45 protein-coding genes, 2 tRNA genes, 2 pseudogenes and 1 riboswitch (1 of these 50 running past the window's edge) are annotated in these 57,671 nt (G+C 34.5%); of the genes and pseudogenes, 21 read left to right on the top strand and 28 right to left on the bottom strand.

Annotation, left to right across the window (positions count from 1 at the left end):
- A tRNA-Lys gene (locus tag JHK62_RS07360) sits at positions 1–36 on the top strand (it extends 37 nt beyond the left edge of the window).
- 178 nt (positions 37–214) lie between these two features.
- Here the strand turns inward: JHK62_RS07360 and JHK62_RS07925 are convergent.
- Positions 215–3,364: a hypothetical protein gene (locus tag JHK62_RS07925; protein WP_246447937.1), complete on the bottom strand. Its 3,150-nt coding sequence runs from the start codon at positions 3,362–3,364 to the stop codon at positions 215–217.
- Positions 3,365–3,762: 398 nt separating this feature from the next.
- On the opposite strand from JHK62_RS07925, the gene JHK62_RS07350 reads away from it, so the two are divergent.
- Together JHK62_RS07350 and JHK62_RS07345 are read left to right on the top strand one after the other, a co-directional pair.
- Positions 3,763–4,683: a hypothetical protein gene (locus JHK62_RS07350; RefSeq protein ID WP_199576124.1), complete on the top strand. Its 921-nt coding sequence runs from the start codon at positions 3,763–3,765 to the stop codon at positions 4,681–4,683.
- 70 nt (positions 4,684–4,753) lie between these two features.
- Positions 4,754–6,373, top strand: coding sequence for an AbiH family protein (locus JHK62_RS07345; protein ID WP_199576123.1), 1,620 nt, complete (start codon positions 4,754–4,756; stop codon positions 6,371–6,373).
- Between the two features lie 213 nt (positions 6,374–6,586).
- Here the strand turns inward: JHK62_RS07345 and JHK62_RS07340 are convergent, their stop codons facing one another.
- Both JHK62_RS07340 and JHK62_RS07335 read right to left on the bottom strand, forming a co-directional pair.
- The gene (locus JHK62_RS07340) at positions 6,587–7,057 is read right to left on the bottom strand and encodes a GNAT family N-acetyltransferase (RefSeq protein WP_199576122.1); all 471 of its coding nucleotides are present in this window, start codon (positions 7,055–7,057) and stop codon (positions 6,587–6,589) included.
- 139 nt (positions 7,058–7,196) lie between these two features.
- Positions 7,197–7,541, bottom strand: coding sequence for a nuclear transport factor 2 family protein (locus JHK62_RS07335; RefSeq protein ID WP_199576121.1), 345 nt, complete (start codon positions 7,539–7,541; stop codon positions 7,197–7,199).
- 477 nt (positions 7,542–8,018) lie between these two features.
- On the opposite strand from JHK62_RS07335, the gene JHK62_RS07330 reads away from it, so the two are divergent.
- Complete coding sequence (locus JHK62_RS07330; protein WP_199576120.1) at positions 8,019–9,839, top strand: glycerophosphodiester phosphodiesterase family protein; 1,821 nt, start codon at positions 8,019–8,021, stop codon at positions 9,837–9,839.
- Between the two features lie 156 nt (positions 9,840–9,995).
- On the opposite strand, the gene JHK62_RS07325 is transcribed toward JHK62_RS07330, so the two are convergent.
- From JHK62_RS07325 to JHK62_RS07270, 12 genes are all read right to left on the bottom strand, one after another.
- The gene (locus JHK62_RS07325) at positions 9,996–10,304 is read right to left on the bottom strand and encodes a cupin domain-containing protein (RefSeq protein ID WP_199576119.1); all 309 of its coding nucleotides are present in this window, start codon (positions 10,302–10,304) and stop codon (positions 9,996–9,998) included.
- Between the two features lies 1 nt (position 10,305).
- Positions 10,306–10,644 carry a cupin domain-containing protein gene (locus JHK62_RS07320; protein WP_199576118.1) on the bottom strand — a complete coding sequence of 113 codons (339 nt, stop codon included), beginning with the start codon at positions 10,642–10,644 and terminating at the stop codon, positions 10,306–10,308.
- A gap of 17 nt (positions 10,645–10,661) precedes the next feature.
- Positions 10,662–11,417: a class I SAM-dependent methyltransferase gene (locus tag JHK62_RS07315; RefSeq protein WP_199576117.1), complete on the bottom strand. Its 756-nt coding sequence runs from the start codon at positions 11,415–11,417 to the stop codon at positions 10,662–10,664.
- Between the two features lie 188 nt (positions 11,418–11,605).
- Positions 11,606–13,582, bottom strand: coding sequence for a heavy metal translocating P-type ATPase (locus JHK62_RS07310; RefSeq protein ID WP_246447935.1), 1,977 nt, complete (start codon positions 13,580–13,582; stop codon positions 11,606–11,608).
- Between the two features lie 102 nt (positions 13,583–13,684).
- The gene (locus tag JHK62_RS07305) at positions 13,685–13,993 is read right to left on the bottom strand and encodes a DUF6110 family protein (RefSeq protein ID WP_199576115.1); all 309 of its coding nucleotides are present in this window, start codon (positions 13,991–13,993) and stop codon (positions 13,685–13,687) included.
- Positions 13,994–14,213: 220 nt separating this feature from the next.
- A complete protein-coding gene (locus JHK62_RS07300; RefSeq protein ID WP_199576114.1) occupies positions 14,214–14,417 on the bottom strand; it encodes a helix-turn-helix domain-containing protein in 204 nt (67 codons plus the stop codon).
- 13 nt (positions 14,418–14,430) lie between these two features.
- Positions 14,431–14,907 carry a DUF2975 domain-containing protein gene (locus JHK62_RS07295; protein WP_199576113.1) on the bottom strand — a complete coding sequence of 159 codons (477 nt, stop codon included), beginning with the start codon at positions 14,905–14,907 and terminating at the stop codon, positions 14,431–14,433.
- 35 nt (positions 14,908–14,942) lie between these two features.
- Positions 14,943–15,422, bottom strand: a complete 480-nt coding sequence (locus tag JHK62_RS07290; protein WP_199576112.1) for a hypothetical protein — start codon at positions 15,420–15,422, stop codon at positions 14,943–14,945.
- Positions 15,423–15,822: 400 nt separating this feature from the next.
- On the bottom strand, positions 15,823–16,095 hold the full coding sequence (locus JHK62_RS07285) for a hypothetical protein (RefSeq protein WP_199576111.1): 273 nt from the start codon (positions 16,093–16,095) through the stop codon (positions 15,823–15,825).
- Positions 16,088–16,375 (bottom strand): DUF2089 family protein, encoded by a 288-nt coding sequence (locus JHK62_RS07280; RefSeq protein WP_199576110.1) that lies wholly within the window; start codon positions 16,373–16,375, stop codon positions 16,088–16,090. The genes JHK62_RS07285 and JHK62_RS07280 overlap by 8 nt, the downstream gene beginning before the upstream one ends.
- A 109-nt stretch (positions 16,376–16,484) precedes the next feature.
- Positions 16,485–16,937, bottom strand: coding sequence for an ASCH domain-containing protein (locus JHK62_RS07275; protein WP_199576109.1), 453 nt, complete (start codon positions 16,935–16,937; stop codon positions 16,485–16,487).
- Between the two features lie 96 nt (positions 16,938–17,033).
- The gene (locus tag JHK62_RS07270; RefSeq protein ID WP_199576108.1) at positions 17,034–18,068 is read right to left on the bottom strand and encodes a S66 family peptidase; all 1,035 of its coding nucleotides are present in this window, start codon (positions 18,066–18,068) and stop codon (positions 17,034–17,036) included.
- 286 nt (positions 18,069–18,354) lie between these two features.
- Positions 18,355–18,460, top strand: a riboswitch (glycine riboswitch).
- 146 nt (positions 18,461–18,606) lie between these two features.
- Here JHK62_RS07270 and JHK62_RS07265 point away from each other — a divergent pair.
- Positions 18,607–19,935, top strand: a complete 1,329-nt coding sequence (locus tag JHK62_RS07265) for an alanine/glycine:cation symporter family protein (RefSeq protein ID WP_199576107.1) — start codon at positions 18,607–18,609, stop codon at positions 19,933–19,935.
- A gap of 36 nt (positions 19,936–19,971) precedes the next feature.
- Here JHK62_RS07265 and JHK62_RS07260 read toward each other — a convergent pair whose 3' ends face one another.
- Positions 19,972–20,355 (bottom strand): hypothetical protein, encoded by a 384-nt coding sequence (locus JHK62_RS07260; protein WP_199576106.1) that lies wholly within the window; start codon positions 20,353–20,355, stop codon positions 19,972–19,974.
- Positions 20,356–20,558: 203 nt separating this feature from the next.
- Between JHK62_RS07260 and JHK62_RS07255 the strand changes: the two genes are divergently transcribed.
- The 6 genes from JHK62_RS07255 (at position 20,559) to JHK62_RS07230 (ending at position 25,803) form a co-directional block, all read left to right on the top strand.
- Positions 20,559–20,888 carry a LytTR family DNA-binding domain-containing protein gene (locus JHK62_RS07255; protein WP_199576105.1) on the top strand — a complete coding sequence of 110 codons (330 nt, stop codon included), beginning with the start codon at positions 20,559–20,561 and terminating at the stop codon, positions 20,886–20,888.
- A 24-nt stretch (positions 20,889–20,912) separates the two neighbouring features.
- Entirely contained in the window at positions 20,913–21,650 is a 738-nt protein-coding gene (locus JHK62_RS07250; protein WP_199576104.1) for a response regulator transcription factor, read from the top strand.
- On the top strand, positions 21,647–22,984 hold the full coding sequence (locus JHK62_RS07245) for a GHKL domain-containing protein (protein WP_199576103.1): 1,338 nt from the start codon (positions 21,647–21,649) through the stop codon (positions 22,982–22,984). Before JHK62_RS07250 ends, JHK62_RS07245 begins: the two co-directional genes overlap by 4 nt.
- 253 nt (positions 22,985–23,237) lie before the next feature.
- Entirely contained in the window at positions 23,238–23,978 is a 741-nt protein-coding gene (locus JHK62_RS07240; RefSeq protein ID WP_199576102.1) for an amino acid transporter, read from the top strand.
- A gap of 178 nt (positions 23,979–24,156) precedes the next feature.
- Positions 24,157–25,029, top strand: coding sequence for an ABC transporter ATP-binding protein (locus tag JHK62_RS07235; protein ID WP_199576101.1), 873 nt, complete (start codon positions 24,157–24,159; stop codon positions 25,027–25,029).
- A 3-nt stretch (positions 25,030–25,032) separates the two neighbouring features.
- Complete coding sequence (locus tag JHK62_RS07230; RefSeq protein WP_199576100.1) at positions 25,033–25,803, top strand: hypothetical protein; 771 nt, start codon at positions 25,033–25,035, stop codon at positions 25,801–25,803.
- Positions 25,804–25,878: 75 nt separating this feature from the next.
- Here JHK62_RS07230 and JHK62_RS07225 read toward each other — a convergent pair.
- Positions 25,879–28,001, bottom strand: a pseudogene (locus JHK62_RS07225) (heavy metal translocating P-type ATPase).
- A 261-nt stretch (positions 28,002–28,262) separates the two neighbouring features.
- Between JHK62_RS07225 and JHK62_RS07220 the strand changes: the two are divergent.
- Positions 28,263–28,490, top strand: coding sequence for a PF20097 family protein (locus tag JHK62_RS07220; protein ID WP_199576099.1), 228 nt, complete (start codon positions 28,263–28,265; stop codon positions 28,488–28,490).
- A gap of 134 nt (positions 28,491–28,624) precedes the next feature.
- Here JHK62_RS07220 and JHK62_RS07215 read toward each other — a convergent pair whose 3' ends face one another.
- The 3 genes from JHK62_RS07215 to JHK62_RS07205 all read right to left on the bottom strand — a co-directional run bounded on the left by JHK62_RS07215 (position 28,625) and on the right by JHK62_RS07205 (position 33,434).
- Entirely contained in the window at positions 28,625–29,224 is a 600-nt protein-coding gene (locus JHK62_RS07215; protein ID WP_199576098.1) for a hypothetical protein, read from the bottom strand.
- 272 nt (positions 29,225–29,496) lie between these two features.
- Positions 29,497–32,640 carry an LPXTG cell wall anchor domain-containing protein gene (locus tag JHK62_RS07210; protein ID WP_199576097.1) on the bottom strand — a complete coding sequence of 1,048 codons (3,144 nt, stop codon included), beginning with the start codon at positions 32,638–32,640 and terminating at the stop codon, positions 29,497–29,499.
- Between the two features lie 278 nt (positions 32,641–32,918).
- Positions 32,919–33,434 (bottom strand): class IV adenylate cyclase, encoded by a 516-nt coding sequence (locus tag JHK62_RS07205; protein ID WP_199576096.1) that lies wholly within the window; start codon positions 33,432–33,434, stop codon positions 32,919–32,921.
- 132 nt (positions 33,435–33,566) lie between these two features.
- On the opposite strand from JHK62_RS07205, the gene JHK62_RS07200 reads away from it, so the two are divergent.
- From JHK62_RS07200 to JHK62_RS07190, 3 genes are all read left to right on the top strand, one after another.
- Complete coding sequence (locus tag JHK62_RS07200; RefSeq protein ID WP_199576095.1) at positions 33,567–35,462, top strand: M13 family metallopeptidase; 1,896 nt, start codon at positions 33,567–33,569, stop codon at positions 35,460–35,462.
- Positions 35,463–35,475: 13 nt separating this feature from the next.
- On the top strand, positions 35,476–36,366 hold the full coding sequence (locus tag JHK62_RS07195; protein ID WP_199576094.1) for a diacylglycerol/lipid kinase family protein: 891 nt from the start codon (positions 35,476–35,478) through the stop codon (positions 36,364–36,366).
- Between the two features lie 225 nt (positions 36,367–36,591).
- On the top strand, positions 36,592–39,090 hold the full coding sequence (locus JHK62_RS07190; RefSeq protein WP_199576093.1) for a Spy0128 family protein: 2,499 nt from the start codon (positions 36,592–36,594) through the stop codon (positions 39,088–39,090).
- Positions 39,091–39,152: 62 nt separating this feature from the next.
- On the opposite strand, the pseudogene JHK62_RS07185 reads toward JHK62_RS07190, so the two are convergent.
- The 3 genes and pseudogenes from JHK62_RS07185 to JHK62_RS07175 all read right to left on the bottom strand — a co-directional run.
- Positions 39,153–39,359, bottom strand: a pseudogene (locus JHK62_RS07185) (transposase); the annotation flags it as partial.
- Between the two features lie 143 nt (positions 39,360–39,502).
- Positions 39,503–41,227, bottom strand: coding sequence for an Ig-like domain-containing protein (locus tag JHK62_RS07180; RefSeq protein ID WP_199576092.1), 1,725 nt, complete (start codon positions 41,225–41,227; stop codon positions 39,503–39,505).
- 475 nt (positions 41,228–41,702) lie between these two features.
- Positions 41,703–41,773, bottom strand: a tRNA-Cys gene (locus tag JHK62_RS07175).
- Positions 41,774–42,071: 298 nt separating this feature from the next.
- On the opposite strand from JHK62_RS07175, the gene rpsB reads away from it, so the two are divergent.
- The 4 genes from rpsB to JHK62_RS07155 all read left to right on the top strand — a co-directional run bounded on the left by rpsB (position 42,072) and on the right by JHK62_RS07155 (position 47,045).
- Entirely contained in the window at positions 42,072–42,866 is a 795-nt protein-coding gene (rpsB, locus tag JHK62_RS07170; RefSeq protein WP_199576091.1) for a 30S ribosomal protein S2, read from the top strand.
- 99 nt (positions 42,867–42,965) lie between these two features.
- Positions 42,966–44,003 carry a translation elongation factor Ts gene (tsf, locus tag JHK62_RS07165; protein ID WP_199576090.1) on the top strand — a complete coding sequence of 346 codons (1,038 nt, stop codon included), beginning with the start codon at positions 42,966–42,968 and terminating at the stop codon, positions 44,001–44,003.
- Positions 44,004–44,139: 136 nt separating this feature from the next.
- Complete coding sequence (locus JHK62_RS07160; RefSeq protein ID WP_199576089.1) at positions 44,140–44,604, top strand: CtsR family transcriptional regulator; 465 nt, start codon at positions 44,140–44,142, stop codon at positions 44,602–44,604.
- On the top strand, positions 44,601–47,045 hold the full coding sequence (locus tag JHK62_RS07155) for an ATP-dependent Clp protease ATP-binding subunit (RefSeq protein ID WP_199576088.1): 2,445 nt from the start codon (positions 44,601–44,603) through the stop codon (positions 47,043–47,045). Before JHK62_RS07160 ends, JHK62_RS07155 begins: the two co-directional genes overlap by 4 nt.
- Positions 47,046–47,096: 51 nt before the next feature.
- On the opposite strand, the gene JHK62_RS07150 is transcribed toward JHK62_RS07155, so the two are convergent.
- The 5 genes from JHK62_RS07150 to JHK62_RS07130 form a co-directional block, all read right to left on the bottom strand.
- Positions 47,097–47,741 carry a deoxynucleoside kinase gene (locus JHK62_RS07150; protein WP_199576087.1) on the bottom strand — a complete coding sequence of 215 codons (645 nt, stop codon included), beginning with the start codon at positions 47,739–47,741 and terminating at the stop codon, positions 47,097–47,099.
- A gap of 75 nt (positions 47,742–47,816) precedes the next feature.
- Positions 47,817–48,803, bottom strand: coding sequence for a tRNA dihydrouridine synthase DusB (gene dusB / locus JHK62_RS07145; protein WP_199576086.1), 987 nt, complete (start codon positions 48,801–48,803; stop codon positions 47,817–47,819).
- On the bottom strand, positions 48,790–49,662 hold the full coding sequence (hslO, locus tag JHK62_RS07140) for an Hsp33 family molecular chaperone HslO (RefSeq protein WP_199576085.1): 873 nt from the start codon (positions 49,660–49,662) through the stop codon (positions 48,790–48,792). Before hslO ends, dusB begins: the two co-directional genes overlap by 14 nt.
- A 122-nt stretch (positions 49,663–49,784) precedes the next feature.
- Positions 49,785–51,062 carry a toxic anion resistance protein gene (locus JHK62_RS07135; protein WP_199576084.1) on the bottom strand — a complete coding sequence of 426 codons (1,278 nt, stop codon included), beginning with the start codon at positions 51,060–51,062 and terminating at the stop codon, positions 49,785–49,787.
- Between the two features lie 11 nt (positions 51,063–51,073).
- Entirely contained in the window at positions 51,074–51,880 is an 807-nt protein-coding gene (locus JHK62_RS07130) for a hypothetical protein (protein ID WP_199576083.1), read from the bottom strand.
- A 261-nt stretch (positions 51,881–52,141) separates the two neighbouring features.
- Between JHK62_RS07130 and JHK62_RS07125 the strand changes: the two genes are divergently transcribed.
- Both JHK62_RS07125 and JHK62_RS07120 read left to right on the top strand, forming a co-directional pair.
- Complete coding sequence (locus JHK62_RS07125) at positions 52,142–53,434, top strand: adenylosuccinate synthase (protein WP_199576082.1); 1,293 nt, start codon at positions 52,142–52,144, stop codon at positions 53,432–53,434.
- Between the two features lie 444 nt (positions 53,435–53,878).
- The coding region (locus tag JHK62_RS07120; RefSeq protein WP_199576081.1) for a Cna B-type domain-containing protein at positions 53,879–57,671 on the top strand (3,793 nt) is incomplete at its 3' end.

Below are 57,671 nucleotides of genomic sequence, written 5' to 3'. Positions count from 1 at the left end.
ATCCGTGGGTCACAGGTTCGATCCCTGTAGGGGGCATCTACCACACAAGAAAAAGCCTTGATTTCAAGGCTTTTTTGCTTGGTTAAAAGAGATTTGTCCCATGAATAAATTTTTTGATATCTTTTGATGATTTTGTTCACTAAAATAAAAACGTGGCGTTAAGCGTGCTATTTTTACTTCATATCCTCCCCGTCTACAATAATTTCTTTTCAGTCTATTTGATAATACTCAACAAAATTTTCTTCTTTCTTTTAGAGTTTTGAAGTTTCTCAAAGATATTCTCATCTTGGGAAATTATTGTAAATAATTTGCTTAATTTTTCATAATTTATATTTTCTGCATTGTTCATAATTTCTATTGTAGAATCAAGGAGCTCTCTCAACAAAGTATAGTCAATTTTCGAGATAAAACTAAAAACTTTGTTATTATCAACTTTAGAAAAATCAAATGTCAGATTAATTAATAAAATCAAGTCAGATAGCATTTGGTTTTTTAATGATTCTGCCATGCTATTTTCAAATTCAACCTTAGCAACCAATCTATAGTTGGTCAATGAGTACTTAATTTCAGAAAAATATGGAAGTTTCAGATGCTTAGCTAACAAGGTTAGTAATTTATCTAGTACATGTAATCTAGCAATATGTTCTTTATCATGTCCTTTTTCTTTTCCACGTGGAGCCTCCGTATATTCAATTGATAGACAATTTTGAGAATAAACTATTTCAGATTTATGAATTGTCAAATCAAAAAAGATTTTTAAATAGTTTCTTGATAAATAACATTTAAAATTTCTAAAGAATCCTAGAATAGGAATTTGTTGATTAATTCTTTTTTCATTTATACTATTATCTATTTCATTAACAGCTTTTAATTGAATTTGATGAATGATATTATGAAGTTTATGTAAATTTGTTTGACTTTTATCTTCTTTTTTTATTTCGTTATACCACACGTTATCATATCCATAGCCAATTACCATACTAGTATTGCGTGTTGTCTTTAAATAAGTAAAGCTTTGTGAACAATAATTTAAATAATTTTTCCTATATTCTGTATCTATCAATTCTACAAAATATTGACTATAACGAAACCATTTTAATAATTCGGTTCTATATTTCTTATATTTTCCAATATCATCAACAAATTCTTTTGCGATTTGTTTTGCATATAGATCACACAATTCAATGTTTTTCTGATATTCTTCACTAAAAATTCTTAAATAAATATTATGATTCGTTTTTTTGACTTTTTCATATAGCGACATTAACTCTCGACAATTTTGGTAAACAAACTCTGGTGAGATACTCTGGCCAACAGCCTTCGCTTTTTCTATCATCTTATACACATCATTAAATGTGATTATTGAATCTATAAAATTTTTAAAATCCAAGATATCAGCAGGTACTTCCTTTAACATATCAGTATCTAATAAACCGTAGTTTTGTAACATAAGGAATATCTCAATATCTTTTTCATCGTATATAAAATAATTTTTCAGTAAATATGGAACTAACTTTTTATCATAAAAAAGACCACTTTCGATATTTACAACTAATTGTAAAAACTTATATTTTTTATTAGTCACTCTTTTTTTAAAAAAGTCAGTGTATTTAACTTTTTGAATCAGTTCAATATAGTTCAATCTATTATCAATATTGCCTAATCCATTGATATCTTCCTCATAAAATGATAGTACTTGCTTCAACTTTAAATTTTTGACTCGATTTTTATCTAAGTTAAAATAATAATAATCTCTAGCAATCATTTCTAAAATATCGTCTGATATCTTTTCTTGATAATAATAAAATGATTCATTTATCCTATGCTTCAGTAAGTATTGTTTATATTCAAAAAGAATACTTACACAATCATCTGCCAAAAGAAATTCATTTATAGTTTTATATAAATCTAAGCCATAGCTAGTATCTAAAGATACCAAGTTCTCTTTCCACCTCACTGAACTTGGGATATTCTCTAAAAAATTTTGTAATGCCCCACTATCATCGGGATTTAAATTAAGGAATTCTCTAAAAACTCTCTCTATTACTAAGAAATTTCTCTCATGAACCTTTTTTTCTAAGCTTGGTATAAATAATTTACCGTTTGCCTTATCATCTCCAGTAGTGTATTTGTATTGAGGAAGATATTCTGTCAGAATTAAATTTTTGAGAACATGATCACTGACATAGTGTTTCGCTTTACTATTTCGTTGTAAAAAAACGTATTTTTCGATTGATACTTTATAAACAGAAACTCCCGATTCTCTAAATCTTAAAATCTCATGTTCAAAGCCATTGCCTTCTAAAACTACAACAATTGGCTTATTATCAAGATTTTTTATATAGCAGTCCCATGCTGTAATGACGTCATAAGATAATAATAACTTACCCGAATACGTCTCACCATAATAACTTAGTAAATTAGATGATATAACTTGATCTGTTTTATTGGAAATAAGTGATTTATTTGAGATAGGAGAGGTATGTAATTTTCTAGCCTGTACTAAGAATAACCTAGACCCATTAACAACCCTCCTATCCTTACCTTTGACATCAAAAAAGGTTTCACTTTTTTCTCTATATCTATAATATGTCGTATATGCTGAGGTCTTTCCTACAATTTTACCGAGTCCAAAAGCGCAGCTAAACTCTGTTTTATTATTGGATTTAAATCCTACAATAGATATTTTTAGATTGTCTAATGTTTCTAATACCCACTCTGAATCAATTGAAATTTTAAATAAATCAGCTAATAAGTCTATTTGATCGAAAATTAAGTCTATAGTACCTAAGTCTAATTCTGGAAAAACTTGATCAGAAATATCTTCATTACTTTCTAGAAATTCCTGAAAAAAAACATCAATTGATTGTATATAATTTTCAAATGATATTGTTTTGTCAAGATTTAACTGATATATTGTTCTAAGGCTAAAAAATGATTCAATAAGTTCACAATATTTTGTTATTAAACTATCACACGAATTATTTTTAACAACTACAGAATTAAACAAACCTGCACTTGAAAAAGTTTCTTTATCCTCTAAGCTATCAGAGCGAATAATAATTGTTTTTCCTTCAAATTCTTTATATACTTCATAAAATAGGCTCTTTCTATCAATACACCATTGATAGAATTTATCAAATAAAAGATAATCTGACAACAATTCTAATTCTTCATAAGATCGTCGACTTGCAATTTTTACAACTTGAAAATAATACTCTTTTAACTCTTCTATAAACGGAGGATTTTCTAATAGAAACTGTTGAAATGTATTTATTAACAGTTTTTTTGCTCGAGGAATATTTATTTGTGGTAAATGAGTAGATACATGTTGTAAATTTTTAAATTTTCCAAATGTCATCATTTAATATTTCCTTTCTGGCATAAAAAATTAAATATTCCTTTTGAGAGCACCATATCTTCTATAATATTGCCATCATAATTTGTATTCCTACTTCTTATTATATCCCTTTTTTTAAAAAAAGAGATATAATATTATTTCATTTATTGCCTTTTATTATCATTATTTTCTAGCACTAAATTATTAAGAATTAGAAAAATAAAAAATCTTTAAATTTGGAGTTACTAATGATTTTATCCGCGACAATTAAATAAAAATGCCTTACAGGACATCTACCACACAAGAAAAAACCTTGATATCAAGGCTTTATTTGCTTGATTGAACGTAATATTCTATTAAAATTGAGATAGCATTAGATAAAAAGAATATTTTGTTATATAATGTTTAAAAGGAGATAAATAATGGTTAAATATACACTTGTTTTTTTACTTATAAACGTTATAATAGAAATGTTTTTAACAAAGGTATTTTATAAAATCAAGCTATCAATGTATCAGGGTTTTACAACTAGATTTTTTAGTCAGACTGAAGAAAAAATTAGTATTCATAGTATTATTTTTTTTATTTTTTTAACTCCTATATTAAACCTTTTAGGATATATATTTTCAGTTAGATTAAATTATATAATTGGACAAAATATTATTTTATACGATTTATTGTTTTTACAGACACCTTTATTTTGGTTAACTATTTTTGCTATAGTTATAATTTTTGAAAGAATAAAACTAGTCAATATTCCGTTTATTCTTGGCATATTATTATTGTCTTCAATAATAAATTGGTATATCTCTCAAATGTATTATACAGGATATATAAGCGCTTTATATCCTGATAAAAGTGATACTTTTTTTCAAATATATACAATGGTATTTCTTTTCATCGTTTCTTTCTTAAAATTATTATATGATAATGATAATTATGATGATAAACGCCAACATTATATTAAAGAAAAACTTATTGAGTTTGATAAAAAATTTTCTATTCTATCTAATTTAAATATTCTGAATTCAGGTGCTTTATATATAGTTTTAGCAATTTTAATAAAAGAGAATTTTGAACGCCCTCGATTGGTTAGAGTATATGAAAAATTAAAAAATACTAAAACACGAAATATTGCTCAGAATGATTCAAAAGATGATTATGATAGTGTCGATAAATTAATTTCATTTGTGGGAAAAAGAACAAATTTACAAAATAGTGATTTAGATTCAACAATAATTTATAAAATAGCGAGAGAATATAATGATTCTAATAGCTATGCTCAAGATATAATATTTTTATATCGAAAAGTTAAAGTGATATTAGAGAATGAAAATATTTAAAGAGTTTGTAAGTGATTTATTTCTTTGTCTCAAACTTTAATAACATTCCATATTTTTAAGGAGTATAAGAATGAAAGAAAAAAATATATTAATTATTGGTAATGGTTTCGATCTAGCATTGGGAAAACAGACTAGTTATGAAGATTTTATAAGATTTGCTAGTCAAATTGTGGGTTATAATCCTGATATTGACGATGGTGTTTCTTTTTCACAAATGTTTAATTTTCCAAGACCACCTGGAAAATTTTGGTTTAGATATGAAATGGTTAATAAAATTATTAAACAAATTAAAACCATCATGGTTAATAATAGCACTCTTGAATTTGATGATTTAAAATTTATGTCTAACTATAGTGAGATTTTTTTCCAAGATTTAATGTTTTTAGGAGAAGAAAAGACTTTAAAAAAACATGAAGCATATTTTAGTGCAATTAAAATGTTTTGTGAAAATAAAGATGATGTAGAAGTTTTAGTTAATTCAATTAAAAAAAAATATAATAATATTAGTAAAGAGTATGAAAAACATAAAATTGATGTTGAGTTATTGTTAAAAAATGTAGAATCAAACAAATATGTTAAAGATAAATTAACTCATTATGATGGTAAGGAATATATATATGATGAGTTTTTAAGACAATTTCTAAGAGATAAAATATTAAAATTTATTTTATCAAATAAAGAAAATATAAATAATTGGAATGATCTAGAAAATCAAATTTCTCAGTTGGTTAAAGCTTTATCTATTATAAAAAAAGAATTGAAAAATATAAATACTGATTTTATTTATTTTTCAGATGATAGTGCTACAAAATCCAATGAGTTAGCCAAAAATTATTTTTCAGACCTAAAAAATAGCAAGCATATTAATTTTATTATTGATGAACTGACAGAAAGAATTGAATTTGAGAAACAGGGTATAAAAAACAAATCTTTAATTTTTTTAATGGATGAGTTCAATCAAAAAATAATGACATCTCTTAATCAATTAACCTATCATTTAGAGTTTTATCTAGCTTATATAGATAAAAAAGAGAATTTAAATAAAATGATTCAACAAAATCGTATTAAAATTATTGACAAGTTTGATAAAATTGATAATATACTAAGTTTTAATTACACTACCACAGCTCAACTACAATATGGATTAGATGATAATCATATTCATTACGTCCATGGCAAACAGAATTTTAGTAATTCTTCAATTAATAACAATAATCTTGTTTTTGGTATAGAAGACAATGATAATTTTGTTAATGAGGACTTAATTAATTACCAAAAAACGTTTCAAAGAATAATCAAAAAAACAGGATTTAAGTACAAATCATTTATAGAAACAAAAGAATTGCAGAAACTTGATATTATAAATGTAATTATTTTTGGTCATTCATTAGATATATTAGATAAAGAAATATTTATTGATTTCTTTGAATTAACAAAACATAAAAAATTAAGAAACAAACTCCAATTTTTTATTTTCTATTTTGGTATAGATGATTTAAAAAACAAAGTTAAAAATTTATCAATGTTTTTAGGCAAAGAAACACTAATTAATTTAACTTCAGAAAATATTATTCACTTCATTGATACGAAGAATGAAAAAGCAGTTGAGGAGACTGAGAAGGAAATCAACCGAAAAAGAGAGGAAATCTCAAAATATAATTTTCAACAAAAACAAAAATTTAAATATTAAGTTTGTCCCATTTTGTCCCATATCATTTCTGAGTTAATAAAATTTTCTCTCTTTCGAAAATTTAAAGTCTTAAAAATCAACTAATTTAGTGGAAAATTTAATAGTATTTTGTTTGTTTTCAATTTAGGGGCATCTACCATACAAGAAAAAGCCTTGATGTCAAGGCTTTTTTGCTTTACTGTTTTTATCTTCGTCTTCATTTGGTTTATAAAACTAAAGTTGACATATCATAATGTAGTCTTCCTTATTGTCATGAATTATTTCAAAGCCTACTTTTTGATACATGTGTACGGGATAGTTTGCTTTTTGAACGGATAATGACACTTGCTTATACCCTTTTTCTTTCAAAGTCAAAAGAATTTGCTTCATCAGTTTTGTTCCAATCCCCAAATGTCTGTATTCCTTGAGAAGTGAGATGGCAAGGGAGGGGGTGTCATCATCAACATGGCTATAATCCTCTATCATTCGAGTCCAGACGGCACCGATGACCTTTCCCTCAACTTCTGCCACATAACAGAAATCACTTTTCTTGCCAAAATCTGAAATATATTTCTGCAAATCAGGATGGTTGATGACATCTTTAGGTGGTGCTTTTATGCCTTCAGGAACAAAAATAGCCTCATATAGAAAGGTATCCAGTAGTTTAATCTCGCATGGTTTTAATGCTCTAATTTTATAATTCATCTTAGCCTCCGATTTATGATTTTTCGCTTTTTTAAAAATCGGTAGTCATTCCACACATACCATACCTCCCTATTCAACTGTCAGATTGCATGTTTTTTGCAAGTCTATTGTCAAAATAGATAAAAATTAAAACAAGAAATTAGTCTTCGTCCACTAGGGTTCCTTGATGGAACAACAATTTCCAATCATCCTGATAAATAACCCAGATGGAGCTGCGATTGGTTTTTTGTCCAGTCAGGGTATCAATCAATTGGTAAGTAGCCAGGCATGACGTTTCAGACAAGGCTAAAACATCATAATTGATGACTTGATAATGACTTTCTGGCAGGTCAATTTTTTCAAAGTCTCTTTTATGAAAAATTCTGCCTGAGGCGCCGAATTCCTTATAATTGGGATGGAGACTGCTAAGATAAGTATTGTCTCTTCTATTGTCATTGGCTAGATGGTTCATTTCATAAGCCAACAATTCAGTTGCTTCAATCATATGTGTTCCCTTCACTACTGATTTTTAGTATAGATAACGTTACTTTCTAATCATTATAAAACCAATTTCAGTAACTTTTAATGTTGTTTCATTATATCATAAATGAAAGGAGTAAAGAATTAGTAATAGATATGATTTGCCATTATTAATCAGCTATACTATAATGTGTATAAAGAAGTCAATGTTTCGTTGAAAAATTAATCGTTGATTCATTGAGTATTATCATTTTTCATTTACAAGATGTGTGTCATTTAAGATTAAAGAGAAGTGAGAGTTTTTGGGCTCATAGTTTGAATGGCATTTGGTGTTTTATTTAAAGGATTAAATAGAAACAAAGGATGTCTTCAAAGGAGGCATCCTTTTCATTTTATCATCATAAAATGGTTCAGAAATTTTTCTCCCCAATTTTTGATGGGATCATGAGCGATAACTCAATTTTTGTAGTAAAAAGTCAAAACAAACTAGAAGGAATATTTTATGTTGAGAGTTATTAAAGAAAACCGTACCAATTTTTGGGTTTATCTCAAGTACCAGCTTGTCACAAAGCTTGTACTGTCTGCTATTATTCTCCCGATTTACTCTTTTATTTTAAACTTTCTCATTGCTTCTAGCGGTAGAGATAATCTCTCTAGTGGGGATTTTTTGAGTTTTGTCTTTAGTCCACAGGGTGTGGGAATGTTATTTCTTACTCTCTTTCTTTTTGTGGCTATTGTTGGCATTGATGTTAATTCCTTAATTGCACTCAGTGCGATACAAGGAAAAGACGGGCATTATGTTAAGAGCACGCAACTCCTAAAGATTGGACTACAGTCTGTCAAAACTCTTCTTAATCCCTCTGGGTTACTTGTTGCTTTTTATTTAACCATTTTAGTGCCGATTGCTAGTGTAGGTCTTGGGATTACTTCGATTGGGAATATTAAAATTCCAAATTTTATCACTTCGGTCATCTATAGCACGCCTCTTTATCTTGGCCTTTATCTAGTGGCCCTCAGTATTATTTTTTTATTGACTCTGTTTCACATTTTTACCTTTCATTATATTACCCTAACAGGGGATAATATTTTTGAGTCACTAAAAAAAGCCAGACACTTATTTTTAAAACATTGGAAAGCCACTCTAAAGGCAATGGCAAAATTTGTCGCTTTTCTATTTGTGCTCTCACTCTTGGCTGTTATAGTTGTTGGTGCTGGGATAGCTTTGCTTTCAGCGTTAGAAACAGTTAATACTGGTATTTATCGTTTCTTTAATTGGCTATTATTGTTGGTCACAACGGTTGTCGTCTCTATGGTGTCTTCTGTGACTTTGCCATTTTTTATCCATAGTTTAACCACCTTATTTTTTCAATTTAACAAGGAAGATGGTCAAACTGTTATATTAACGCCATTAATGGCTAAGTTGATAAAAAATTCAGAGGAGCCAGTGATGCTGGGCCGTTTTCAAAAGTATGCGTTTAAGGCATTTATGGGTGTAATGACCATACTTATCTTGTTAGTTTCACTTATGTTCACCTTATTTTTCAACGATATTTTTAGAATTAATCCTCATATTGACGTGATTGCTCATAGAGGTGGTGGCGATTTAGGGGTTGAAAATTCTATTGAAGGAATTGAAAGTGCAATTGCTGAAGGGGTGGAGTGGACTGAAATTGATGTCCAAAGAACCAAAGACGGTTACTATATCCTCAATCATGATAGTTCTTTTAATCGTATCGCTGGTGTTGATAAGGCACCGATGGAGCTGACGTTGCAAGAGATCAAGGCGTTAGATTTAATCAATGAATTTGAAGACGATGCGCCGACTGCCAAGGTACCAACTTTGGAAGAATTGATTGCCACTTCAAAAGATAATATTGGCTTGTTTATCGAGTTAAAGGGTGATAGTGCTGATTATCAGATGGTTGATGATGTGGTCAAACAAATCAAAGACAACCATCTTGGCGACAAGGCTGTTATCTTGTCACTTGATTATGATATCATCGAATATACCGAAAAAAACTATCCGGAAATTGAAACAGGCTATCTTTACTTCTTTAATATCGGAAATCTGAAAGATTTAAAGGGTGATTACCTCATTATGGAAGAAGGAGAAGCAACCGATGATAATGTTGCGACTATTAAAGAAACGGGTAAAAAAGTGATTGTTTGGACTGTGAATACGCCTGAGTCAATTGATGAATTTGTCACGTCAGATGTTGATGGCATTATCACCGATCATGTCAAACCCGTCAAAAAAGCGCTTGAGGATAGAAGTCAAAAAAGTGATGTGGAAATTATCCTTCACGAGCTGGGCTTGTTTTAACTCTGATTAATAGAGAAAAAATTATGAATTTTTCTTCTAATTTTTAACGATGAGTTAGTCAGTATTACTGATAGTTGTGTCTTTTTTGTCTTCATCCCTATAAAAATAGTCAAAAAAGGTCTCTATCTTTATGATAGAGGCTTTTTGATATCATTTTTAATCTGGTAATTCTAATTGTAATAATTTTGTATTGGTATCCGCTTTTAAGTGATGTCGTTGATTGGCTGGGATGGTTGTGAGACTGTTTGCCTCTAGTAACTGGCTATCCTCGTCTTTAGTCAACAACAGTCTTCCTTCAAGAACCATTAGTAACTTTGTGTTAGGGCTTGACTCATTGCTGATGGTTTCTCCTTTTGCCATGGCGTACAAAACAAGTGTTTCTTTGAGACCAAGCTTTTTACTAAGGTTGCGGCTCGCAATTTGTTGGTCGTGATAGGTGATGGCTGTTAATAAGTTTTCAAACATCTTAAACCTCCGGTTTCACAACCACAAGTAACATCTGAAAAGCTTCTTTAGCAAATAAACTATGGGGAATATCGGCAGGCATGATGATGGTTTCACCGGCAGATACAGTGTATTCCTTGTCTCCTATGGTAATAATGGCTTGTCCGCTTAGGATATTGACCATGGCATCCCCTGGAGAGGTGTGGCGACCAATTTCTTGTCCCTTGTCAAGAGAAAAAAGAGTCATTCCCAAGTCTTTTCGCTGTACGAGTGTTTTGCTGAGCATTTGATCTTCTTTAATAGGAACTTCCTTTTTTAAATCTAGTACTTTATTTGCTTCAATTTTTTCGATATATGCCATTTTTATCCTCCTTGTTATTATTTAATGCTGGCAAGAGCAATATAGCAGAGATTTTTTCCAGTTTTACTGAAAAATCGTCTCATATTGAGAAATTGTTCTCTGTTTTCTTTTTTTAATCCTCGAGCGACAATCTTAATACTATCAACTAGTCCTTCATCTTTAATCATTCCAAATGGGGACATGAGTGTCATTTTGCCGTGTGTATAGTCAGATTTTGAAAACCCAGCATCCAAAATGAGTCGTCGCCAATCGTCTAACTGTAGAGGCGTAACATGAACATTGATCGTTTGACTGAGTTGATTGATAACTGCTTGTGTTTTAGGATCTTCATAAGAAACATCATGAGTTAGTAGGACACCACCTGGCTTTAAGACACGGTGATATTCCTTAAGTGCCTTACTTTTTGCCTGATTGCCTAACATGGTTAGCATGGCTTCATTGATAATGATATCAAAGGTGTTATCTTCAAAGGGCAGTTTCATCGCATTGGCTTGCATAATGGTGATGTAATCTTGTAACTGCGCTTTTTCAATGTTGTCTTTTGCTACTTCTAACGCCTTTTTATCCATATCAACGCCAGTGACATGACAGTGAAACCGTTGCACCAAATCGATAGCTGTTGTTCCTTGGTTACAAGCGACTTCTAGCACCTTACTCTTGTGTGAGAAGTGACCTTGTTCAATCAACCAGTTGGTTGCGGTTATTCCTCCTGGACGTAGGCGTTTTTTCCCTAAACGTGCTAAAAATTGATGGCCAATTTCCTTACTTGCCAAAAGTCATTCCTCCTTTTTTATTTGAGGCTACTAATCGATCCATTGTTAGTAGTCTCTGTATCTTAATCTCCTTTACTATAACACTCTGATGAAAAATAAGCAATTTTATGCCAAAGTGGTTGCTTTTAAATAAGAAAAACCCTCTTTACAAATCTGTAAAGAGGGTTCCTCTATAGAATAATTGATCATTAGCCTTCGTTTTTAAAACCAGTCATACTTTTTAGGATAATGGTTGTAGTGGTTAAGTTGTGAAGGATAGATAATACGCTTGGTGAGATGACATTGAAGATGCCAAGGACAATCAAGCTACTATTGATACCAATGGTTTGTTTGACGTTTTTTGACACTCTTTTTTCTAAGGTCTTGGTGATTTTTTCAAGCATAAAAAGACTGTCTAGCTTATTGCTGGCAAGTACCAAATCACTGGTTTGCTTACTAATGTCAGCTGCATCATGCATCACGGCACCAATTGTTGCTAGAGAGATGGCAGCAGAGTCATTTAGCCCATCGCCAATCATCATCACTTTTTTCCCAAAAGCCATTTGATTTTTGATAAAATCGTACTTGTCTTCTGGAGTAACGTTGGTTTTGATGTATTGAAAAGCAATGTCACCAATCAGATTTTGAGTTCTTTCCAAGGTATCTCCTGTAAGGAGAGCGACTTCCTTGCCTTGTTCTTGCAAGTAAGAAATGACCTTTTTGGCTCCTTCTCTAAGTGGGGTATCAATTAAGAAAATCCCGATTAATTGGCCGTCATAACCAAGATAGAGGAGGTTATATTGTTTTTGATAGGAAGCAATAATCTCTTCTTGTTCTTTTGTGATGTCAATGCCTTGTTCACTCATCAACTGATAGCTCCCAATGGCCACTTTTTTGTCATCAATGGTTGATAAGATACCACGTGAGGCAATATGTTTTAATTGCCCGTGCATTTCTTCGTGGATAATCTCTTGTTCTTCAGCTTTTTGAACAACCGCTGTTGCTAGCGGATGGTGAATGTGCTCTTCTAAACACGCGCCAATTCTGATAACATTTTCGGTAGAATAATGATGGAAAGGAATGACTTTAAAGACCTTTGGATCAGAAACTGTTAGTGTTCCTGTTTTGTCGAAAACAAATAAGTCAATGTCATTGTAGTTTTCCACTACGTCCATGCTCTTAATGATAATATCATGATCGACAGCCTCTTTGATGGCTGATAGGTAAGAAACTGGAATTGAGAGCTTTAAGGCACAAGAGAAGTCAACTAATAGGAAAGACAAGGCTTTTTGGAAGGATTTTGTCAAGAAATAAGTGACAAAGACTCCTAAAAAGTTGTACTTGACCAGACGATCAGCCAACTTGATAAATTTTCGTTGTTCACTTCCTTTTTTAGCTTCTGATTGTCTCATAAGGCGCATCAGTTCATGAAGGCGATAGTTGAGCGTGGCGTTTGTAACCTTTACCTGAATCTCACCAGACTCCAATATGGTATTTGAAAAGACAGTATCCTCGATTGTTTTAAAAACGGGGAAAAACTCACCATTTAGAGAGCTTTCGTTGACCATTCCACTGCCTGATGTCACAACACCATCAAACAATAGCTCATTACCGGCAGAAATGATGACGATATCATTTTCTTTAATGAGATGACTAGGTCGTTCGACTTTTTGTTGGTTGTCATCTAGTACCCAGACGGATTGTTGGCGATTATTTAAACTATTTTCTAAGTCTTCAATTGATTTTTTGTTGGACCAATCGTTTAATTGATCCCCCAATCCCATGATAAACATGATTGAGCCAGCCGTTTTATATTGCCCCATGAGAATTGATGTTGAAATAGCAGCCCCGTCTAGGACTTCCATTGTCAATTCTTTTTGTGCTAGGGCTGCCAAGGCTTCTTTAATATAGCGCGTGGCTTGGTAAATCGTATAGCCATATTGTAGTGGTAGCGGTAAGAGTAGCCGTCTTGCTGCAAATTGCAAGACTTGTTTTGAGACGATATGATAAGGCGTCTCTTCTTTTTGATAGGGCTTTTTCAAGAGGTCTTTTAGTTGTTTTTTATCAATGGTTCTTAAAAAATCAAGAGCAGACGAAAGAACATAGCCATCATTTACTGTAATAGCTACCGTTCGTTCATCTTGATAAAAATGAATCATCTTGATGGCATCATTTTGACGTGCCAATTCTTTGAGATACTCTCTTACTGCGTAACTACAAAGAAAAGGGCATTTCACCCTTATTCGACTCTTATTTTGATGTAGTATTTGAAATGTCATAGGCTACTATCAGTTTTCTGTCTCGTCTTGCTGATCAAGTTCAATTTCTTCAGCACTCAACGCTAATTCTTTTTGTTTTTCAGCTTCGTAGATTTCTCTAGCATCAGCTAACACATCGTCTGTGTGTTGTTTGACAACTGAAAGACTTGAATCTAATTCGTCTTTGACCTGATAAGATTTAGCAATCACTTTAGCATATTTTGCTTTTGCGTTTTTACTAGACAATACTTTTAAGCCAACTGTTCCAAAAAGAACACCACCTAAAAATAAGCCAGAGCTTTTAGTGACTTGTGTGGCTTTTAATAGTTGTTTTAACATAAGGGCCCTCCACTTTCTTTAGTAAATCCATTATAACGTGAAAGAGCAGTTATTACAATTGATACGGTCTAGCTCAAAAGAAATGAGACAAAAATTGATTTTGCTAAAATGCTATTTTTAGCGTCATCTATTTAATTTTGCCAGTTTTGACCAGCTTATTCATAAGCAATTAAGAGGTTGGAAAATGCATCCAACCTCTTTAATTAATCATTTCTAATAGTTAGTCTGGCACGTATTCTAAAATGTCGCCAGGTTGACAGTCTAATTCTTTACAGATGGCTTCTAAGGTTGAAAAACGGATGGCTTTTGCTTTACCTGTTTTTAGAATCGAGAGATTGGCAGGAGTAATACCAATGCGTTCTGCCAAATCTCCTGAGCGCATTTTCTTTTTAGCGAGTTCAACATCTAGATTAACAACAATCATCGTTTACCCCTTTCTAAATGGTAAATTCATTTTCAGCTGCGATATCATTTGCTTTTTCTAACACTTTAGAGAGGGTCCAAACAACAAGAGCAGTGATAATATAAGTGGGATTGAAAAAGGAGTAATCTTGAAATTGGAAGATACCATTGCCAAAGAAGGATGCAATCACTAAAAGGAGTGCAACGCGTTTTGCCAAGAGAACATTATGAGCGACAAATATCTTATCAGCGAGAATATTTTTGAAAAATTGTCGAACACAATAAAGTACGAGGACAACAATATAGCCGTTTGCTAGATTTAAGATGTTGGCTAACGGACTAACTTCTTTTAAGGACATCGTAAAACTCATGTCTGTATTGTTAAAGAGCTTAAGATCTGTAATGCCAAGGGCAAAAAAGATGGTAGCAAAAACAAGTGAGATGGTTAGTATGACGAGTAAGACATTGATAAAACCAAGGATATATCTTAAGTAGGCGTTTTCTTTAGTCACTATAGTGTCCTCTTTTCTAGTGTTTAATGTGTTGATTAGGCTTGCTGTTTAGTGTGGTTTTTGATGGCAGTAATCACCTTGCTAGCTATCAATAACCAAGCAGCAATACCAAGATTGACGATGATGTGATTAGGATTAGCAGCAAATTCAGTAATACCTTGAATAAGGCCAACAACAGCCATCAAAAGAGCTCCTTTTTTCAAGAATAATGCTGTTTTATTTGAGATGAGTTCATTTGGATTGAAAGTAGTCGCAAATTGTTTGAGTTTGATTAGGCCATAGGTCATGAGTGTGTTTCCAGTCACAAGGGTAAGAACGTAGGCATTTGCACCGCCCCAAGCATTGTGGGCTGAAAAGGTTGTTTCAATGCCTGCTGGTAAAATGTTTGAGAGATCAATTTGACCAAACAATAGCACAAGTGATGCAATGCTTATAGTGCTGAGAACGATAATGGCAAAAGTAGCAGCTAATGTGATGAATCCTTTAACAAGGGCAGTGAATTGAGTTGTTTTCATTTTTTATTCCTCTATTTCAATAATTTTTTTAAATTAGACATAAGGTGAGCTCTTCTTATCTCTTGTCGAAATATATTTATTGTTTTTCGATAAATATAGTATGGCACAATTTTTTTGAATTGCAACACTTTTTTATCGTTTTTTGATAAAAAAATATTTTTTTTCGTTATTTTATCGAAATTAATGATCGAAAAATGATTGAAACCCTTTGTTTTGATAGTGTTTAGTAAGATTACTCCAAAACACAATTTTTTTGATAAAAAATGAAGATACTCTCTACTTTTTAGACAATAAAGACCCCCAACACATTATAGTTGAGGGTTGTCTGTTAGTCAACGTCTATTGAAATATCATTTTCTCAAAGATGGATCTTATTTAAAAGCCACTTTGATATCAACTACTACAGATTTCTTATTCTCATCTTGTCGTTGTTATTGTTTTTTCGCCCAGTAAGCCAGTCTTCAATGTAAAAGCCACCTAGCATGATTAATTGCATGAGTGATGAAAATGCACCGAAAGTGGCTGAAAATGGTATGGCGACAATAATAGAAACAATCCAGACGACGATAGGTAAAAACCATCTATTGATTTTTCTGTTTTTCACTAGATAAATTTCAACACCTGCTAACACTATTCCCAAAATAAAATAGATGATTAAAAAGTCTTTAGTCATTTGCATCCACCCTTTCTTTATACCTGTCAATTAATTTTTTTGTTGTGGCATAATCATATTTGTCCTGAAGTGCTAAGGATTTGATAAAGGTAATATAAGGATCTTCTTTTTTTTCTGTCAGTTTTACTTTTTCGATTAACTGATTAAGATGATTTCTAATCAAATGATAAGAGCTATCATAATGGTTTGCCATGCTTTTTAATGAACCCGATGATAATATAAACTGCTTGATAAAAGCAATGTCATCGTCATCTAAATGAAACAACCAATCATCACTCATAGGCTATCCTCCTTTGCAATTATATTATATCATATTTTAAATTTTGTTCAATAAAAAAGAGTTTTTTCAAATTTTATTTAAAATATAATGAAATTTATCATCGCTGTTGTCATTCTGACACTTTTTCAAAGACTTCACAGACCACTGGTGCTTGTTCATAAAATGTTTTCCCCAACTTTTGATATTCTTGTTCAAAAAAGCGGTCATGAACTTTTTTCCAGTAGTCATAGCTTCTGTCACCTTCTCCTTCATGCCAAGCATGTTCTGGAGAGACCAAATAATAAGGGACAATATAAACTAACTTTGTTTGTGTCACACAAACTGGCTCGTTTGAGCCATTTAAAATAATATTATATTCTCCAACTTGTGGTAGCGGATCCTCGTTTTCATAGAGTTCATAGGCAGAGGTTGTCGCTGTTTTAATTTGTTTATTGACTAAATCAGCCAATTCATCAGCCATTTCTTTCGAGTTACCAAAAGCCCATGCCTCATAGGCAGTGTCTTTGGGAATGTTTTTTTCTGTACAAAATTTTTCCCAGTAGTTCTTTATATTATCTGTCATTTTCTATTATCTCCGTTTGTTTGGTTTATTATCTCCAACAGTATACCTCTTTTTATTTAAAACAATATAAGATTTTTTAAAAAATAGGTTTAAGTATTAATGCTCGTTTTCAAACTGAATCACTTGCTTTTTAGCATCAATGTTTGCAACTACTCCAAAAGGAACAATGGCGCGTGGTGTGGCATGCCCCACATTAAGGTTATAAAGAATTGGCAGAGAAGGATTGTCCACCACATCAACCAAGATTTTTTTATACGCTTCATAGTAAGTCTCATCCATTGGTTTACCAACGAGAAGGCCGTTTATAACAGAAAAGACACCTGTTTCTTTGAGGGTTTCAAGCATTTTTTGATAGAGTTTTGGACTTGGCTTTTCTTCGCTGGTTTCAAGCAGGAGAAGTCGTCCTTGCCAGTCAGCAAGATCTGGGAAGAGCTGGTATTTTTTAGCCAAGATTGGCGAATCGTTGTGTCTTGTCCCATCAAATAAACCATAGAGAGATTCTAGGCAACCGCCAAGGATTTTCCCAGAAAAAACACTCTCGCCTTGTAGTAACTCCCAGCCCTGATTTGGATGACTTTGACGCTTGGTCCCCAAGGCCTTGGCACTAAAATCTGTGCGTTCTTCGTACCAAACGTCACTTGGTCTAATCTCAGAAATTGTCTTTGTTGCAAGCAATTCTTTCAAGTATTTTTGCGAATAGGGCAACATTTTCTTGTCTAGTTCAGCGATATCGGGTAGGAAAGCCTGACCATAAAAGGTTTTGATGCCAAGTTGATGCAGCATCAAGTGATTAATGGTGGTATCAGAAAAGCCAAGAAAAGGTTTTTGATTAACGACCTGTTTTAACTCATCCTTGTCAAAGAGATAAGGGAGCAACCGATAGGTATCATCACCACCAATGGCACACAAGATCATATCAATCGTTTCATTTTTAAAGGCAGCCAAAAGATCCTCTGCTCTTTTTTCAGGATGCTTGTCCAGAAAATCAATCCCTTTTAAAGCATGTTTGGAAAAGGTAACGGTAATGCCCAGTTGTTTCAACCGTTCTATGCCTAAATCAAGTTCATGCTTGATAAAAGCTTCCCCTAAAATGCCTCTAGATAGACTGACAATCTCAATGGTTTTAATCATAAAAGCCCTCCTTTCAGGTCATAGGCTTATTATAGTACAGTTTTTTTGGGAAGACAACCTGGGAAAGAGCTTGGTTCTTTAGTTATCTCATTTGTCTGATGGGTTTTAGTTAAAAGTGCAATTGTAAAAAACACAATTTCTAAAGCGTCTTGACATTTACAGTTTTTTTCGTTATGATGAAAAAACATTATATCCAATAGACGTTGTTCAGGAGAAGACAATCTCACACGATTGTCGCCGAAGGAGCTAAACTCTCAGGTGCTTGTTGCAAGCGGGACTGACTAACTGATGGACTTCTGGAGAGACTTGTTGAGATGATTTCATCTAAAAACAAGCGCCGAAGGGGCAAGGCTAACGCTCAATCTCTCAGGCAAAAGGACAGAACAAACATAAGTATAAACAAAAAAACATAAAAAAATGGTTTTTTCTGGTGTTTTTGTATTATCTTTTTGTTTAGTCACTTCAGAAAAAAAGGCATCTATTGGTTAGCTGCCTTTTTGTGTTGTTGTTTATTATTTTTCAGATAGAAGGAGAAGAGATGTTAACGTTTTTGAAAGAATTAGATAGTTTTGTGTGGGGAATCCCCCTTTTAGTCTTATTATTAGGTACGGGAGTTTACCTTAGTTATCGTTTGAAGTGGCTTCAATTGTTTCGTTTAAAAACTGCCTTTTCTTTGATTGCTAAACCTCAAGAAAGTGATGCTAGTGGTGATATCTCAAGCTTTGCTGCCCTAAGTACGGCTCTAGCAGCAACGGTTGGAACAGGTAATATTGTCGGTGTTGCGACAGCCATTAAAATGGGGGGCCCTGGTGCTTTATTTTGGATGTTGTTGGCTGGTTTTTTGGGAATGGCAACGAAATATGCTGAAGGTTTTCTTGCTATCAAATACCGTAAAAAAGAGGCTAATGGCGAGTTTTCTGGCGGGCCCATGTATTATATTGTTAAGGGGATTGGTCCTAAATGGAAACCTCTAGCACAATTCTTTGCTTTTAGTGGTATTTTGGCAGCCCTTTTCGGGCTGGGGAGTTTTACCCAAGTGAATGCCATCACAGAAGCTGTTCAAAACAATTTTGAATTAGCTCCTTATTGGACCTCTTCTCTTCTTGCGATTTTAACAGCTGTTATTATCTTTGGTGGGATCAAATCCATCTCTAACGTCTCTTCAAAGGTTGTGCCTTTAATGGCAGGTTTTTACATTATCACAACCATTATTATCATCGGTATGCATACTGATCGTATTTTACCAACTGTTCAGTTGATTTGGCAGTCTGCCTTTACAGGACATGCAGCAACGGGTGGTTTTTTGGGTGCTAGTATGGTGGTTGCCATGCAATCAGGAATTGCGCGAGGGATTTTTTCAAACGAGTCGGGATTAGGATCAGCGCCGATTGCAGCAGCAGCTGCTAAATCCAATCAACCGGTTGAACAGGGGCTTATTTCCATGACTGGTACTTTTATTGACACCTTGATTATTTGTCACTTGACAGGTTTTGCCATTTTGGTAACCAATTCTTGGCAGGGTGATTTAAATGGTGCCGTTTTAACACAGTCACTTTTTTCTGATAATTTTGGGCCTCTTGGTTCAACGATTTTAACTGTTAGTTTGATATTATTTGCCTTTACGACTATTCTTGGTTGGAGTTATTATGGTGAGCGCTGTATCAATTTCTTGTTTGGTGCTAAATTTATCAAACCTTACCGTCTTGTTTTTGTGGCAATGATTTTACTAGGTGGCTTTTTAGAGTTAGAATTAATCTGGATTATCGCAGATATCGCTAATGCCCTTATGGCAATGCCAAACTTGATTGCCATTTTATTACTCTCACCAATCATTATCTCAGATTACAAGGCTTATTTTAAAAAATAAAAAAAGCGGCTATCTTCTTAAATGAAAGATTGCCGCTTAAATGTTGGATTGATTAGTTAACCGTTTGATACTATCTTCGATATCATTTTGGATGTCCTTTTTGGAAATGTTTTTGAGATCAATAATCCCAAAAAAACCGATATGACTCCTAAAAATTTTGACATAATCAATTTCTGTTGAAGCAAGAATTAATAAGGCTTTTGGTTCATACAACCTTATCTTTTTAGAGATCTCAAGACCATCCCATGGTCTTAATTTTGAATCATTGATAACAATGAAGGTATTAATCTCATTTGGTGATTGATAAGTATACTTTCTTTTTATGATGAGTTTTTTATTGGGATGTTTTTCTTTTAGGTAATCTTGGATAATTGTTATTAACTGACTTCTATACCACGCAGGTTTAATGAGATAAATCATCGTTTTCCTTTCTGTCTTAGTTGGTGTTGCTTCATTTTATCATGTTTCTTTGTTAGTCTTGCTTTGATGTAGTGAATAGACGATTTTCTATAATGAATGGTGTCTGATTACCGTTCGTTATCACTTAATAACCATTTATGACATTCTAATGGGCTATCGTACTTTCCTTTGTTATGATTTAAAAAATCATAAGGGAGGACATGATGGACTATATTTTTGTTAAAAAAGATAAAATAAATGTTAAAATTAATATAACTGATATTTTATACATTGGGACGATAGAAAATCGTCCTAGGGTTTTAGAATTTGTCACCGATAAAGAGACTTATCAATCGTATGGGCAACTAAAAGCTATTGAAGCCATGACAGCTTTATCGCTTAAGCGTTGTCATAGAAAATATCTTGTCAATTTAAGACGGATAAAGGCGATCGATAGTCTCAATCGTCAAATAATATTTGATAATCCTTTCATTAGTCCGATAGACTGTTCAAGAAGAAACATGAAGGGTATTTTGAGAGAGTGGAAAAAGTGATAATAAATAAGAGGTGGTAGAATAATGCTAAATATTTTTGTTTTAGAAGATGATTTTTTTCAGCAAACACGTTTAGAAACAGCGATTAAAAGAAGTATGTCTGTTAATGGTTTGAAGTATAGGCACCTAGAAATATTTGGGAAACCGCAACAGCTTTTAGAAGCCATCACAGAAACAGGAAACCATCAATTTTTCTTTTTAGACATTGAGATTAAAGGAGAAGAGAAAAAAGGAATGGAGATTGCTAGAGAAATTAGAGCCAAAGACCCTAGTGCTTCGATTGTTTTTGTAACAACTCACTCAGAGTTTATGCCGGTTACTTATAAATACAGAGTGTCAGCCTTAGATTTTATTGATAAGGGCTTAAGTGATGATGATTTTCAAGAGGCGATATCCTCAGTATTATTGCATGCTGCAAAAAATGTCAATCAAACAGTTGCTGCAGACTCTTTTCGGTTTAAGTCAGCCCACTCTCAGATTCAAGTGCCTTTTTCAGATATTTTATATTTTGAGACATCCTCTACTATTCACAAAGTTGTTTTAACGACTAAAAAAGGACACATGGAGTTTTATGGTAAGGTCTCTGATATCGCTAAAGCTGATAAGCGACTCTATCAAAGTCATAGAGCCTATGTTGTCAATCCAGAAAATGTGGTGAAGATTGATCGCCAAAATCATCTGGTTTTTTTTGAAAATGATGACTCTTGTCTTGTATCGCGGTTAAAACTGAAAGGATTGATTGAAAGGGTTGAAAAGAGATGACGTTAGAATTTGAAGGTATATTTTTCATTAGTTGGATTTTTAGACTATTGATTTTATCCTATGTTACTAATCAAAGATTAAATCCTTATTTTTTATCACTCCCTTTTATTTTTTTGGGAATTTATGCTCTTAACTATGACCTTGTTTTTTGGGGAGAGATTCTTTTCTTACCGATCGCTCTCTTTTTTGTAAGACGAAAATATCATTGGAATTGGATTAAGTATCTTTTCTATAGTTTATTTCCCTATGTTTTTTTTGAAATATTTGGTAATTTTTCAAATCTCTACAATCGCTTTTTGTTTCAACTATCACCGGACCAATGGTATGATTTTTATTGGTCTGAGTGGATTGATAATATTTTAGCAGTAGCTCTCTGCTTTGGCTTTCTAAAGCTATTTAGAATTGATTTTAAGGAGATTAATGATCGCCTAGACTATCAAAAGGACTTGCAAAAACTCTTTAAGGTTTTTAATAGTTCTTTGATCGCATATGCCTTATCTACATATACAATCGCAAATTTAATTTTTTTGATGGAAGGTAATCAATTTTCCACCTCTATTGATTTGGTATACCTTAGAAGACATTTGTTAAATTTTTATTTTATTTTTATTATTGGAATTGTCTTTCAAATAAACTATCTTGCCAAGAAAAATAGAGAAAGAGAATTAGCTGAGAGAAAAGACAACCAGATAAAGGATTTAACGTCTTATAGTCAACATATTGAAGCCTTGTATAAGGAAATTAGAAGTTTTAGGCACGACTACACCAATATTTTAGTTAGCTTTAATGAAGCGATTAAAAGTAAGAATATAGAGTCAATAGAAATGATTTACAAATCAGTGTTAGCAGAATCAGATAAAAAGTTTAATCAAAGTAAGTATGATATTGCTCATCTTTCCAACTTAAATAACACTGCTATGAAGAGTTTGGTATCAGCAAAGTTGATTGAGGCACAAAGCCAAGAGATAAATATTTTTGTTGAGGTACCTGACCCGATCGATGTCCCTAAGATGGAATTAGTTGACTTTCTAACCATTCTTTCGATCTTTTTGGATAATGCCATTGAAGCAAGTCGGATGTCTGACAAAACAATGCTTCGTTTTGCTTATTTTGCAGCAGCCAATCAGAAGATTTTAGTGATTGAAAATAGCACATCTGAGGAAAAGGTAAACACTAAGGAAATTTTTCAGTATGGCATTTCCACCAAAGGTTCTGATAGGGGGATTGGATTGTCAAATGTTAAAAATATTTTGTCTAAATACCCAGATATTAGCTTAAATACCACGAGTTCAAACCATACCTTCACTCAAGAATTAATAATGAACCAAGATTAATGTTATCAGTGGTTTAACTAACCATAATTAATCGATAAAGAGGATCAAATTTGCTTTGGTCTTTTTTTGTATAGTTCGTTATTAGAAGGTCATAAGAAGCTGATAATCAACTGTTCATTACAAAAAACAGGCTATTCATTAGAATCAACCAGTTTCTTTTTTTGTTTGTTGTATACTTATTCTTGTAAAAGCGAGAAAGGAAAGGGATAAGTAACAATAACTATCTTAATGATAGCAATAGTAGAGGTGACATATGGACTTTTTTAAACCAGTTTTTAAATCAATCTTCAATCGAAGAGATGTGAAAATATTCTTAGCATTTATCTTTTTACCAATATTGGTTCCCATTATGGCAGAATTTATGGATGGGTTGAACCCAAAATTAACAAGTAATTTTTTAGCCTTTCTAGACTCAGCAGTGAGCACTCAGTTTCGCTTTGTCTTACCTGTCTTATTATTTTCGTTGGTCATATCATCCGTCTTTAGAGACGAGATTGATTCAGGAATAATGTTTTTATACAAAGATATTAACCGAACAAAAATTTTTAATGCCAAGTTTATCAGCCTAATCGCTATTTATGGTCTGTTTTTTATCGGCACCGTTTTAACAAGTCTAGTTGCCTACTATGGCCTTATGGCTCCTAAAGGAATGGTGGCCACTCATCTTATTTCAGAAAACTCGTCAGAAGTGGTATCAACGCTGTTTTCGTTGTTAACAACCTTGGGCTTAAATGTTATTACAATTGCTTTAGTTGTCATGGTTTCGATTTCTTCAAAGACCGTTCAATCAGTATTAACAGGTGTCTTCTTTTCACTAGCGTCATCAGTGGCACCCATGTTAATTGGGATTAGATATCTCTTTCCTAACGGTTATGTCAAACTTTTGGCAACGCATTTTTCTCTGGCAGTGATTTTATCTGTGATAATTTCTGTTAGCTACTTTATCTTTTTTTACATTAAAGGCAAAAATAAATTTAAAAAGATAGAATTTTAGAACTTTTCCTTAACTAGAGAATTGAATACTGTTCTTAGTTAAGTGACCCTTGAGTCATTGTTTTTAATCTCTATCTGTCAATCATTTAATAAGAAGAAATTAACATGAGCTTACTGTTAGTAGTTAAAACACTAGCTTATCCATTGCTCTCACAAAAATTCTAAGAAAGGCTGGCAACATGCTTAAAATCGAAAATCTTTCAAAAAAATTCGCTGGGAATGATTTTTATTCCCTCTCAGATGTTTCTCTTGAAATAGGAAAAGGAGAAATTGTTGGTCTAATTGGTAAAAATGGTGCAGGAAAGTCAACGTTGATGAAAATGATGGCTAAATCGCAAAAACCAACCTCAGGGACAATTACTTACAAGGGAATTGACATCAACAGTCAAGATAATGTTCTAGAGGATTTTGGGATTATGATTGATACTGTCTTTTATCCGGAAATGTCTGTCATTGATAATTTGAAATTTTACTTGAAATTACATGGAAAAAAAGACTTATATTCTAATATCGAAAAAACTTTAAAACTAGTTGAGCTTTGGGAAGCAAGAAATAGAAAGCCTAAAGGCTTCTCATTTGGTATGAAGCAACGAACAGCTTTAGCCATTGCCTTGGTTGCTGAGCCTGATTTTCTCATCTTAGACGAACCATTTGTCGGTCTAGATCCTATTGGTGTTCAAAAACTCATTGATATTTTAAAACAATGGTCTAGTGAACGTCAGATTTCGATGTTAATCTCTAGTCATCAATTGGGAGAATTAGAAGCTTTATGTAATCGATACGTTTATATAGAACGAGGGGAACTGGCTGAATCATTTGAAGGAAAAACACAACCAAGTGTGGTGGTTCACTTAGTGCCAAATAGTAACAAAGAGCTGTTGTTAAATTACTTAAGTGCTACCATTACATTAGAAAAAAATCAACTAGAGATTTCATCAGCTAATGATAGTGCCTCCCTCAACGCCATTTTTAGTGTTTTGGCAACTAATAATCTGATTGACTCTATTGAAGTGAAAGAAAATCACCTGAAAGAAGTATTTATGAAAGGATAGATTATGAAGCAAATTTTTTCAGCTGTATTTGAGTCAGTGTGGAAACGTAAGGAAACGAAACTATTTTTGGCCTTTAGCTTATATCCTCTGATTTATTTAGTTACCTCATTTTTTGGACAATCTAATTTCATGCAAATCGCGAATGCAGATGGTATAAAAGTTGGTTATCTTGATTTTGCGGACATGATGTTGAATTCGATGGATATGCTGATTTTACCGACATTAGCCCTATATTTCTTAACCATTTCAGTTTTTAGAAGAGAGACTGATGATCATACGATGTTTCTCTATAAGGATCTTAATCGCAAAATGATTTATATGGCCAAATATTTTAGTCTTATTATCATTTTAATCTTATATTTTGCCCTATTCTTTTTGACATCACTATTTGTACACTACACTCGAGTTGCTCATCTGGATTTTGGAACAGCTCGTTTCACGTCAGACACCTTGTACTATACCTTGTTTGCGCTACTTAGCATGTTTACAATCTTCTTAAAAGGAATCGTCTCTATTTCGATTGCCTCTCTAGTGTCTCTTCGTTTTGGAACGGGAGCTACTATGACAACAGCCATTGTTTTCACCTTGATAATGATGATTATGCCGATGGTTGGAGGCCCAATGGCGACTCTTTTTCCAAGCGGGTATAAGCAATTTATAGAAACGGTTCCTGATATGTGGATAGGAGTGGTGGGTCCTATAGTGATTACCTTGATTTATGCGGCCCTTTGTAATAGTTTAAGCCTAAAGAAATTTAAACAGTTAGAATTTTAATGATGAATAAAAAATGATGACAAAACTTATTTTAAAAAATAAAAAGCTGACGTTGATTAAAACGTCAGTCTTTTTTTAGTTTTCTTTGATTTTTAGCGTCATGGCATTGATAGCAACAATGACTGTTGAAAAAGACATTAAAATTGCTCCTACGGCAGGATTTAGCGTGAAGCCAAATGGTGCTAAAATACCAGCAGCTAGTGGGATAGTGATGAGATTATAGCCGGCTCCCCACCAGAGATTTTGAATCATTTTACGATGTGTTTGTTTGGCTAAATCAACAAAATGCAGGATATCTTCAGGGTTACTATTGGTGAGGACAACGTCTGCTGAGTCAATAGCGATGTCTGTGCCAGCACCGATGGCAATACCAACACTTGCTCTTGCTAAACTAGGCGCATCGTTAATCCCATCACCAACCATAGCGGCTTTTTTACCACTGGCAACGTAGCTTGCAATCTGTTGTTCCTTTTCTGTTGGCAGTAATTCTGAAAAGTAATTGGTAATGCCAAGATACTGAGCCACTTTTGTAGCTGATTCTTGGTTATCTCCCGTTAACATGATGGGAGTGATCTGTCTTTGTTTTAAGGATTGAATGAAAGGAAGTGCTTCAGGTTTAATGGTATCTCCAAGGGCAATCAGTCCAACCAATTTGTCATCAATGATAATAAAACTAAGCGTGTAACCTTGTTCTTGATACTTGCTTAAACGATCATTTGGTACCACATATTGTAAGTTTTCTAACTCTTTTTGATTAACGATTTTAACGGTTTTTCCTTGAACCTTTCCGAAAATCCCTTTGCCAGATAAATTGTCGGTGTGATCCGTAGAGTAGCTCGTAATGTTCTCTTTTTGGAGATAGGTCATAATGCTTTTAGCAATCGGATGGTTAGAGTTTTTTTCTAAGGCACCAGTATAGGCAAGAATGTCTGCTAACGTCATATCAGCGAGTGCTTCAACGGCAACAACTTCAAAAGCACCTTTAGTGAGTGTTCCTGTTTTATCAAGAAAGATAGCATCTAAGTGGCTAGCTGTTTCTAAAGCCATTCTTTTTTTGAGTAGTAAACCATTTTGAGCTGCTAGAGTTGTTGAACGAGAAACTACTAATGGAATAGCAAGTCCTAGTGCGTGCGGACAGGCAATAATAAGAACTGTAACTGTGTATTGAAGGGCGGTAGGGACGTCGGTTAAGAGTGACCAAATGATAAAAGTGATTAGACCGACACTGGTTGCAATGTAAAAGAGCCACTTGGCAACACGGTCAGAAAGGATTTCTAAGCGTGATTTATCATTTTGTGCTTGTTGTACAAGTTGCATGACTTGAGCTAAAAAGCTATCGTCCCCAGCTGAAGTCACTTTAATGGTGAGAAGACCATCTCCATTAATGGCTCCCCCAATGACGTGATCGTTTTCTTTTTTAACCACACCTTTTGATTCACCACTAATAGCCGATTCGTCAATAAGGCTTTCTCCTGAAATAATGAGACCATCTGCAGGGATTTTCGCACCTGATTTGACAAGGAGGACATCATTTTGTTGGACATCTGTTATAGCAATCGTTTCTTCTTTACCATTAGTTAGTCTGATCACCTCATCAGGCAATAAGGCAGCTAATTTTTGAAGAGATGAGCTGGCATTTGAGATGGCAGACATTTCAATCCAATGCCCTAGAAGCATGATGACAACAAGGCTGGCTAATTCCCAGAAGAAGTCCATGAGATGTTCTTGTTGACCAAAAGTGTTCATGAAAAAAGCATACATGGAGTAGAGATAGGCCACGCTAATTCCCATGGCAATGAGTAACATCATGCCTGGGGCTTTTGCTTTTATTTCATCCTTACCACCAGTTAAAAAAGCTGACCACCATAAAAATAAATAATAGTAGAAAGTAGTGCAACGATCCAATCAGAGCCCGCAAAATGAAACTGGAAAGGAAGATCATAACCCATAAAAGAGGCTAAAAAGATGATGGGAATGGCTAGTACCAGAGTTACCCAGAATTTTTGTTTGAATTGTAAGATGTGATGAGAATGGTCATGTCCATGCCCCATATGCTCATGCCCGTGTTCCATGTGTCCATCGTGCATATGGTCGTTCCCCATGTGTTCATGATTCATATGTTCGTGGTGCATACGGTCATGTTCAGCATGTTCATGTATCATATCTTCATGCTTATGATTTATATGCTCGTGGCGCATATCATCATGTTCTGTATGCTTTTTGTTATCCAACCTAAATACCTCCTTTTGTCTAGAAAAACTTTGTTAATTTATTATAGACTACAAATGTAGATTTATCAACTGTTTTATTTTTTGTTGAAAAGTATGAAAAAAGTCTTTTTATTGAAAAAAGACCTTATAACGGATAAAAATAATAAAAATCTTTAAATATCAAGACAAATGTATTGTTAGCGCTGCCTTTTTATGATATTCTTAAATTATAAAAAGGAGGAGTTATATATGGAATGTCCAAAATGTCACAAAGAAATGACCCAAGGCTTCATTTATGGTGATCGTTATGCCTTGAAATGGAGTCCAGCTGATAAAAAAGCTTTGGGTGGTATATGGGTAACAGATGGTATCAAATTAAAAACTAACACAAAATTACTGGGAAGACCAAAGACAGTTACTTTTGCTTGTGATACTTGTGACCATCTGATTATTGACTTAAATACAGAACGCGCTTAATAATAATAAGCTAATTCGTTTACTATTTAAAACTCTCTAGTGAATAAATAACACCTCAACCGTTAGACATAACATCTAATGGTTGAGGTGTTTTTCTTTGATTGTAAGTAAAGAAATTAAAAGAATTAACTAGTTTATTCAAAACCAAATGCTTTTTTAGAAGTCAGCAACCAATTGCCATCCTCTTGTTTAGTAAATTTTAGTTCAATGTATTTGGAGTTCATATTATCATAAATAACTTCTAAGTAAGTGACATCTCCAGAAGACAATTCGTGTTTAGACGTTGGTTCTCCAAATTGCTTTACAATATCATCATAGTTTGAAGCAACCACGTCAGATTGGCTTTCTACGACAGTAAGATTATCGTAATCTTCTTTTGTCCATTTGAAATTTTCTTCAGTGTTTTTTTCAATGGTCTCAAGTTGTTCGTTTTTTTCATTAATTAAATCATGAAACGACTTTTTGTGAAACCATTGAGTACCTAAAACAATCGCAAGTGTCAAAATAGAAAACAATAAACTTAATATAGACAGCGTTTTCTTTCTGTTGCGATTAAGTGCTAAAGCACTAATAGCTACCATTAATGCTATTAGTGTGAGAATGCGTGCTATAGTAATGAATTTACGAACCCATATATTGAGTATATTTAATATGATAATAATAACTAGTACTATGGTTATTGTCACTAGTGATAGAGCTAGTAGCGCAATCCCTTTTTTCTCATTTTTGTTCATTATTTCAATTTCCTTGTTAGCTTTTATCTCAATTAGAGTTGGTATTATTTCCAAAATAAACGGTAGTTATTTTAATGGCCAAATCTATAATTACTATTATTTTAACATGATTTCAAAAATTCTACATGATATCTTGTTGTTGTCCCTTTATCCACAAAAATAGGATAAAAGATAAGGTAATCATTGTGATGAATAATTACCTTATCAACTATTTTATTGAAAAGCTTTGAGAAGCTTAATAACTAAGAGATGACTGTTGTTATGTCGGGAGATTATTCGTATTCTTTTTTCCATTTGAAGGCTAAAAGACCAGAGCTAGCTGTTGCTGCTAGACCGATTAATCCCCAAACAACGGTCGTTTCATCACCTGTATTTGGTAGAGTAGCCGCTGTTGGTTGACTTGCCATAGGTTGATTACTGATCGCCATTTGAGTATGGTGATGTTCAATAACCGTCACATCATTATCAGGCGTTTCTGCCAATACTTTAAAGTCTGTGAGTTCACCACGCAAGATAGCGTTACTTACCCAGCGATAGAAGTAGAGGGTGTGAAGTTTATTCATTGGATTGCCGGCATAGACAAATAGTGGCTGATCCATGTAAGTACCATCAATTGCCATGATTTGTCCCTTAACAGCATCGTGACCTGGCCACCAACCTGAAATGTAAAAATCATTATCAGGTGACACTGATAGCAATTGTTTGAAGGTTGGAGGTAGTGATTTAATCCAGCTACCTGAGTTAGAGTAGACAAGATCGTTGGCACGATAACCACTAGAGAGTGGATTGGTTTTATCAACAAGAGCTCTTAGGAGACCTTCATAGGAGTTACCGTTATCCAGTGTTTCAGCATCAAAACCATCTAAGACACCAAGTCTTTCAAGTTTTCTCATGGCAGAGCCACCAATAATAAGGGTTGGTTTTTTACCAAGCAGGTCCTTATCAAATTGATTGCTATCCAAAACAAGAACATCTGCCTCATCAAGGCTATCAACAATTTCAAATCCCATTTGAGTGAGCGATAAGGTTGCTTCAGAAACAGAAGGATAACCAAGACTTCTATTTGGATTACCTGGAGCATAGATTTTCATTGGTTTAAGTGGGATACCCATTGGTTCTTTGTTATAAAGAGGTGTTCCCAACAAGGCAAAATCAGTTAATAAACGACTAAAATCAGGCGTTTTTACAACATAACCATCAGTCGTTAAGAAAACTTTTCCTCCTTGTTTTAAGAGAGTATTAACTGCTTGAATGCTACTGAGAGAATTGTTATGAATCATATAGTAGCTTGCTTTTGGATCAACAACAGATCTAGGAGCCATTTGATGCGTTGGTTGCCCTAGTACATCTTTAAAGAGGTTTTCACTAAAGACAGCTTCTGCTTTAAATCCTCTCATAGCAGGGAAATTCATGACTACTTCTGCGTACATTTCTGGCCAAGCAGATTCATCATTTCCTTTGTAGAGAACGTGATTAGCATAGCCACGTTTTGCTTGCGCCATGTCAATAACGAGGTCACCTTTTTGATAGTTGCCAACATCTTTGGTTAATTCATTAACGATAACACCATTGCGTTTTAAATAAGCAATCATCTCAAAAGCTTGTTGACTATCACTTTCTTTTGAAAGTCCCATTGGAATAACATAATAGTCTGGGAAGAACTTAGGATTGTCTCCCTTAGGGCGGCCAACAACATTGCCATTAGGATCAATAAATTGATTTTCAGCTTTTTTATCTTCAATCTTATTGATGCCTCTGAGGTAATAGTTAAGGCGGTTCGTTGTAATCTCATCTTTATTTTGGATATTGTAGTTGATACCAGCTAAAACGGCTGCATAGCCTGCATAGAAGGATTCTTGGTTCATCTCAGGAATCTCAACGGTATGGCCTAACACCCCATGGTGCATAGAGTAAACGGCAGTATAGCCTGAGAAGGCATCATCCCAACCAGCACCATAATCAAGTCTTGGGATGATAAAGCTAGTGTATTTGGAGCTAGAAATACCAGCAGTACCCATTGTTTTTGCTTGTTCAAGCATGGTTTTTTCTAATAAATCATACTCAAAGTTAAGATCATGTGGCGGTGTCGCAGGTTCGATTAAAAATTCTTTAACAAAGCCGTGAATATCATATAATGATGCAGGGTTCCATTTTGAAATTTGAGCAGCAATGGCGCGTGTTTCTGGATTGGCTTGATATCCGGCATCTCTATTAGGGTCAATACCGTTAGCTAAGGAACGAGTATTTAATAGATCACCATCAGGATTTTCGGTGAAGTTAAAGATTAAAATAGCGTGTTTAAGCAAATCCTTAACGTTCAATAAGACAGATACCTTATTTTGATTGGCATCTAGTGTTTGGTAACTAACGGTGTCTTTGGTAGCAAAATCATTAAAGAGAAAGGCAATGATATCAATACCAGGTTGCTCATCAGCATGAGTGTTGTTGATGATAATAGGAACCTTATAATCAAGTTTCCCATCAGCAATTTGTTTGATAAGACTAGCTGGGTCCTGCAACATTTGAGGTGTAAAATGATCAAGGTAATCTGAGATGTCGGTTTCTTTATCAGCAACAATACCCATTCTCAAATCTCGTCCTTGAGCACTCTTACCAATAATTTCTAAACCAACGTAACGATCATTAGCATGATCAGCCATGGTATTATCTACGAAGGCCACCATTTCTTCATAGGTTTGATAGCTTTGATATGGTCGAAAAACGAGTGGTTTTTGAGCGATGAGTTCACCAGCGGCATTACGACCTTCTAAAACATAGGTTCCCATATAATCACGGAAACTTCTTCTGATATTATTTGGCCAACGGAGCCCCAAATCCTCTCCTAAAAGTGGTTTGATTGTGAGATTGGCTTGATACTGATCGTTAGCAGTTTGAACATCAGAGACATTGAGTAATTGTTCTCCCGTAAAGGTGCCATCTTCAATAACATAAGTTTTATCAGGCAGACCATTTATTTGCCAATTTATCTCTGTTTCAGGTGTTTTAAGAGTAATAGTGACGTCATTTGCTTCTGAAAGATAAACCGTTTGTTCTTCTAATGTGATAGGTGCCACTGCCTCTTGTTCAGCTATAGGCGCTTCTTCAACAATAGCGACTTCTGAAACAGGCTCGTTTTGAAGGGCAGTTTCTATTTGTGGGGCACTGGTATCAACGGCAGTTTTTAAAGGTGCCTCTTGTTCAGTGCTTTCTGCGTTAGGGGTGAATTCAGCAGCTTGTTCAACATTAATATGATTATCAGTTGGTTCAGATGGTTTTTCTATCTGCGTAGTTGTAGCAACAGATGGTTGCTCATCATTTGCTTGAACAGGGGTAATAATCCCTTCTGCCATTAAGGCTAATAAGAATGATGCCGATAGGCCTACAATGCTTTTAGGTAAACGTCGTTTTTTCACCATGAAATATCCTCCTTTAAGTTAAAATTAAGCTGAATTCACTTGTATTTTAACATTAAAAGCGCTTACATTATGTGATAGAATTAACAGTTAAATAGTTGATTTAACTGTTAATTATTAAAAAGTATGATAAGCTATAATCCTTTTCTATCAGTAGGATTAACCTTAAAATAGTGGTGTCAGACAAAAATAGCGTGATTAGTTTATTGTGGTTTCTAGCTATTATTAATATAGGCAACTAGAAAGTGAAACGTCTGGACACTTTTGTTCCAGACGCTTTTTTATTTATTCTGTTTTAACAAATCAATATAGGCAATGGAAACATAATCTTCATCCGGGATAGCTAGTTTTTTAAGAATAACATCTACCTTTTCTTGCGCTTGTGCTAGTGGCTCATCATCCAAAACCATGTATTCTAATTCAACAAAATCACCAAGGTTCTTAACATGGTCTAAATGAAAGCGGACATTATCTTTTAGAAATAGCAGGCGCGTCTTTTCAACAACCCCAACTCGTCCCAAAACCATTCCTAAAAACCAGTCCAGTAATTTTGGTTGCGCAATCTGCCATACTTTGTAGTTGGAGAGTTTTGCAGTTGAGTGGTCTGGGCGCTGATAAAAAATCAACTCATTTTCTTTATCATTAATTTGACGAAATTTGAGGCGACCAAAAAAGCAATGGTAAAAGGTGTCACGTTGATTTAGAATAACCGGTTCAACTTTTGTTAATTGATAAAATAATTGTTTTGTTTTTTGATAATCAGCGATGCGTGCCTTCATTTCGATATTTTTTGCCAAGATAATTATCCTTTCACTTTTAATCAGTATACCATAGGCTGTATTTTATTGAAATAATAAGTATTTAGTATGCGTTTTATGCCCTTTTTTGATAAAATAGAAAATAATATTAATAGAAATTGAGGTCGATATATGGTTCGATTACAAGATGATTTTTACAATGGTGTCAACGGAGAGTGGATTGAGACTGCCGTGATACCAGATGATAAGCCAGGAACAGGTGGTTTTTATGACTTGGCAGATGATATTGAAAAGCTCATGCTTAAAACAACTGATGGTTGGTTAGAGGGCAAAGACATCCCTAACGATGCTATTTTAAAAAACTTTGTCAAATTCCATCACCTAATCTCTGATTTTGAGACAAGAGAAAAACTAGGGGTTGCTCCTGCTATGCCTCTTATCAAAGAATATCAGGAAATGACAAGTTTTGAAGAGTTTACTCAAAAGCTTGCAAGTCTTGAGATGCAAGGTAAACCCAACTTAATGCCATTTGGTACTTCACCAGATTTTATGGATGCAAGAATTAATGTACTTTGGGCTTATGCTCCTGGAACCATTTTACCGGATACCACCTTCTATGATGAGGATAATGAAAGAGGAAAAGAATTACTGGCAATATGGCGTAAAAACAAGGAAAAATTGTTGCCTTTATTTGGTTTTTCAGAAGCAGAAATAAAAGATATGTTAGATAAGATGATTGCTCTTGATGCCAAGCTAGCTAAGTACGTCTTATCAAGTGAAGAATCATCTGAATATGCCAAGTTATATCACCCTTATGAATGGTCTGACTTTACCAAGTTAGTACCAGAACTCCCTTTGGATGACTTTTTCAAAGAAATTTTAGGCCAAGTACCAGATAAGATTATTGTTCCCGAGGAACGTTTCTGGACAGAATTTGCTAATGAATTTTACTCAGAAAAGAACTGGCCTGCTTTAAAGGCGGTATTGCTTTCTGGTGCAGCACTTAACTGGACCTCTTACCTAACAGATGAGATTCGTGTCTTATCAGGCGAGTACCAACGTGCGATTTCAGGAACACCTCAAGCGATGGACAAGAAAAAAGCAGCCTATTATCTTGCTCAAGGGCCATATAACCAAGCACTTGGCTTGTGGTATGCCGGTGAAAAATTCTCCCCTGAGGCTAAGGCTGATGTTGAGAAAAAAGTGGCAACTATGATTCAAGTTTATAAGGATCGTTTAGAAAAAAATGACTGGCTACAAGAGGAAACACGCCAAAAAGCCATCACTAAACTTAATGTGATTACACCGCATATCGGCTATCCAGAAGAATTACCTGAAACTTATGCTCAAAAAATCATTGATGATCAGCTTAGTTTGATAGAAAATGCGCAAAAACTAGCTGAAATTTCAATTGCTTATTCTTGGAGCAAGTGGAATAAACCGGTTAATCGTAAGGAATGGCACATGCCTGCTCACATGGTGAACGCTTATTATGACCCACAACAAAATCAAATTGTCTTTCCAGCAGCCATTCTTCAGGAACCATTTTATTCGTTAGAACAAAGCTCGTCTGCTAACTATGGTGGTATCGGTGCAGTGATTGCTCATGAAATCTCCCATGCTTTTGATACTAATGGTGCTTCTTTTGATGAAAATGGTAGTTTGAATGATTGGTGGACAAAAGAGGACTATGCAGCCTTTAAGGAAAGAACAGACAAGGTAGTTGCTCAGTTTGATGGTCAAGAATCTCATGGAGCTAAGGTTAATGGTAAATTAACTGTTTCTGAAAATGTAGCGGACTTGGGTGGTTTAGCTTGTGCTTTAGAAGCAGCCAAAAAAGAAGCAGACTTTTCAGCAGAAGATTACTTTGTCAATTTTGCGAGAATCTGGCGTATGAAAGCACGTGAAGAATACATGCAAATGCTTGCTAGCGTTGACGTTCATGCACCAGGCCATTTGAGGACCAATATTCAGGTAGCCAATTTTGATGATTTCTTTACAACTTTTGATGTAAAAGAAACGGATAATATGTGGCGTGACAAAAAAGACCGTATCATTATTTGGTAATAAAGGAGAAAAAATGAAACGAGTATTATTAGTTGTAAATCCTAGCTCGGGTGGTGAAAAAGCTAAGGAATTTGAAACCCTTGCTAAGGACAAACTTGCGACCTACTTTGATGATGTTGTGGTAAAACACACTAAAAAAGGTGGTGATGCGAAAGATTTTGCCAAAGAAGCAGCAAAAGAAAAATTCGATAGTGTCTTTGTTATGGGTGGTGATGGGACTGTAAATGAAGGAATTAGTGGTCTTGCCGAAGAAGATTATCGTCCTAATTTTGGCTTTTTCCCGTTAGGAACGGTTAATGATTTGGCGCGTGCTTTAGGTATTCCACTAGATCCAGAAGAAGCGATTAATGCGATTGACTTTGACCATTTACACCCCTTAGATATTGGTAAAATCAATGATTCCTACTTTATGAATGTTGTTGCGGTAGGAACAATCCCAGAAGCTATCAACGACGTGGAGTCAGAAGATAAAACCAAACTAGGCAAAATGGCTTACTTTGTGTCAGGATTTAAAAGTTTATTAGACCATCAATCTTATAAATTCAAAGTGTTGGTTGATGGAACTGAAAAAACAATTGAAAGCAGCACCTTGTTAATCGGCTTAACCAATTCGATTGGTGGCTTTGAACATCTCTTACCTGAAGCTGAAGTTAATGATGGGTTAATACATTTTGTTTATTTGAAAGACTCAAATTTATTAGAAACACTTCAGTCTGTTCCAAGTCTTTTGTTTGGTGTCGATAATTCTAATCAACGTATTGGTTATGAAACACCAAAAGAATTAGAGATAGCACTAGAGGAGACTGATGAGCAATTAACTGTCAACGTTGATGGTGATGAAGGTGACCAATTACCCATTACTATTAAAGTCTTACCATCTCATTTGAAGGTCTACAGACCTTAGATTTGATTGATAAGAGTTTGAGAGTTTTAAAAGATTTATGCCAAAAGTGATACTAACTAATCAAAATTTATCACTATAATTATTGGTAAAGCAAATTAAAACTGAGAGGTTAAATTCTTTACTAGAAACCATTTCAATTAGGTATCTTTAATTGAAACTTCTTTAAATCTAAGCTTTTTACTGAAAGCAGGTTTTAAAGTTTACGTTAGAAAGGAACGTAACATAATGAAAAATTTTATAAAAACAGCTCTTGCAGCTTTTCTTACATTTTTAAGTATCATGTTTGTATCAGCTAATACGGTTGAAGCAAAAGAACTAACTCAAGTTGTTTCAGATATTATTATCTGGAATAGCTATAATGATCAAGAACCAAAAAATGCTAATGGTGTATATACTCTAACAACTAATAGTGATTATCAGCTACAAATTGGATTTGATTTGTCTAATTATGGCAATAAGGTGGCAGATGGTGATTACTTTGTTTTGGATATCCCTTCACCAATAGAAGTAAAAAATGAAACAATAGCTTTGCTTGATTCTGATACTGGAATTGAAATTGGAGAGATTGTTGTTGAAAAAGCAGGGGCAACACCAGGTGGTAAAGCAAAGATTACTCTGAAAAACTTAGAAGAGTATAAAGATGTTAAAAAAAGAACCGATATTATAAACATTAAAGGAACATTCTTTGTCACAATGCGTGTCCAAGAATTGTTGAAAGAGGAGAAAGTTACTTTTAATAACATTAAAGAAGGTGGCACTTTGGATGTGATTATCTCTAGTAGAAATCCTTTTCCAAGAGAAGATAATTCAGCAGCAGTGGCCAAAGAAAATCTTGCTAAGTATAGTGGTTTTTTAAATGAAAAGAATGGTCAATTTGTTCATTCTTGGAGAGCCCGTGTTAATGCTTCTCAAAAACCTTATACTTCTCTTGTGATGCATGATCAAATTGATGAAAATGGCGCACCAATGAAATTTATTCCAGAATCATTGGTGGTTACAAGAGGCGACGGTTTAACACAATCTTGGTCCCTTACTAATTTAGAAGTGCTTAAGGAAGGCGAAGGTTATACAATTGTTTATAACGATAACTTAACAGCTTTTGATATTACCTTCACAGATCCAACAAAACCACACTATATTAATTACGACACAACTGCACCTGGAGATGGTTCGACAGTGATTAACACAGCGACACTTACATCAAATGAGGGTGTTGTAAAAATTGTTGATGATAAAGAAGAAACAGTTAGAAGAACATCACGTCTTAGCAAAATCACATCAGGTGGTAACATCATTATTGAAACAGGAAATCGCATTACCATCTATAAGACTGACGAAGAAACCGGAGAACGTTTAGGTGGCGCTATTTTTAAAATTACAAAACCTGATGGTTCAGAAATAATGCTTAAACCAACTGACAGCGATACTGGATTGGTACAATCTCCTGTATTTACTGAGGCTGAAATGGCTGCAGGAGAATTCACTATTACAGAAGTAACAGCTCCAGATGGCTATATCATTACTAGTGACCCTATCAAAGTAAGTGTCTCAGATAAAGGTGCCATTCGTACCATTACCAACAAGAAGAAAGAACCAAAAGCAGTGACATTATCTATTGAGGCAACAAAAAGCTTAACAGGACGTCCTTTGAACGCTGGTGAGTTTGAGTTTGATCTTAAAGATGAGACAGGCACAGTTGTTGCAACAGCTACTAATGATGCAACTGGTAAAATTGTCTTTTCTGATTTGACATTGACTAAGGAAGGGACTTATCAATATACTATAGAAGAAAAAGCTGGTAATCTTGGTGGTGTGACCTATGACAAAACCAGTAAATCTGTGACAGTTGAAGTAACAAAAGTGCCTAATGAAGCTGGAGATGATGCTAACTTTGATGGTAAATTAATGGCTAACATTACTTCTGAAAAACCAACTTTCACAAATGTTTATAATCCTTTAGAAACGAAAGTAGTTATTAAAGCAAGTAAATCATTAGTTGGTCGCAGTTTAAAAGATGAAGAGTTTACCTTTGAACTTAAAGATCAAAATGGACAAGTGGTATCTACAGCTAAAAACTTGGCAGATGGTACCATAACCTTTAATGAGTTAACATTTACCGAAACAGGCGTATTTAATTATACTGTTTCAGAAGTGGCTGGAGCTGCTGAAGGTGTTACTTATGATAACACTATCTACCAAGTTACTATCACAATAACAGACGATGGTAAGGGTAACCTAGTGGCAGTTGTCGATTCAGTTGAAAATCTTCCATTTGAAAATACTTTTGAAACGACAACTACTACGACAACAGAAGAGTCCACTACGACTACTACGACAACAGAAGAGCCCACTACGACTACTTCAACAACACAAGAGCCAACAACAACTACATCAACGACAACACAAGAGCCAACCACGACTACTTCAACGACAACACAAGAGCCAACCACGACTACTTCAACAACAACAACACAAGAGCCAACTACGACTACTTCAACGACAACACAAGAGCCAACTACGACTACTTCAACGACAACGCAAGAGCCCACTACGACTACTTCAACAACAACACAAGAGCCAACTACAACTACTTCAACAACAAACAAAAAACCTAAACTTCCTAAAACAGGAGAAACTAACAATAGTTGGCTTATCATTTTTGGGATAGTAATTATCAGTCTTTCAGGGATATTTATTTATAGAAAACAAAAAAACAAAAACTAATTTCTATTAACAATATCAGATTATAAAAGAGCTCGTTGTCAACTGTGTTGAGTGACTAGTCATCAAGTTCGAGAGAGAATCAAATTGGTTCTCTCTTTTTTATTCAAAGTAATGAGAATTTTTGTTTTAAAATTGTTAAAGTTTCTGAAATCAAAAGCTTGTCTTTTGATGTCCTTGATTAATTTATTAGTCACTTCTAGTTTTGTGTTTGGATAAGGAAGCTCAAGTGCATTTGAGAGATATTGAAAGGTTCTAAAGACAGCAGAAAAAGCCCTATAACTTCAGTAGCAGACTTATCCACTACAGATATTATAGAGCTAAAAAAACATCTCTTGATTAACTAATCAAGAGATGTTTTTATATGTATCACTGCTTATATTTAACTATTTTAAAGAACTAGCTAAGTACGGTGTTAGTTCTTTTGTTGGCGTTTATAAACATAGAAACCAACAAGTCCAACAATTGCAATTCCAAAGACAATCAACAGACCATTATTATTTTCACCTGTTTTAGGCAATTTAGGTTTTTCAGTAGTCGTTGTTTTAGGTTCTTCTGTTGTAGTAGAAGTTGTTGTTTTAGGTTCTTCTGTTGTGGTAGAAGTTGTTGTTTTAGGTTCTTCTGTTGTAGTAGAAGTTGTTGTTTTAGGTTCTTCTGTTGTAGTAGAAGTTGTTGTTTTAGGTTCTTCTGTTGTAGTAGAAGTTGTTGTTTTAGGTTCTTCTGTTGTAGTAGAAGTCGTCGTTTTAGGTTCTTCTGTTGTAGTAGAAGTTGTTGTTTTAGGTTCTTCTGTTGTGGTAGAAGTCGTTGTTTTAGGTTCTTCTGTTGTGGTAGAAGTCGTTGTTTTAGGTTCTTCTGTTGTTGTAGTCGTTGTAGTTGTTATTTTTTCATTGATAATTGTTTTATTAGCTAATTTAGAGTTAGTATCAAAATCAGATTCACTAATAATAATATCATCAACCGGTTTATACCCATCAGGAACATTAGTCTCTTTAAGTATGTATTCGTCTTTTAGTAGTTTATCAATTGTTCCAACACCATTGTCGTCTGTTGTGATTTGTCCAACAGATAGCCCAGTTCTTTTTCTAATGACATCAAAAGTAACATCTTTAAGTGGTGTTCCGTCTTGGTCTGTTTTTTTAATTGATATTCCATACGTGTAACCGATAGCTTCACCACCAGCTGTTTGGAAAATATAGTTAAAAATTTCTTCTTTGTTTAAACCATTGTAACTAATAATAGTGGCTTTATTATTAAATTTTTCGCCGTCAATTGGTGCATGAGCAATTTTGACTTGATAACGAATTAAAAATCCCTGATCTGCTTGAATATCTCCAAAATTAATTGAGAAACTATTGCCAGTGAATGCAGCATTATACTGGTTAGTAACATCCTGAATGTTTAATAAAGACCAGTCACTTCTTTCATTGTTGTATTCCCAATTACCAGTATAGATAACTAAAGAATCTGGAATATATGAAAGATAAGGTTCAGTTAATTGATCAAGAATTTGTACACCAGGGAGTGCTTGTTTATCTCTATTTACTGCAATAAGATATTCAATGATTTGAGGGTCATCCTCATTTCTCCAACCTGATTTGCTTAATTTTCTGGGATGTGGGTTACCAATACCCTCATAATTAAATTTATCACCGGGGACTAATTTACCATTAACATCTAAAGATGCAGTAATATCTTTATTTTCCTTGAATTTATTGTGATCAACTCTAACATAAATATAAAGTGAACCACTGATATCTGAATTTTTTTCGACATAGTCGGTGTAAGTTAAGACTATTTGACGATTTGTTTTCACCTCAGCATTTGCTACGATTTCATCATCTTTAGTGAGAACTTTAAAATCTTGAGACATTGGTGAGAATTCAAGTTCTTCAGGAATAGTGATAACCGTTGTATCTCCAGATTTGACCTGGTTATTTGGTAATGTGAAATCAGCACCAATTCTGAATTGTTGCCACTGCCTAACACTTCCGGTGAGAGGATTACCTTCATTGTCTGTGACATAGACTTTGGTAACAACATCGCCAACTTCATCTGTTTTAACAGTTTCTCGACTGATTCCAAGTAACACTGGAATCAACAATACTAATGCTAAAAAATAAAAAGTTAATTTTTTCATCATAAAAAACTCTCCTATTAAATTTAACGATTACTAAACACACATCGTCATTGTTCATTATATATTGTTTTATTAATGAAGTCAATAATTATTGGGTTGTGGAGAACAGAAAAGAAACTTTCAAACTTTTAAAAAATTGTATGCCTTTAGGAATTTGTAATTAATTGTAACTAACCTTAAAACATAGCTTTTTTTAACAGAAAACCTGCCCTAAATTTACCCGAATTCTTTTTAATTTTATCTGCTTTTATTGTCTATGAAAATGAATAAAAATCAAAAGTAAGGCATCGAAGTAGCTATGTTGGAGAATGTGGATGATGTGTTGGTGGAGTTGTATAGGAAATAAAATAATTGTTTTCTTGCCCCAAATCTGCCCCAAATCTTTTTAGTTTCATCTAGTTTTAATTAGCGTTAAAAAATAAAAAACGCTCAACAGAGCGCTTTTTATTGTCTATGAAAATGAATGAAAATGAAAGTAAGGCGGTAATCGGATTCGAACCGACGATCAAGCTTTTGCAGAGCCGTGCCTTACCACTTGGCTATACCGCCACAAGTAATTATTCTAACGCAAAAATAAGATTTCGTCAAGTAAAAATATAAGAAGATTTTCTAGAAATTTCTTTATGAAGTTAATCGAAAATAAGTCGTTGACAAACAAGAAAATTAAGTTGTGCCAAGCAAAAAAATAGGGTAAAAGACTTGTTAATTTGATATTTTTTTGTTATGATAGTTAGGTCATTTATTGTGACAAATACTCATCTTGAATGAATTGTGACCTTGTTGCTCGTAAGAGTGGGGTTGCAAGTTGAAGTTTGAGAGAGGAAAAAACAAAAAAGGAGAAATACTCATGGCAGTAATTTCAATGAAACAACTTCTTGAGGCTGGTGTTCACTTTGGTCACCAAACTCGTCGCTGGAACCCTAAGATGGCTAAGTACATCTTTACAGAACGTAACGGTATCCACGTTATTGACCTTCAACAAACGGTTAAATTAGCAGATCAAGCATACGAATTTGTTCGTGACGCTGCAGCTAATGACGCTGTTATCTTGTTTGTAGGAACTAAAAAACAAGCAGCAGATGCTATTAAAGAAGAAGCACTTCGTGCAGGTCAATACTACATTAACCATCGTTGGTTAGGTGGTACTTTAACAAACTGGGACACCATCCAAAAACGTATTAAACGCCTTAAAGAAATTAACAAAATGGAAGAAAACGGTACATTTGACGTTCTTCCTAAAAAAGAAGTATCACTTCTTAATAAACAACGTGATCGTTTAGAAAAATTCTTGGGTGGTATTGCAGATATGCCTCGCATTCCAGATGTGATTTATATTGTTGACCCTCATAAAGAACAAATCGCTGTTAAAGAAGCTAAGAAATTAGGTATTCCAGTAGTGGCTATGGTTGACACAAATGCTGATCCAGATGATATTGATATCATCATCCCAGCAAATGACGATGCTATTCGTGCTGTTAAACTGATTACTGGTAAATTAGCAGATGCTGTTATCGAAGGTCGTCAAGGTGAAGACTCAATGGAAGCTGTTGCTGACGAAATGGCAACTGAAGAAGTAAATGAAGAAGCATCAGCAGAATCAATTGAAAAACTTGTTGAAGTTGTTGAAGGGTCAAACGAGTAATCGTTTCCTTTAACAAGGACGTCTATAAACGGGGCAGAAATAGCAAACCGCTCTGTCTCGTTTTTCATTAGAAATAATATAGCATGGAGGAAATTTAAAATGGCAATTACTGCAGCTCAAGTAAAAGAATTACGTGAAAAAACTGGTGCCGGTGTTATGGATGCTAAAAAAGCATTAGTTGAAACAGACGGTGACATGGAAAAAGCAATCGAGTTTCTTCGTGAAAAAGGGATGGCTAAAGCTGCTAAAAAAGCAAGCCGTGTTGCTGCTGAAGGTTTAACCGGTGTTTATGTTAATGGTAATGTTGCAGCATTAGTTGAAGTGAACTCTGAAACAGACTTTGTTGCAAAAAATGACCAATTCGTTTCTTTGGTTAATGAAACTGCTCAAATTATTGGTGATAACAAACCAGCTAACAACGAAGAAGCGCTTAAATTAACAGTTGCTTCAGGTGAAACTTTGGAAGAAGCTTACATTAAAGCCACAGCAACTATCGGAGAAAAAATTTCATTCCGTCGTTTTGCTCTTGTTGAAAAAGAAGATAACCAAGTTTTTGGTGCTTACCAACATAATGGTGGTCGTATTGGTGTTATCACTGTTCTTGAAGGTGAAGATGGTGCTCTTGCTAAATCAGTAGCAATGCATGTTGCTGCGATGAAACCAACTGTTCTTTCATATAATGACCTTAGTGAAGAATTCGTTCATGATGAATTAGCACAATTAAATCACAAAATTGAACTTGATAACGAAAGTCGTGCTATGGTTAATAAACCAGCCCTACCATTCCTTAAATACGGTTCAAAAGCACAATTAACAGACAGCGTTCTTGCTGAAGCTGAAGCAGCCATTAAAGAAGAACTTAAAGCTGAAGGTAAACCAGAAAAAATCTGGGATAAAATTATTCCAGGTAAAATGGATCGCTTCATGCTTGATAACACTCAAGTGGACCAACAATACACTTTACTTGCTCAAGTTTATATTATGGACGACAGCAAAACAGTGGAACAATTCCTTGAGTCACAAAATGCAAAAGTGGTTGCCTTCACACGTTTTGAAGTGGGAGAAGGTATTGAAAAAGCTGCAAACGACTTTGAAAGTGAAGTTCAAGCAACAATGGCTGCGGCACTTAACAAATAATCACTCAAAAGATGGGGTCTCCCATCTTTTTTTATTCTTGAGAGAACTTTGCTGGATTAGTTTTTTTGGTTTTCAAATAAGAGTATTTTCGGTATAATAGTCAGAGATAGTCAAAGATAATAGAGAGGAGTTTGATATGAGTTCTAAAAATATATCTGATATAATTGAAGAATATATTAAACAGATATTAGCGCAAACAGGAATTGCCGAAATCAGACGTTCCAGCTTAGCTGATACCTTTCAAGTTGTTCCTAGTCAGATTAATTATGTGATTAAGACCCGTTTCCCCGAGAGTAAAGGTTATATTGTTGAAAGTAAACGAGGTGGAGGCGGCTATATCAGAATTGCTAAAGTTCGTTATTCTGATAAACATCAAATGTTAAGAGAGTTATCAGAAACAATTGGTGAACGAATTAGTGAGCAAGTTTTCACAGATTTGATTCAAGTTTTATTTGATGAGGGCATTATCAGTGAACGAGAAGGAAACTTAGTACTTGCTACCTCGATTGATGATGTGCTAGGTAGTTTTGCGCCTCAAATTCGTGCTCGTATGCTTCGAAAAATATTACAACAACTAGATAGAAAAGGACCCCGTTTATGATTCAGTACTCCCCTAAAATGCATGATGTCTTTAAACAGGCACAATATCAAGCTGCAAGATTTGATAGCTTGTATCTCGAAAGTTGGCACGTTTTACTAGCAATGGTTTATGTCCCAGATTCTATTGCCGGTCACGTTTTTTTAGAGTTTGATAGCCTTGTCCCAGCAAGAGCCTATGAAGAGGCAGCTAGATTAGCTGTTAATAAAACGCCTAAAGAAAGAGTCAAGGGCTTAACATTTTTTGAACAATCAAAAGCATTAGCACACACCCTAAGATTTGCCCAAGCCATTAGTCAAGTTACTGGAGATGAAGAGGTGGGGACAGAACATGTTTTATTTTCCATGTTGTTGCATCTTGATTTACTGTCAACTCGTCTCTTAGAATTAGCTGGCTTTAAGATGAAAGATAGTGATGCCAAATTACGCTTGATTGACCTGCGAAAATCTTTGGAGCGCCATGCCGGCTTTTCTAAGGAAGATTTGAAGAATATCCAACAATTATTAAAACCAACTAAAAATAAAAGCAGTCATTTTTCTGATTTGATGAAACCTCCTTCTTCTGTTGGAGAATTATCTGAATTTACCAGAGATTTGACTGAATTGGCACGTTTAGGAGAACTTGATCCAGTTATTGGACGTGACAAAGAAATCACACGAATGATTCAAATTTTAAGTCGTAAAACCAAAAACAATCCTGTTTTAGTCGGTGATTCTGGTGTTGGTAAAACAGCTCTTGCTTATGGTTTAGCTCAGCGTATTGTAACGAGTGATGTACCATATGAAATTGCAGACATGAGAGTATTAGAACTTGACATGATGAGTGTTGTGGCTGGGACTCGTTTCCGTGGTGATTTTGAAGAGCGTATGAATCAAATTATCGATGACATTGAGGCTGATGGTCACATTATTCTCTTTATTGATGAACTTCACACAATTATGGGTTCTGGCAGTGGGATTGATAGTACACTTGATGCTGCCAATATTTTAAAACCAGCTCTTGCAAGAGGCACTTTGAGAGCGGTTGGGGCGACAACTCAAGAAGAGTATCAAAAGCATATTGAAAAAGATGCAGCACTTTCTCGCCGCTTTGCTAAAGTTTTGATAGAAGAGCCAAGTGTTGACGATGCTTATCAGATTCTATTGGGTTTAAAGAAAAGTTATGAATTATATCATAACGTTACTATTAGTGATGTCGCAGTTAAAACGGCTGTTCAACTGGCTCATCGTTACCTAACGAATAAAAATTTACCTGATTCAGCCATTGATTTACTAGACGAAGCAAGTGCGACAGTCCAATCTCTAGTGAAAAAAACAGACCCAGAAGTCTTAACGAAAGCTGATAAAGCCTTAATGGCTGGGAAATTAAGTCAAGTGGCTAAGTGGTTAGCCAAAGAAGAGGACCAAACGACTTTAGAGCCTGTTGCTGTTGATGAAGAACATATCAAGAAAACACTGAGCCAGCTCTCAGGGATTCCTGTCACCAAGCTCACTCAAACAGATGCACAGCGTTACCTTAACCTTGAAAAAGAACTTCATAAGCGCGTGGTAGGTCAAGACATGGCTGTCTCTAGCATTAGTCGTGCCATCAGACGCAATCAATCTGGGATTAGAACTGGCAAACGTCCTATTGGTTCCTTTATGTTTCTTGGACCAACCGGGGTTGGTAAAACGGAATTGGCAAAAGCTTTGGCTGAAGTCTTATTTGATGATGAGTCAGCACTTATTCGTTTTGATATGAGTGAGTACATGGAGAAATTCTCCGCTAGCCGTCTAAATGGTGCGCCTCCAGGCTACGTCGGCTATGATGAGGGTGGGGAGTTGACTGAGAAAGTTCGCAACAAACCCTATTCAGTTCTTCTTTTTGATGAGGTGGAAAAAGCCCATCCTGATATTTTTAATGTCTTACTACAAGTGTTGGATGATGGTGTTTTAACAGATAGTAGAGGTCGAAAGGTTGATTTTTCAAATACCATTATTATAATGACAAGTAACCTTGGAGCAACTGCTCTTCGTGATGATAAGACAGTTGGATTTGGTGCTAAGGATTATTCTAATGACCATGACGCTATGCAAAAACGAATTATGGAAGAGTTGAAGAAGGCCTATCGTCCAGAATTTATCAACCGTATTGATGAAAAAATCGTCTTCCACAGTTTAAGATCAGAACATATGCGTGCTATTGTTAAGATTATGGTAACCCCTCTTATTAAAACATTGGCAGAAAAATCAATAACACTTAAATTCCAGCCATCTGCTTTAGATTATCTAGCTAAAGAAGGTTATGATAGTGAAATGGGAGCAAGACCATTACGTCGTACCCTACAAGAAAAGGTTGAAGATCATTTATCAGAATTGATTTTATCTGGAGAATTAGCTTCCGGAGATACTTTGAAAATCGGAACAAGACAAAAACAATTAAACTTTACAATCGTACATCCGTAATTGAAAAACACCTTGAGACTAGTCTCAAGGTGTTTTAATTGGTATTCAAATTTAATCTAATAAATCAAGCTCTCTTAATTGGTTGTCTACCATATCAAAGATGGTTTGTAAATCCTCAGGATTTTCAATGAAGTCAAGTTCATCACCACTGATTTTAATTTTTGGTGAGACGTTGTAGTTTTCATACCATTCAGGATATTCACCGTGAACTTGTTTGTAATAATTGTACAATTCAGGATTATCAGCAATTTGTTCAAAATCTCGACCACGCTTTTTAATACGCTCCAACATTTTTTCAAATGAGACATCAATATAAATGAGTAAGTCGGGTCTCTTTTTAGGCATACCTTCTAACTCTTCTAACATGTTTTCCAACAATTCCTTGTAAATATTGAGTTCTGTTTCTGTAACGTTGCCGTTTTTGTAGTTGATTGTTAGAAATAATTCATCTTCAAAAATAGAGCGATCCAAAATGTTATTATCTTCTTTATAGGCGTCTTTAATGGATTTGAACCGTTTGTTTAAGAAAAAGATTTGTAATAAAAAGGCATATTTTTTCGGATCTTGATAATAGAGATCTAAAACGGGGTTATTATCAACGGCCTCATAAAAGACTTCTGTGCCTAAATGTTCTCCAAGTGCTGCTGCGAGGGAGCTTTTCCCAGCTCCAATGGTTCCTGCTAATACAATCAACATACTTCTCCTAACTATATATGACGTTCTTATTTTATAAAAAAATGCTTATTTTTTCAAGAGGCTAGAGGTTTTTCTTTAAAGACTTACGCGTGCTTGCTGAAAGAGTTCTTCAATTTCCTCAATAGTTTCTGCTCTTGAAACAGCTCCACGGATTTTTGCAGCTCCAGCTGTTCCTCGTAAGTAATGTGGAGCAAGTCCTCTAAATTCACGAACAGCAATGTGCTCTCCTTTCAGAGAAGCAAGGCGTGTCAAGTGATCAAAAGCAATATCTAATTTTTTCTCAAATGGTAAATCAGGCAAGATTTCACCTGTTTCAAAGTAATGATTGATTTGAGTAAAGATGTAAGGGTTATTCATTGCTGCGCGTCCAATCATCACTGCATCTGTGCCAATTTCATCAATCATATAAGCGGCATCTTGCACAGTCTTGATATCCCCATTACCGATAAAGGGTACTTTGGTGATAGCTTTTGCCACTCTTTTTAAAGTGTCGTGGTCACAATGGCCAGTATACATTTGCTCCCTAGTTCTTCCATGCATAGCTAAGGCAGAAACACCTGCCGATTCAGCAGCCAAGGCATTTTCAACAGCTAGTGAGCTGTCTGCCCAACCAGTTCTCATTTTAACCGTCAAAGGAATATCAAGAACAGATTTCACTGTTTTAACCACTGAGTAGATTTTCTCAGGATCCTTTAGCCATTTAGCACCGGCCTCATTTTTAACCACTTTATTAACGGGGCAACCCATATTGATATCAACAAGGTCAGCCTTGGTATTTTTTTGAATGAATTCAGCCGCTCTTGCTAAACTATCACCATCACTACCAAACAGTTGAATGGAAACAGGATGCTCCTCCCCATCAATATGAAGCATGTGTAGCGTTTTTTCATTGTTGTATTGAATCCCTTTATCTGAGACCATCTCCATAACCACAAGACCAGACCCAAACTCTTTAGCAATCGTTCTAAATGCTGAGTTTGTCACCCCAGCCATAGGGGCCAAGACGGTTCTGTGTGGCACATGGATATCTCCAATCATAAATGGGCTATTAAGATTTGTCATTGATTATCTTCTCCAATTCTTCTTCGTCAAAGGTGTAGACAGTGCCACAAAATTGGCAGATAATTTCGGCACCATGGTCTTCATCCTTCATTTCTTGCAAGTCAGTTTTTCCAAGTGTTGCTAGGGCATTTTGGAATCGTTCTTTCGAGCAATCGCATTGAAATGATAGGTTATCTTCTGAGAGTCGTTTAAAAGCTTCATCGCCATAGATAGCGTCTAAAAGGGCTTCAATATGATTTTTTGATGCCAAGAGACTAGAAATGGCTGGCATTTCTTGGATGCGTTTTTCATAGCGAGTAATCGCTTCTTCTGGGGCCCCAGGTAAGACTTGTAGCATAAAACCCCCTGCCACTTTCACCTGATCATTATCATCTAATAAGACATTTAGGCCAACTGCAGAAGGGGTTTGTTCACTCTCTGTGAGGTAATAGGCAAAGTCTTCACCAATTTCTCCAGTGATGAGAGGAGTGGTTGAAGTGTAGGGTTTCCCGGTACCATAATCTGTGATAACAACAAAGTGGCCATTGCCCATAAGAGGTCCAACAACCACTTCACCAGTAGCTGTTTTTTTGATGTCAATTCCCTTGTTTTGGATATAGCCTTTGACATGCCCATTGGTATCAGCAACAGAAATAACGTGGCCAAAAGAACTATCACCAATCACTTTAACAGTAATTTTACTGTCTCCTTTTTGATTAGCAGCCAATATTTGAGTAGCAATTAAAGTACGACCAAGCGCAACTGTTGAACTTGCTAGGGTTTGATGTCTTTTTTGAGCTTCTCTTACGGTTTGTGTGCTGTCTAACACATAGGCACGAAAATAACCAGAAGCTGATATTGTCTTGATTAATTTATCCATAACTTACATTATACCACAATATCTCATGTTTTAGCAGATTGTTTTTTCTTGAAAAAATAGGAATTTATTGAGGTGAAAGATAAAAAAACAAGCCATCACTGTGACTTGTTTTTGTTTGTGTTTTAGCTAACTTCTTCGCTACCAGAACTATCTTCAACATTTTCTTGTGCTTGTTTGCCTTCGTTTAAGAGCGCCTTGATGATTTTTTCATCTCGTAATTTGACGGTATCGTTGATGGTTTCTGCGGATTTGATAATAGCTGTTTCTAATTGAGCACGTTGTTTTCTACCGTTATCAATTGCTGCAATGATACCATTGTTTTGCGCCACTAAACTCTCAGCAAGACTTGTGACAGAAGAAATAGAAAGGGTCGGACTTTGTGCGGTTCGCTCAAGTACTGGAATAGCTTCTTTACTGGTTTCAGCAAGCATTTGAAGGGCGGCATTGTTGGCATTGACGATTGCGTCTGCTGTCGCTCCTGATTTAACAGATTGTTGCAAGACACCTAACTGAGCGATTGACAATTTCATGGTTGGGATGGTATTGCGACGAAGCATACCCAGTTTTTGACGCATATCAGAAGAAACTTTAACAAGATTTCTCATTTGAGGCGTTGTTGCCCATGCCACATAGAGACGACTCATATATTCTGTGTGTTGTTGTTCCAAAGTATTAATCACTTCAGTCATTCTTGCTAATTCTTCAGATTTCATATGAAATTCTGGTGTTGCACTGTCAAGGGTGGCAATTTCGGTTTGGAGATTTTGTGCGCGTTTAGCACTTTCTTGTTGACTGGCTTCAATAAAAGCAATGACACCAACAAGGTTTTCAATAGATTTGGTGTTGTCTTCAATTAGTATTTCAGCAGAAACAATATTTCTGGCTAACATCTCTTCTTGTTTAACAATGGTTGCTGCCATACTATTCATTTTCTGCTCGATATTTTGGGCATCAAAATAGAATTCTTGAAGGGTATTGCGACCTTGCTTAAATAATTTTTGGATGAAATTTGGTTTTTTCTCCAAATCTACCGGTGTCACATCTTTATATTTGACGACAAAACCATTGAGTTCACGGTTGGTGGTTTGTAGCAAGTCATCAACCTGAGGAATTTCCAATTTCTTTTGCTCAGATAAAATATGATTAACCGTATTATTGACTTCTTCAACGGCAGATTGACCAAAGTCCAACAAGGCATTCTGGTCAGCAATGAAATTATCAACTAACTGAGGTGTTCTTTCCATAATAGCGTCTTGTTGCTCAGCACTGAGTTTCTCTAAAAATGAGATTTGTCCTGCTTTATCTGAACTATTATCAAGAATAATATCAGTTGTTTTGTCTGTTTTAACCAACTCATTATTGGCAATTTTATCAATATCAAAATGGAATGTATCTGACATGGGGAGCTCCTTTAGCTAGTTTTTTTATGTTGCATCATGCGTAGACTAATCTCAAAATCTTTCAATTCACTTTCGTTGAGTTGACGAAGGGTTTCGTCTAAGTCTAAATCAAATTTTTCAATGGCTTCTTTAGCTTGCGCCAAACGTTCATCGGCATTGTAATAATCTTTTGGATTAGCTTTGATTTTGAGGTAACCAGATAAAATATCTTCAAAGCGTTTCATATTGCTTTGATGGATGGCGATTAATTCCTCGTGATTATCTGCTTGTTTAATTTTTTCCAGAATGGTTAAGTTATCTTTTTGGATGTTGTGGTAGCATTCACTGAGCTCAGGAGCTAGATGGAGGATATTTTTTTCTTCATCTGTTTCTGGTAGATCAGGGGACAATCCGAGTTTTTCCAATTGTTCTTGGATATCTAGTCTGGTAGTATGGACTTTCTTAATAATCCTTTTGTAAACGAGTGGCTCGATTTCTTTTTTTAATCGATCGGCTTCATCCTTAATATGTGTTAATTGTGGGAGGATTTGTTTCACTGAATCAAGGTAGTCATCCCATTTTTCTTTTTCTTGGTATTTTTCTAGTTTCTTAAGTTTTTTATCAGTTAGTTTAATATAAGCTTTTAATTCTTGAATTTCTAAGCTATCACTAATTTGCTCTGCTTTTTTATGCTGGATGGGTGTTGCTTTGCTTTTCTTCCACCATTGAAAAAGGCCAAAACCTATAGCTGCAGCTACAACGAAGGGGATGGCTATCTGTATCGCATAAACTAATACAATTAGAAAAATAATCTTTCCTAATAAACTTGTCTTTCTCATTATTTATCCTTTACTAACGTTTAATAGTTGATATTATTGTAACGCAATCTTACTGTTATGACAATGAAAAGCATGAAAAATGCACATGTTTTTTACTAGATAGTAAAGGACTATGAAAAAAGAAGTTTCTCCCATTGTCTGTTGAAAAAAACACCATAATTTCATATAATAGGTAAGGTGATACGCTTGTAGGTGAAACTCCTACCATGATTATCAAGAAAGGATTTAGCACACGATTATATCGTGCTAGGATTCATTATTATGACTTCAGTAGTAGTAGTAGGTACCCAGTGGGGAGATGAAGGAAAAGGGAAAATAACTGATTTTCTATCATCAGATGCAGAAGTAATTGCGCGTTATCAAGGTGGTGATAATGCTGGTCATACTATCGTTATCGATGGTAAAAAATTCAAACTCCATCTGATTCCATCAGGCATTTTCTTCCCTGAAAAAATCTCAGTGATTGGCAATGGTATGGTAGTTAACCCAAAATCATTAGTAGAAGAATTAAAATACCTTCATGAAGAAGGGGTAACAACAGACAATCTTCGTATTTCAGATAGAGCTCATGTGATTTTACCTTATCATATTAAGCTGGACCAACTACAAGAAACTTCAAAAGGGGATAATAAGATTGGAACAACCAACAAAGGGATTGGACCAGCTTATATGGATAAAGCAGCACGTGTAGGTATTCGTATTGCTGATTTGCTTGATAAGGATATTTTTGCGGAGCGTCTGCGTATTAATCTTGAAGAAAAAAATCGTCTCTTTGAAAAAATGTATGAGTGTGAATTATCTTCGTTTGATGAGATTTTTGAAGAGTATTATGCATATGGGCAACAAATTAAACAATATGTTACCGATACGTCTGTCATTTTAAATGATGCCCTTGATAAAGGGAAACGTGTCTTATTTGAAGGGGCACAAGGGGTCATGCTTGATATTGACCAAGGAACTTATCCGTTTGTAACCTCTTCTAATCCGGTTGCCGGAGGAGTAACGATTGGTTCAGGAGTTGGACCAAGTAAAATCAATAAAGTGGTTGGTGTCTGCAAGGCCTACACTAGCCGCGTTGGTGATGGACCGTTCCCAACAGAATTATTTGATTCTACAGGAGATCGCATCCGTGAAATCGGTCATGAATATGGTACCACTACAGGTCGCCCACGCCGTGTCGGTTGGTTTGACTCTGTTGTTATGAGACATAGTCGTCGTGTATCAGGGATTACCAATCTATCATTAAACTCGATTGATGTCTTATCAGGTCTTGACACTGTTAAGATCTGTGTGGCTTATGACTTAGATGGTGAACGTATTGATTACTACCCAGCTAGTCTTGATAAGTTGAAACGTTGCCAACCGATTTATGAAGAACTACCAGGTTGGTCAGAAGATATTACTGGTGTAAGGCGTTTAGAGGACTTACCAGAAAATGCTAGAAACTACATTCGTCGTGTCAGTGAGTTGGTTGGCGTTCGTATTTCTACTTTCTCTGTTGGACCAGATCGCGACCAAACTAATATCCTTGAAAGTGTTTGGGGTAGTATTTAAAGTGACTTGACGAAACTGAAATCTTTTAAGGGTAAAATTGAGAGTAATATTATATTAGACTAGGATCTACCAAAAATGTTTTTGGTAGATTTTTTTGTGAACCTTAATAATATTAGCTAAATTAAGACTCGTTAAAATGATAATTTTCTAGATTAGTTCTTACTAGAATTTTGAGGTCTATTTAATATGTGGTTATTATTTTATTATCGATAACTTTGTTGTTTTGTATTAATTTTAAATTATTGTTTGCTGTTCATAGGATAAAATGCATAAAAGCATTGATAATAAAGCGTTTGTGTGGTATGATTGATTTAGGAATTATAAAATGAAAACATAAATATGAAAATTTCAGAATATTTTCAAAAGTAGGTTTAATGAACGGAGGAAAAACATAATATAAAAAATTATTTAGAAATAAATCATATTTAGAGAGAGGAAAAGACAATGATCAAGAATATAAAACAAGTACTTTGTTTGCTATTTTTATCGCTAATAACGGTATTAGGGCTTGGTTTACTAAGTCAAACTGTATATACTGAAGGTGTAGGAGCATCTACTACTAATCTTAATGAATTGTTGATTCAGGCTGATGTCGATGCTGAAACGGACCCTCAGGGAAATTATATTGTATATCCAAATGGTGATTATGATGTAATATTTAGGTTTGCTGAAAATCAAACAAAGCAATTTAGTGATGAAGAAGAATTAATATATACTCTTCCAGACGGCTTATCAGTGGGGCCAGTTGGAGAAACTTCATTTTCCATTCATATTATTGATAGTGAAGGTGAAGTAGATGTTAATGATAATATCTATAGAGTTGAAGGAAATCAATTAAAGGTAAGATTTAATCAAAATGACCCTAACTATTCACGATTAACAAAAGTAGCAAATATTGAGTTTATGATTGAAATAAGGGGTAGAATTTCTGAAAATGTTAGTGAGATTCAATTTAATGAAAATATCATAAAAAAATTTACTATAAATGTAGATTCAGATATAACTATTGAAAAAGAAGGCTCCTACGATAAAACAACAGGAATGGTTAATTATAAATTAATCATCAAATCCAAAGGCATAAATAAAAATGTTGTTATCTCTGATATTATCAGCGGGACTGCTTTAACTTTTAATAATGATGTCGTTATTACGTCAAATAAAACGAATCCAGTGGCACATCAAACAACGCAAGTAGGAAATGGGTTTGAAACAAGAATCGAAAGACTAGGTCATGAAGAAGAAATCATTGTTCAATATAGTGCTACAGTAGATCATGATCTTATTGCAGAAAAGGGAACAGTAGAAGAAACTAAGAACACCGCTAGTGTCCAAAGCGACAAAGTTCCTGATGCAAAGAGTATTGATTTTGATTTGAAAGATAAAATTGATTTTTCTATGCTCTCAAAGAGAGTCCTAAAAAAAGAGGATAAAGGGAATAATATCTACGAAATAACTTGGAAGCTTGATATAAATAGTTTTATGCATAAGACTATGGGTGGCGAAGTTATCTTTGATAAAATTACTGATGTCTCTAGTAAAAGAATGGGTTATTCAGGCCAAGGCATTCAAATTACTGTTACAAAACCAGATGGCTCTACAGAAATTAGAAATATTCCTTGGTCACAACTAGATACAACTACCGCTGATGGAAAACTAAATTCTTGGAAATATACAATTCCACAGAGTGATGGCAAATTCAAATATGAAATTGTATATTCTTCAGAAGTTGATATGACAGGTGCTCCTGGGACACTTAATTTTAAAAATAATGTTATCCTTGGAAATTATAGCAGCGGTGCCTCTACTAATATTGAAGGTAATCAAATAGCCACAACATTATCTAAAGAAGCGATTGAAGTATCGTCTGAAAAAATTAAGTGGCAAATTACTATCAAGGACTTTATTGGTCAAGGACATGATGGTCAGGCTTTTATAGTAGATGACTTACCAAAATTTGAACACAATGGTAAATGGTTAAAAGATTTATTTGATGAGACAGATTTATCTAAAATCAAAGTGACAGGTTTACAAGATCAGGAAAGCTTTAAAATTGTCCGCTCAAGTAATTCTCCAAATAGAAATACAATATCTATACATTTTTACAAAGATAGTGATAAGAAAAAAGCTGGTTTAAATCCAACCCCAGATGGTAAGCCTAGAGATATAGTGTTGACTTTGGAAACGGAAGTTAACCAAGATTGGCTAGATTATGCAGCATCAGTTGGTTATAAAACGGATGAAATTCATACTAATAACATATCATTTAGAATGAATACTGCTCAAGGAGAACAAATTATTTTAGGAGCATATGCAAAAGCGATTCCTAAAAAGCAGAGCCTTAAAAAAGAATATATTGAAAAATCAACCGTTGAAATAAATGGTATTAATTACCCTATATATAAATATAAATTAACACTAGAAGGTTCATCAGAAGAGACAGCAGTTCTTCAAGATAAATTTGACACAGCCTATTTAAAATACTATCTTGATAAAGGTGTTCAAGTTAGAGGATTGGATATAAATGGCAATACTGTTGAGGGTGGGGATGCTGATGTTGTTTCTACAAATGAAGGAATAGAAATAAGTCTTAAAAATTTACCTAAAGATGGAAATTATCTATATCCAAAATATGAAGTGTTTTACTATTTGATACCTAAAGATAAGGCCACTCTTGATGAATTAAATAATAAAGCTTTAACAATGGATGAAGGGTATCCTCTTAAAAACGTTGCTTCTTGGGCAGGATTAACCTCAGATACTGTTGTTGCTAATCATACCTATTCACCATTTGTTGAAAAGAGTTTGATAGTTGAGCCAACAATTGATAACGGTTATATTGCAACTTTTAATATTGATGTTAATAAAGAAGGTAGAGATTTAATTACTAATTCAGATAAACTCACTTTGACAGATAAATTATCTGATAATTTGAGAATCAAGTTAGATTCTATAAAAATTAGTCCAGATTCTCAAGATGTTAACATAGGCTATGATAAAGAAACAAATACGTTAACATTTAATAATCTTCCAGATAATCAAAAGTTAACAATTACTTATGACGTTAGAGTTTTAGGTAAAGGGACTGCCACTTACTCTAATACTGCCACCTTAGAAGGTAAATCTAGTAAAATTAAAAGAACAGTGAAAATTGAAACCACTGGGGGTGGAACAGGTAGTAATCCAAGTATTACAATTATAAAGAGTGATAAAGATGATTATTCTAAAAAATTAGAAGGTGTAGAGTTCCAGTTATTTGAAATTGTTAACAATCAAGAATCAGCTATTAAAGATAAAAATGGTAATGATGTCAAATTTGTAACTGATGAGAATGGTAAATTTATTATTCAAGGTGACCAACATAATTTAGGTTGGGTACTTTGGACGGACAAAGAGTACCTTCTTAAAGAAACTAAAACGGTTAAGGGTTATGATATTACAAAAACTGAAGATATCAGATTCACACTTAAAAAACAAGTGGAGAATAATACACAGTATTCAATCGTTGGAGATAAGATTGATGTTGCAAATGAAAGACCTAAAACCGAAGTATCTGTTCAGAAAAAATGGTTGAGCTCTTCTACACATCATCCAGATATCTATTTAAAATTATATCGTCAAGTAGAAGGTGGTCAGCTTGAAGAGGTTCCTGAAGCAAATGTTAAAAAATTAGAGAATGGAACAACTAAAGCAATTTGGACCAATTTATTTGAGAAAGATTTAAAAGATCGCAAATACATCTACAGTGTTAAAGAAGTTGATGAAAACAATGGCAAAATCCAACTGAATGGGGATGATTATCTAGTAACGTATGGTGGTTCCTCTGATAAAGGCCTTGTAGTTACAAACAAAAAGATAATCACTATTTCTGGAACAAAAACTTGGGATGACGCTAATAACCAAGATGGTAAGCGACCAGAAAAAGTTACCATTATTCTTTTAGCGGATGATGAAGAAGTAGATAGACAGGAAGTTTCTGCAGCAAACGGTTGGCAATACCAGTTCGACAATCTTCCAGAATCAAAAGGTGATAAGAAAATTCACTATACTGTCAAGGAAGAGTCTGTAGAAGGTTATAAATCAAAAGTTACAGGATATGATATTACTAATACCCACTTACCAAGTGTGACACAAATTTCAGGTAAGAAAATTTGGGATGATGCTAATAACCAAGATGGTAAACGTCCAACAGAAGTTGTTGTTAATCTGTTAGCCAATGGACAACCAACAGGTGATAAAG

Source organism: Streptococcus pacificus, assembly GCF_016481305.1.
Taxonomy (GTDB): Bacteria; Bacillota; Bacilli; order Lactobacillales; family Streptococcaceae; genus Streptococcus; species Streptococcus pacificus.
The sequence above is the reverse complement of the archived record's forward strand: the minus strand, read 5'-3'. Positions and strand labels throughout refer to the sequence as shown.

What these genes read in the sequence shown, in the direction of transcription:
- JHK62_RS07925 (WP_246447937.1), bottom strand. Translation starts at nt 3,364, where the DNA reads ATGATGACATTTGGAAAATTTAAAAATTTACAACATGTATCTACTCAT.
- JHK62_RS07350 (WP_199576124.1), top strand. Translation starts at nt 3,763, where the DNA reads ATGGTTAAATATACACTTGTTTTTTTACTTATAAACGTTATAATAGAA.
- JHK62_RS07345 (WP_199576123.1), top strand. Translation starts at nt 4,754, where the DNA reads ATGAAAGAAAAAAATATATTAATTATTGGTAATGGTTTCGATCTAGCA.
- JHK62_RS07340 (WP_199576122.1), bottom strand. Translation starts at nt 7,057, where the DNA reads ATGAATTATAAAATTAGAGCATTAAAACCATGCGAGATTAAACTACTG.
- JHK62_RS07335 (WP_199576121.1), bottom strand. Translation starts at nt 7,541, where the DNA reads ATGATTGAAGCAACTGAATTGTTGGCTTATGAAATGAACCATCTAGCC.
- JHK62_RS07330 (WP_199576120.1), top strand. Translation starts at nt 8,019, where the DNA reads ATGTTGAGAGTTATTAAAGAAAACCGTACCAATTTTTGGGTTTATCTC.
- JHK62_RS07325 (WP_199576119.1), bottom strand. Translation starts at nt 10,304, where the DNA reads ATGTTTGAAAACTTATTAACAGCCATCACCTATCACGACCAACAAATT.
- JHK62_RS07320 (WP_199576118.1), bottom strand. Translation starts at nt 10,644, where the DNA reads ATGGCATATATCGAAAAAATTGAAGCAAATAAAGTACTAGATTTAAAA.
- JHK62_RS07305 (WP_199576115.1), bottom strand. Translation starts at nt 13,993, where the DNA reads ATGTTAAAACAACTATTAAAAGCCACACAAGTCACTAAAAGCTCTGGC.
- JHK62_RS07300 (WP_199576114.1), bottom strand. Translation starts at nt 14,417, where the DNA reads ATGATTGTTGTTAATCTAGATGTTGAACTCGCTAAAAAGAAAATGCGC.
- JHK62_RS07290 (WP_199576112.1), bottom strand. Translation starts at nt 15,422, where the DNA reads ATGAAAACAACTCAATTCACTGCCCTTGTTAAAGGATTCATCACATTA.
- JHK62_RS07285 (WP_199576111.1), bottom strand. Translation starts at nt 16,095, where the DNA reads ATGACTAAAGACTTTTTAATCATCTATTTTATTTTGGGAATAGTGTTA.
- JHK62_RS07280 (WP_199576110.1), bottom strand. Translation starts at nt 16,375, where the DNA reads ATGAGTGATGATTGGTTGTTTCATTTAGATGACGATGACATTGCTTTT.
- JHK62_RS07275 (WP_199576109.1), bottom strand. Translation starts at nt 16,937, where the DNA reads ATGACAGATAATATAAAGAACTACTGGGAAAAATTTTGTACAGAAAAA.
- JHK62_RS07270 (WP_199576108.1), bottom strand. Translation starts at nt 18,068, where the DNA reads ATGATTAAAACCATTGAGATTGTCAGTCTATCTAGAGGCATTTTAGGG.
- JHK62_RS07265 (WP_199576107.1), top strand. Translation starts at nt 18,607, where the DNA reads ATGTTAACGTTTTTGAAAGAATTAGATAGTTTTGTGTGGGGAATCCCC.
- JHK62_RS07260 (WP_199576106.1), bottom strand. Translation starts at nt 20,355, where the DNA reads ATGATTTATCTCATTAAACCTGCGTGGTATAGAAGTCAGTTAATAACA.
- JHK62_RS07255 (WP_199576105.1), top strand. Translation starts at nt 20,559, where the DNA reads ATGGACTATATTTTTGTTAAAAAAGATAAAATAAATGTTAAAATTAAT.
- JHK62_RS07250 (WP_199576104.1), top strand. Translation starts at nt 20,913, where the DNA reads ATGCTAAATATTTTTGTTTTAGAAGATGATTTTTTTCAGCAAACACGT.
- JHK62_RS07245 (WP_199576103.1), top strand. Translation starts at nt 21,647, where the DNA reads ATGACGTTAGAATTTGAAGGTATATTTTTCATTAGTTGGATTTTTAGA.
- JHK62_RS07240 (WP_199576102.1), top strand. Translation starts at nt 23,238, where the DNA reads ATGGACTTTTTTAAACCAGTTTTTAAATCAATCTTCAATCGAAGAGAT.
- JHK62_RS07235 (WP_199576101.1), top strand. Translation starts at nt 24,157, where the DNA reads ATGCTTAAAATCGAAAATCTTTCAAAAAAATTCGCTGGGAATGATTTT.
- JHK62_RS07230 (WP_199576100.1), top strand. Translation starts at nt 25,033, where the DNA reads ATGAAGCAAATTTTTTCAGCTGTATTTGAGTCAGTGTGGAAACGTAAG.
- JHK62_RS07220 (WP_199576099.1), top strand. Translation starts at nt 28,263, where the DNA reads ATGGAATGTCCAAAATGTCACAAAGAAATGACCCAAGGCTTCATTTAT.
- JHK62_RS07215 (WP_199576098.1), bottom strand. Translation starts at nt 29,224, where the DNA reads ATGAACAAAAATGAGAAAAAAGGGATTGCGCTACTAGCTCTATCACTA.
- JHK62_RS07210 (WP_199576097.1), bottom strand. Translation starts at nt 32,640, where the DNA reads ATGGTGAAAAAACGACGTTTACCTAAAAGCATTGTAGGCCTATCGGCA.
- JHK62_RS07200 (WP_199576095.1), top strand. Translation starts at nt 33,567, where the DNA reads ATGGTTCGATTACAAGATGATTTTTACAATGGTGTCAACGGAGAGTGG.
- JHK62_RS07195 (WP_199576094.1), top strand. Translation starts at nt 35,476, where the DNA reads ATGAAACGAGTATTATTAGTTGTAAATCCTAGCTCGGGTGGTGAAAAA.
- JHK62_RS07190 (WP_199576093.1), top strand. Translation starts at nt 36,592, where the DNA reads ATGAAAAATTTTATAAAAACAGCTCTTGCAGCTTTTCTTACATTTTTA.
- JHK62_RS07180 (WP_199576092.1), bottom strand. Translation starts at nt 41,227, where the DNA reads ATGATGAAAAAATTAACTTTTTATTTTTTAGCATTAGTATTGTTGATT.
- rpsB (WP_199576091.1), top strand. Translation starts at nt 42,072, where the DNA reads ATGGCAGTAATTTCAATGAAACAACTTCTTGAGGCTGGTGTTCACTTT.
- tsf (WP_199576090.1), top strand. Translation starts at nt 42,966, where the DNA reads ATGGCAATTACTGCAGCTCAAGTAAAAGAATTACGTGAAAAAACTGGT.
- JHK62_RS07160 (WP_199576089.1), top strand. Translation starts at nt 44,140, where the DNA reads ATGAGTTCTAAAAATATATCTGATATAATTGAAGAATATATTAAACAG.
- JHK62_RS07155 (WP_199576088.1), top strand. Translation starts at nt 44,601, where the DNA reads ATGATTCAGTACTCCCCTAAAATGCATGATGTCTTTAAACAGGCACAA.
- JHK62_RS07150 (WP_199576087.1), bottom strand. Translation starts at nt 47,741, where the DNA reads ATGTTGATTGTATTAGCAGGAACCATTGGAGCTGGGAAAAGCTCCCTC.
- dusB (WP_199576086.1), bottom strand. Translation starts at nt 48,803, where the DNA reads ATGACAAATCTTAATAGCCCATTTATGATTGGAGATATCCATGTGCCA.
- hslO (WP_199576085.1), bottom strand. Translation starts at nt 49,662, where the DNA reads ATGGATAAATTAATCAAGACAATATCAGCTTCTGGTTATTTTCGTGCC.
- JHK62_RS07135 (WP_199576084.1), bottom strand. Translation starts at nt 51,062, where the DNA reads ATGTCAGATACATTCCATTTTGATATTGATAAAATTGCCAATAATGAG.
- JHK62_RS07130 (WP_199576083.1), bottom strand. Translation starts at nt 51,880, where the DNA reads ATGAGAAAGACAAGTTTATTAGGAAAGATTATTTTTCTAATTGTATTA.
- JHK62_RS07125 (WP_199576082.1), top strand. Translation starts at nt 52,142, where the DNA reads ATGACTTCAGTAGTAGTAGTAGGTACCCAGTGGGGAGATGAAGGAAAA.